The 54,051-nt window shown below is 64.9% G+C and carries 60 protein-coding genes and 2 pseudogenes (1 of these 62 only partly in view); 35 read left to right on the forward strand and 27 right to left on the reverse strand.

Features of this window, described 5'->3' with window-relative positions:
• Window positions 1–50: 50 nt before the first annotated feature.
• The gene (locus D8Z78_RS13375) at window positions 51–1,214 is read right to left on the reverse strand and encodes an alpha-hydroxy acid oxidase (protein ID WP_121630771.1); all 1,164 of its coding nucleotides are present in this window, start codon (window positions 1,212–1,214) and stop codon (window positions 51–53) included.
• A 139-nt stretch (window positions 1,215–1,353) separates the two neighbouring features.
• On the opposite strand from D8Z78_RS13375, the gene D8Z78_RS13380 reads away from it, so the two are divergent.
• Both D8Z78_RS13380 and D8Z78_RS13385 read left to right on the forward strand, forming a co-directional pair.
• Complete coding sequence (locus tag D8Z78_RS13380) at window positions 1,354–1,893, forward strand: heme NO-binding domain-containing protein (protein WP_121630772.1); 540 nt, start codon at window positions 1,354–1,356, stop codon at window positions 1,891–1,893.
• On the forward strand, window positions 1,890–3,260 hold the full coding sequence (locus tag D8Z78_RS13385; protein ID WP_121630773.1) for an ATP-binding protein: 1,371 nt from the start codon (window positions 1,890–1,892) through the stop codon (window positions 3,258–3,260). The genes D8Z78_RS13380 and D8Z78_RS13385 overlap by 4 nt, the downstream gene beginning before the upstream one ends.
• Here D8Z78_RS13385 and trpA read toward each other — a convergent pair.
• Window positions 3,248–4,039 (reverse strand): tryptophan synthase subunit alpha, encoded by a 792-nt coding sequence (gene trpA / locus D8Z78_RS13390; RefSeq protein ID WP_121630774.1) that lies wholly within the window; start codon window positions 4,037–4,039, stop codon window positions 3,248–3,250. The genes D8Z78_RS13385 and trpA overlap by 13 nt on opposite strands.
• A 68-nt stretch (window positions 4,040–4,107) precedes the next feature.
• Between trpA and D8Z78_RS13395 the strand changes: the two are divergent.
• Window positions 4,108–4,991 (forward strand): annotated as a pseudogene (locus tag D8Z78_RS13395) (NAD-dependent epimerase/dehydratase family protein).
• A gap of 76 nt (window positions 4,992–5,067) precedes the next feature.
• Window positions 5,068–6,042 (forward strand): polyphosphate kinase 2, encoded by a 975-nt coding sequence (gene ppk2, locus D8Z78_RS13400; RefSeq protein WP_121630775.1) that lies wholly within the window; start codon window positions 5,068–5,070, stop codon window positions 6,040–6,042.
• A gap of 22 nt (window positions 6,043–6,064) precedes the next feature.
• Here the strand turns inward: ppk2 and D8Z78_RS13405 are convergent, their stop codons facing one another.
• Entirely contained in the window at window positions 6,065–6,700 is a 636-nt protein-coding gene (locus tag D8Z78_RS13405) for a TIGR02453 family protein (protein WP_121630776.1), read from the reverse strand.
• A 119-nt stretch (window positions 6,701–6,819) separates the two neighbouring features.
• On the opposite strand from D8Z78_RS13405, the gene D8Z78_RS13410 reads away from it, so the two are divergent.
• Window positions 6,820–8,178 (forward strand): MATE family efflux transporter, encoded by a 1,359-nt coding sequence (locus D8Z78_RS13410; RefSeq protein ID WP_121630777.1) that lies wholly within the window; start codon window positions 6,820–6,822, stop codon window positions 8,176–8,178.
• On the opposite strand, the gene D8Z78_RS13415 is transcribed toward D8Z78_RS13410, so the two are convergent.
• Window positions 8,165–8,578 (reverse strand): VOC family protein, encoded by a 414-nt coding sequence (locus D8Z78_RS13415; RefSeq protein ID WP_206169683.1) that lies wholly within the window; start codon window positions 8,576–8,578, stop codon window positions 8,165–8,167. The genes D8Z78_RS13410 and D8Z78_RS13415 overlap by 14 nt on opposite strands.
• Before the next feature lie 180 nt (window positions 8,579–8,758).
• Here D8Z78_RS13415 and D8Z78_RS13420 point away from each other — a divergent pair, with 180 nt between their 5' ends.
• Window positions 8,759–9,136 (forward strand): DUF805 domain-containing protein, encoded by a 378-nt coding sequence (locus D8Z78_RS13420; protein WP_121630778.1) that lies wholly within the window; start codon window positions 8,759–8,761, stop codon window positions 9,134–9,136.
• A gap of 112 nt (window positions 9,137–9,248) precedes the next feature.
• Entirely contained in the window at window positions 9,249–10,346 is a 1,098-nt protein-coding gene (gene ychF / locus D8Z78_RS13425; RefSeq protein ID WP_121630779.1) for a redox-regulated ATPase YchF, read from the forward strand.
• Between the two features lie 148 nt (window positions 10,347–10,494).
• Here ychF and D8Z78_RS25310 read toward each other — a convergent pair whose 3' ends face one another.
• The 3 genes from D8Z78_RS25310 to D8Z78_RS13440 all read right to left on the reverse strand — a co-directional run bounded on the left by D8Z78_RS25310 (window position 10,495) and on the right by D8Z78_RS13440 (window position 14,265).
• Entirely contained in the window at window positions 10,495–11,763 is a 1,269-nt protein-coding gene (locus D8Z78_RS25310; RefSeq protein WP_121630780.1) for a calcium-binding protein, read from the reverse strand.
• 195 nt (window positions 11,764–11,958) lie between these two features.
• Window positions 11,959–13,272 (reverse strand): DEAD/DEAH box helicase, encoded by a 1,314-nt coding sequence (locus D8Z78_RS13435; RefSeq protein ID WP_121630781.1) that lies wholly within the window; start codon window positions 13,270–13,272, stop codon window positions 11,959–11,961.
• A gap of 267 nt (window positions 13,273–13,539) precedes the next feature.
• Entirely contained in the window at window positions 13,540–14,265 is a 726-nt protein-coding gene (locus D8Z78_RS13440; protein ID WP_121630782.1) for a Crp/Fnr family transcriptional regulator, read from the reverse strand.
• Between the two features lie 78 nt (window positions 14,266–14,343).
• Here D8Z78_RS13440 and D8Z78_RS13445 point away from each other — a divergent pair, with 78 nt between their 5' ends.
• The gene (locus D8Z78_RS13445) at window positions 14,344–14,709 is read left to right on the forward strand and encodes a hypothetical protein (protein WP_128910789.1); all 366 of its coding nucleotides are present in this window, start codon (window positions 14,344–14,346) and stop codon (window positions 14,707–14,709) included.
• Here D8Z78_RS13445 and D8Z78_RS13450 read toward each other — a convergent pair.
• On the reverse strand, window positions 14,706–14,996 hold the full coding sequence (locus tag D8Z78_RS13450; RefSeq protein WP_121630784.1) for a hypothetical protein: 291 nt from the start codon (window positions 14,994–14,996) through the stop codon (window positions 14,706–14,708). The genes D8Z78_RS13445 and D8Z78_RS13450 overlap by 4 nt on opposite strands.
• 116 nt (window positions 14,997–15,112) lie before the next feature.
• Between D8Z78_RS13450 and D8Z78_RS13455 the strand changes: the two genes are divergently transcribed.
• Entirely contained in the window at window positions 15,113–15,283 is a 171-nt protein-coding gene (locus D8Z78_RS13455) for a DUF1328 domain-containing protein (RefSeq protein WP_121630785.1), read from the forward strand.
• Window positions 15,284–15,354: 71 nt separating this feature from the next.
• On the opposite strand, the gene D8Z78_RS13460 is transcribed toward D8Z78_RS13455, so the two are convergent.
• Window positions 15,355–16,167: a response regulator gene (locus D8Z78_RS13460; RefSeq protein WP_121630786.1), complete on the reverse strand. Its 813-nt coding sequence runs from the start codon at window positions 16,165–16,167 to the stop codon at window positions 15,355–15,357.
• Window positions 16,168–16,274: 107 nt separating this feature from the next.
• On the opposite strand from D8Z78_RS13460, the gene D8Z78_RS13465 reads away from it, so the two are divergent.
• The 11 genes from D8Z78_RS13465 (at window position 16,275) to D8Z78_RS13515 (ending at window position 21,836) form a co-directional block, all read left to right on the forward strand.
• A complete protein-coding gene (locus D8Z78_RS13465; RefSeq protein WP_121630787.1) occupies window positions 16,275–16,484 on the forward strand; it encodes a NepR family anti-sigma factor in 210 nt (69 codons plus the stop codon).
• Window positions 16,477–17,037, forward strand: a complete 561-nt coding sequence (locus D8Z78_RS13470; RefSeq protein WP_121630788.1) for an RNA polymerase sigma factor — start codon at window positions 16,477–16,479, stop codon at window positions 17,035–17,037. Before D8Z78_RS13465 ends, D8Z78_RS13470 begins: the two co-directional genes overlap by 8 nt.
• A complete protein-coding gene (locus D8Z78_RS13475) occupies window positions 17,034–18,770 on the forward strand; it encodes a sensor histidine kinase (RefSeq protein ID WP_121630789.1) in 1,737 nt (578 codons plus the stop codon). Before D8Z78_RS13470 ends, D8Z78_RS13475 begins: the two co-directional genes overlap by 4 nt.
• Before the next feature lie 81 nt (window positions 18,771–18,851).
• On the forward strand, window positions 18,852–19,010 hold the full coding sequence (locus D8Z78_RS13480) for a YqaE/Pmp3 family membrane protein (protein WP_121630790.1): 159 nt from the start codon (window positions 18,852–18,854) through the stop codon (window positions 19,008–19,010).
• Window positions 18,982–19,380 (forward strand): DUF4112 domain-containing protein, encoded by a 399-nt coding sequence (locus tag D8Z78_RS13485; protein ID WP_121630791.1) that lies wholly within the window; start codon window positions 18,982–18,984, stop codon window positions 19,378–19,380. The genes D8Z78_RS13480 and D8Z78_RS13485 overlap by 29 nt, the downstream gene beginning before the upstream one ends.
• Before the next feature lie 13 nt (window positions 19,381–19,393).
• Entirely contained in the window at window positions 19,394–19,606 is a 213-nt protein-coding gene (locus tag D8Z78_RS13490) for a hypothetical protein (protein WP_121630792.1), read from the forward strand.
• Window positions 19,599–20,066, forward strand: a complete 468-nt coding sequence (locus tag D8Z78_RS13495; RefSeq protein ID WP_121630793.1) for a baeRF12 domain-containing protein — start codon at window positions 19,599–19,601, stop codon at window positions 20,064–20,066. The genes D8Z78_RS13490 and D8Z78_RS13495 overlap by 8 nt, the downstream gene beginning before the upstream one ends.
• Before the next feature lie 56 nt (window positions 20,067–20,122).
• Complete coding sequence (locus tag D8Z78_RS13500) at window positions 20,123–20,350, forward strand: hypothetical protein (RefSeq protein WP_121630794.1); 228 nt, start codon at window positions 20,123–20,125, stop codon at window positions 20,348–20,350.
• 48 nt (window positions 20,351–20,398) lie between these two features.
• Window positions 20,399–20,596 carry a CsbD family protein gene (locus D8Z78_RS13505; RefSeq protein ID WP_121630795.1) on the forward strand — a complete coding sequence of 66 codons (198 nt, stop codon included), beginning with the start codon at window positions 20,399–20,401 and terminating at the stop codon, window positions 20,594–20,596.
• Window positions 20,597–20,599: 3 nt separating this feature from the next.
• Window positions 20,600–21,115 carry a pyridoxamine 5'-phosphate oxidase family protein gene (locus D8Z78_RS13510; protein ID WP_121630796.1) on the forward strand — a complete coding sequence of 172 codons (516 nt, stop codon included), beginning with the start codon at window positions 20,600–20,602 and terminating at the stop codon, window positions 21,113–21,115.
• A 103-nt stretch (window positions 21,116–21,218) separates the two neighbouring features.
• On the forward strand, window positions 21,219–21,836 hold the full coding sequence (locus D8Z78_RS13515; RefSeq protein WP_121630797.1) for a PRC-barrel domain containing protein: 618 nt from the start codon (window positions 21,219–21,221) through the stop codon (window positions 21,834–21,836).
• Window positions 21,837–21,902: 66 nt separating this feature from the next.
• Here the strand turns inward: D8Z78_RS13515 and D8Z78_RS13520 are convergent, their stop codons facing one another.
• The 12 genes from D8Z78_RS13520 to D8Z78_RS13575 all read right to left on the reverse strand — a co-directional run bounded on the left by D8Z78_RS13520 (window position 21,903) and on the right by D8Z78_RS13575 (window position 31,032).
• Window positions 21,903–22,613, reverse strand: a complete 711-nt coding sequence (locus D8Z78_RS13520) for a gamma-glutamyl-gamma-aminobutyrate hydrolase family protein (RefSeq protein ID WP_121630798.1) — start codon at window positions 22,611–22,613, stop codon at window positions 21,903–21,905.
• 5 nt (window positions 22,614–22,618) lie between these two features.
• On the reverse strand, window positions 22,619–23,554 hold the full coding sequence (locus D8Z78_RS13525) for an amidoligase family protein (protein WP_121630799.1): 936 nt from the start codon (window positions 23,552–23,554) through the stop codon (window positions 22,619–22,621).
• Entirely contained in the window at window positions 23,547–24,590 is a 1,044-nt protein-coding gene (locus D8Z78_RS13530; protein ID WP_164932965.1) for an AI-2E family transporter, read from the reverse strand. The genes D8Z78_RS13525 and D8Z78_RS13530 overlap by 8 nt, the downstream gene beginning before the upstream one ends.
• Window positions 24,583–25,308, reverse strand: a complete 726-nt coding sequence (locus tag D8Z78_RS13535; protein WP_121630801.1) for a hypothetical protein — start codon at window positions 25,306–25,308, stop codon at window positions 24,583–24,585. Before D8Z78_RS13535 ends, D8Z78_RS13530 begins: the two co-directional genes overlap by 8 nt.
• Window positions 25,301–25,693 (reverse strand): phage holin family protein, encoded by a 393-nt coding sequence (locus tag D8Z78_RS13540; protein ID WP_121630802.1) that lies wholly within the window; start codon window positions 25,691–25,693, stop codon window positions 25,301–25,303. Before D8Z78_RS13540 ends, D8Z78_RS13535 begins: the two co-directional genes overlap by 8 nt.
• On the reverse strand, window positions 25,693–26,121 hold the full coding sequence (locus D8Z78_RS13545; RefSeq protein WP_121630803.1) for a hypothetical protein: 429 nt from the start codon (window positions 26,119–26,121) through the stop codon (window positions 25,693–25,695). Before D8Z78_RS13545 ends, D8Z78_RS13540 begins: the two co-directional genes overlap by 1 nt.
• An 84-nt stretch (window positions 26,122–26,205) precedes the next feature.
• Entirely contained in the window at window positions 26,206–26,892 is a 687-nt protein-coding gene (locus tag D8Z78_RS13550; protein ID WP_121630804.1) for an ABC transporter ATP-binding protein, read from the reverse strand.
• Window positions 26,889–27,635: an ABC transporter ATP-binding protein gene (locus tag D8Z78_RS13555; RefSeq protein WP_121630805.1), complete on the reverse strand. Its 747-nt coding sequence runs from the start codon at window positions 27,633–27,635 to the stop codon at window positions 26,889–26,891. Before D8Z78_RS13555 ends, D8Z78_RS13550 begins: the two co-directional genes overlap by 4 nt.
• Window positions 27,628–28,674, reverse strand: coding sequence for a branched-chain amino acid ABC transporter permease (locus tag D8Z78_RS13560; protein ID WP_121630806.1), 1,047 nt, complete (start codon window positions 28,672–28,674; stop codon window positions 27,628–27,630). The genes D8Z78_RS13555 and D8Z78_RS13560 overlap by 8 nt, the downstream gene beginning before the upstream one ends.
• Window positions 28,671–29,591 (reverse strand): branched-chain amino acid ABC transporter permease, encoded by a 921-nt coding sequence (locus tag D8Z78_RS13565; protein WP_121630807.1) that lies wholly within the window; start codon window positions 29,589–29,591, stop codon window positions 28,671–28,673. The genes D8Z78_RS13560 and D8Z78_RS13565 overlap by 4 nt, the downstream gene beginning before the upstream one ends.
• Before the next feature lie 39 nt (window positions 29,592–29,630).
• Window positions 29,631–30,764, reverse strand: coding sequence for an ABC transporter substrate-binding protein (locus D8Z78_RS13570; RefSeq protein WP_121630808.1), 1,134 nt, complete (start codon window positions 30,762–30,764; stop codon window positions 29,631–29,633).
• Window positions 30,765–30,792: 28 nt separating this feature from the next.
• The gene (locus D8Z78_RS13575) at window positions 30,793–31,032 is read right to left on the reverse strand and encodes an Lrp/AsnC ligand binding domain-containing protein (RefSeq protein ID WP_121630840.1); all 240 of its coding nucleotides are present in this window, start codon (window positions 31,030–31,032) and stop codon (window positions 30,793–30,795) included.
• Between the two features lie 114 nt (window positions 31,033–31,146).
• Between D8Z78_RS13575 and D8Z78_RS13580 the strand changes: the two genes are divergently transcribed.
• Both D8Z78_RS13580 and tsaA read left to right on the forward strand, forming a co-directional pair.
• Entirely contained in the window at window positions 31,147–31,992 is an 846-nt protein-coding gene (locus D8Z78_RS13580; protein WP_121630809.1) for an SMP-30/gluconolactonase/LRE family protein, read from the forward strand.
• Window positions 31,993–32,013: 21 nt separating this feature from the next.
• Window positions 32,014–32,505, forward strand: coding sequence for a tRNA (N6-threonylcarbamoyladenosine(37)-N6)-methyltransferase TrmO (gene tsaA / locus D8Z78_RS13585; RefSeq protein ID WP_121630810.1), 492 nt, complete (start codon window positions 32,014–32,016; stop codon window positions 32,503–32,505).
• A 6-nt stretch (window positions 32,506–32,511) separates the two neighbouring features.
• Here the strand turns inward: tsaA and D8Z78_RS13590 are convergent, their stop codons facing one another.
• Entirely contained in the window at window positions 32,512–35,082 is a 2,571-nt protein-coding gene (locus D8Z78_RS13590) for a hybrid sensor histidine kinase/response regulator (RefSeq protein ID WP_121630811.1), read from the reverse strand.
• A 31-nt stretch (window positions 35,083–35,113) separates the two neighbouring features.
• Window positions 35,114–35,629, reverse strand: a complete 516-nt coding sequence (locus tag D8Z78_RS13595) for a putative pterin-binding protein (protein ID WP_121630812.1) — start codon at window positions 35,627–35,629, stop codon at window positions 35,114–35,116.
• A 246-nt stretch (window positions 35,630–35,875) separates the two neighbouring features.
• Here D8Z78_RS13595 and D8Z78_RS13600 point away from each other — a divergent pair, with 246 nt between their 5' ends.
• The 11 genes and pseudogenes from D8Z78_RS13600 to iolB all read left to right on the forward strand — a co-directional run bounded on the left by D8Z78_RS13600 (window position 35,876) and on the right by iolB (window position 49,635).
• On the forward strand, window positions 35,876–36,481 hold the full coding sequence (locus tag D8Z78_RS13600) for a response regulator (RefSeq protein WP_121630841.1): 606 nt from the start codon (window positions 35,876–35,878) through the stop codon (window positions 36,479–36,481).
• A gap of 282 nt (window positions 36,482–36,763) precedes the next feature.
• Window positions 36,764–37,900: an MFS transporter gene (locus tag D8Z78_RS13605; RefSeq protein ID WP_164932966.1), complete on the forward strand. Its 1,137-nt coding sequence runs from the start codon at window positions 36,764–36,766 to the stop codon at window positions 37,898–37,900.
• 237 nt (window positions 37,901–38,137) lie between these two features.
• Window positions 38,138–39,241 (forward strand): Gfo/Idh/MocA family protein, encoded by a 1,104-nt coding sequence (locus D8Z78_RS13610; RefSeq protein ID WP_121630814.1) that lies wholly within the window; start codon window positions 38,138–38,140, stop codon window positions 39,239–39,241.
• 9 nt (window positions 39,242–39,250) lie between these two features.
• On the forward strand, window positions 39,251–40,144 hold the full coding sequence (locus tag D8Z78_RS13615; RefSeq protein WP_121630815.1) for a TIM barrel protein: 894 nt from the start codon (window positions 39,251–39,253) through the stop codon (window positions 40,142–40,144).
• Window positions 40,145–40,156: 12 nt separating this feature from the next.
• Window positions 40,157–41,290, forward strand: a complete 1,134-nt coding sequence (locus D8Z78_RS13620; protein WP_121630816.1) for a Gfo/Idh/MocA family protein — start codon at window positions 40,157–40,159, stop codon at window positions 41,288–41,290.
• Window positions 41,291–41,617: 327 nt separating this feature from the next.
• Window positions 41,618–42,646 (forward strand): LacI family DNA-binding transcriptional regulator, encoded by a 1,029-nt coding sequence (locus D8Z78_RS13625; RefSeq protein ID WP_121630842.1) that lies wholly within the window; start codon window positions 41,618–41,620, stop codon window positions 42,644–42,646.
• 352 nt (window positions 42,647–42,998) lie between these two features.
• Window positions 42,999–43,997 (forward strand): inositol 2-dehydrogenase, encoded by a 999-nt coding sequence (gene iolG / locus D8Z78_RS13630; protein ID WP_240672118.1) that lies wholly within the window; start codon window positions 42,999–43,001, stop codon window positions 43,995–43,997.
• A gap of 58 nt (window positions 43,998–44,055) precedes the next feature.
• Window positions 44,056–45,960 carry a bifunctional 5-dehydro-2-deoxygluconokinase/5-dehydro-2-deoxyphosphogluconate aldolase gene (locus D8Z78_RS13635; protein WP_121630818.1) on the forward strand — a complete coding sequence of 635 codons (1,905 nt, stop codon included), beginning with the start codon at window positions 44,056–44,058 and terminating at the stop codon, window positions 45,958–45,960.
• A 92-nt stretch (window positions 45,961–46,052) separates the two neighbouring features.
• Window positions 46,053–47,893 (forward strand): annotated as a pseudogene (gene iolD / locus D8Z78_RS13640) (3D-(3,5/4)-trihydroxycyclohexane-1,2-dione acylhydrolase (decyclizing)).
• A gap of 21 nt (window positions 47,894–47,914) precedes the next feature.
• Window positions 47,915–48,820, forward strand: coding sequence for a myo-inosose-2 dehydratase (gene iolE / locus D8Z78_RS13645; protein ID WP_121630819.1), 906 nt, complete (start codon window positions 47,915–47,917; stop codon window positions 48,818–48,820).
• Window positions 48,821–48,828: 8 nt separating this feature from the next.
• On the forward strand, window positions 48,829–49,635 hold the full coding sequence (gene iolB / locus D8Z78_RS13650; protein WP_121630820.1) for a 5-deoxy-glucuronate isomerase: 807 nt from the start codon (window positions 48,829–48,831) through the stop codon (window positions 49,633–49,635).
• Between the two features lie 60 nt (window positions 49,636–49,695).
• Here the strand turns inward: iolB and D8Z78_RS13655 are convergent, their stop codons facing one another.
• The 3 genes from D8Z78_RS13655 to D8Z78_RS13665 are packed head-to-tail and all read right to left on the reverse strand — an operon-like array spanning window position 49,696 to window position 51,346.
• On the reverse strand, window positions 49,696–49,932 hold the full coding sequence (locus D8Z78_RS13655; RefSeq protein WP_121630821.1) for a DUF6894 family protein: 237 nt from the start codon (window positions 49,930–49,932) through the stop codon (window positions 49,696–49,698).
• 11 nt (window positions 49,933–49,943) lie between these two features.
• Complete coding sequence (locus D8Z78_RS13660) at window positions 49,944–50,690, reverse strand: Crp/Fnr family transcriptional regulator (protein ID WP_121630843.1); 747 nt, start codon at window positions 50,688–50,690, stop codon at window positions 49,944–49,946.
• A gap of 5 nt (window positions 50,691–50,695) precedes the next feature.
• Window positions 50,696–51,346: a sensor histidine kinase gene (locus tag D8Z78_RS13665; RefSeq protein WP_121630822.1), complete on the reverse strand. Its 651-nt coding sequence runs from the start codon at window positions 51,344–51,346 to the stop codon at window positions 50,696–50,698.
• A 415-nt stretch (window positions 51,347–51,761) separates the two neighbouring features.
• Here D8Z78_RS13665 and D8Z78_RS13670 point away from each other — a divergent pair, with 415 nt between their 5' ends.
• The gene (locus D8Z78_RS13670) at window positions 51,762–53,141 is read left to right on the forward strand and encodes an ammonium transporter (protein ID WP_121630823.1); all 1,380 of its coding nucleotides are present in this window, start codon (window positions 51,762–51,764) and stop codon (window positions 53,139–53,141) included.
• A gap of 24 nt (window positions 53,142–53,165) precedes the next feature.
• Window positions 53,166–53,342, forward strand: coding sequence for a hypothetical protein (locus tag D8Z78_RS24620; protein WP_164932967.1), 177 nt, complete (start codon window positions 53,166–53,168; stop codon window positions 53,340–53,342).
• A gap of 203 nt (window positions 53,343–53,545) precedes the next feature.
• Here the strand turns inward: D8Z78_RS24620 and D8Z78_RS13675 are convergent, their stop codons facing one another.
• On the reverse strand, window positions 53,546–54,051 hold the final stretch of the coding sequence (locus D8Z78_RS13675; RefSeq protein ID WP_121630844.1) for an NAD(P)-binding domain-containing protein. The gene runs 844 nt beyond the window's last position; only the last 506 of its 1,350 coding nucleotides appear in the window; its start codon lies off the right edge, out of view; the stop codon is at window positions 53,546–53,548.

Consider the following 54,051-nt stretch of genomic DNA (forward strand, 5'->3'; position numbering starts at 1 on the left):
AGGGATTTCAAGTCGCAAGCGAATTTCTACCGCCGCGGATGATCTTGAACTCACCCCCAATCCCCCGAAAACCCCTTCGGCACCATCAGGATATCCCGGTCCACGCCGTTGATATCCCGGTGGCCGCAGAGGGCCATGGACATGTCCAGCTCCTTGTGGATGACCTCCAGCGCCTTTGTCACCCCGGCTTCGCCCATGGCGCCCAGACCGTAGACATAGGCTCGGCCGATCCATGTGCCCTTGGCCCCCATGGCCACGGCCTTGAGCACGTCTTGGCCCGAGCGGATGCCGCTGTCGAGGTGGACTTCGATCTTGTCGCCGACGGCGTCCATGATGGGCTCCAGCGCGCGGATGCTGGAGAGCGCGCCGTCGAGTTGCCGCCCGCCGTGGTTCGACACGACGATGGCGTCGGCGCCGACATTGCAGGCCTCCAAAGCGTCGCGGGGGTCGATGATGCCCTTGATGATGAGCGGGCCGTCCCACATCTTGCGGAACTGGCGGATGCGGTCCCAGTCGAGGCTTTGGTCAAAGCTCTTGTTCGTCCATTCGCCCAGCGAGGAGGGGTCGGAGACGCCCTTGGCATGGCCGACGATATTGCCGAAGAAGCGCCGCTTGGTGCCGAGCATCTCAAGGCCCCACGGCACCTTGGTCATCATGTTGGCGATGGATTTCGGGGTCAGCTTGGGCGGGGCGGAGAGGCCGTTCTTGAGGTCCTTGTGGCGCTGGCCCAAGAGTTGCAGGTCGACGGTGATGACGGCGGCGGAGCATTTGGCGTCGCGCGCGCGGTCGAAGAGCCGCTGCATGAAGTCGTCATCCTTGAGGGTGTAGACCTGCATCCAGAAGGGTTTGTCGGTGTTCGACGCCACGTCCTCGATGGAACAGATGGACATGGTCGACAGGCAGAAGGGGACGCCGAATTTGTTGGCGGCTTTGGCGGCTTTGATCTCGCCATCCGCCGACTGCATGCCGGTGAGGCCGACGGGGGCGAGGGCGACGGGCATGGCGACGTCCTGGCCGATGAGTTGGGTCTTGGTCGAGCGGTTGGCCATGTCGATGGCGACGCGCTGGCGCAGGTAGATCTGGTCGAAATCGGTGACATTCTCGCGGAAGGTCTGTTCGGACCAAGAGCCGCTTTCGCAGTAATCGTAGAACATCTTGGGGACGCGGCGTTTGTAGATGCGCTTGAGGTCCTCGATATTGGTGATCACGGGCATGGCGGGACTCGCTTTGGTCGAATTGGTAAGGTCTGGTTACCAATGCCACGGGTTGGCGGGAATGTCCCGAAGAATTTTGTGTTTAAGGGCTGGTTCACCGGTTGGCGCTAGGGTGCGAGGGCTGATCCGGGGGTTTGAGATGAAGGGCATGGTTTTCACGGAACTGCTGGCGATGGCAGAGCAGGCGGTGGGCGAGGATGTGGTGGATGAGGTGCTGGACGGGTTGGACCTGGACAGCGGCGGGGCCTATACGGCGGTGGGCAGCTATCCGTGCAGCGAGTTGTTCGCGATCGTGGGGGCGCTGAGCGACCGGACGGGGATCGATGCGGGCGAATTGCAGCGGCAGTTCGGGCATTGGGTGTTTCGAACGTTCGAGCAGGGCTATCCGCAGTTCTTCGCGGACAAAGCGGGCGCGCTGGAGATGCTGGAGGCGATCGAGGGGCAGGTGCATGTGGAGGTACGCAAACTGTACCCGGATGCGGAACTGCCGACCTTTGCAACGCGGATGCTGGAGGAGGGCGGGCTGGAAATGCAGTACCGCTCTGACAGGCCGCTGGTGGCGTTTTGTCACGGTCTGGTCGAGGCCTGCGTGGCGCATTTCGACCGCCCGATGCAGATCACCCGGACCGGCGGGGCCGATGGCCGCGAGGCGCTGTTCGTCATCCGGGAGGTCCGGTGACCAACCTGCCCCCCGGCGACGACCGCGTCTCGCGCAGGCGCTACGCGCGCGAACGCTCTGCCCGGCAAGAGGCCGAGCGCTTGCTGGAAGAGCGGGCGCTGGCGCTGTTCCACGCCAATGCAGAGCTGAAACGTCAGGCGGAAACGCTCGAAGAGGCGGTCAGGCGCCGCACAGAGGAACTCGAAGCCGCGAAGCAGGCGGCGGAAAAGGCCAGCGCCGCCAAAAGCGCCTTTCTCGCCATGATCAGCCACGAAATCCGCACCCCGCTCAACGGGGTTCTGGGCATGGCGACGGCGCTTGCGGATACCGAGCTGGAGCCGAACCAGCGCGATATGCTCGACGTCATCGTGTCCTCGGGCAATGGCTTGCTGGCGCTGTTGAACGACGTGCTCGACCTGTCCAAGATCGAGGCCCGCCGCCTGACGCTGGAAACCATCGAATTCGATCCCAACCAGCTCATGGACGAGGTCGTCGCGCTGCACCGCGCCAATGCCGCGGAAAAGGGGTTGGACCTGCTGATCGCGGGCCATCTGCCACAGGGGCGCTGGCGCGGCGACCCCAACCGTTTGCGGCAGGTGGTGTCGAACCTACTGTCGAACGCGGTGAAATTCACCGCCTGTGGCCATGTCTCGCTCGACCTGCGGATGATCGGCGACCGGCTGGAGGTGGCCGTCAGCGATACCGGCGCGGGCGTGCCGGAGGAGACGCGCCCGAAACTGTTCAAGCCGTTCTCGCAGGCCGATACCTCGATCACGCGGGAATTCGGCGGCACCGGGCTGGGGCTGGCGATCTCGCGCCGGATCTGTCGGATGATGGGCGGCGACCTGACCTTTCACCCGGCGCCGGGGGGCGGCGCGTGTTTCGTGGCGACGGCTCATCTGCTGCCACTCCGGTCGGGGGCGGCGGCAGGACCGGACAGGGCCTGTCCCTATCAGCGCGTGCTGACCGAGCGCCGCTGGCGCATTCTGGCCGCCGAGGATGGCGCGACGAACCGCAAGGTGCTGGACCTGCTGCTGCGTCCGCTCGACCTTGATCTGAGCATGGCGGTGAACGGGGCCGAGGCGGTCGCGGCGCATCGCGCCACGCCGTTCGACCTGATCCTGATGGATGTGAATATGCCGGTGATGGACGGGCTGCAGGCAGCGGATGCGATCCGCGCGGCGGAGCGCGCGGAGGGGCTGCCCCGCGTGCCGATCATCGCGCTGACCGCCAACGCGATGACCCACGAGGTGTCGGATTACAGCCGCCACGGCATCGACGCGCATGTGTCCAAACCCGTCCGGCGCGAGGAGTTGGCGCAGGCCATGGCGATGCAGCTTTGCGTCAGGCTGCGGGCGCGCGTCGAGGACCGCCCTCAGGCGGAGTGAGCACCGTCTGCCAGCCCCTTGACGAAGGACAGCACATCCGCCGGGGACTTGCCCGCGGCGATCTCGGCCACGATGGCGGAGCCCACGACGCAGCCATCGGCGACGGACGCGATCTCGCGCGCGGTGTCGGGGGTGCGCACGCCGAAACCGACGATGATCGGCAGGTCGGTATGGGCCTTCATCCGGGCCACTTCCGGGCCAACATCGGTGGCCTGCGCGGCGGCGGCCCCGGTGATGCCAGTGATCGAGACGTAATAGACGAAGCCCGAGGTGTTGGTCAGCACCTTTGGCAGGCGCTTGTCATCGGTGGTGGGCGTGGCAAGGCGGATGAAGTTCAGACCGGCCTTTTGCGCGGGAATGCACAGCTCGTCATCCTCCTCGGGGGGCAGGTCGACGATGATCAGCCCGTCGATCCCGGCTTCCTTCGCGTCGGTCAGGAATTGATCCACGCCGTGGGAGTAGATCGGGTTGTAGTAGCCCATCAGCACGATCGGGGTGGTGTCATCGTCCGCGCGGAAGTCGCGCACCATTTGCAGCGTCTTGTTCAGCGTCATGCCGCCATCGAGCGCGCGCTGCCCGGCCAGCTGGATCGTCGGCCCATCGGCCATCGGATCGGTGAAGGGCAGGCCCAGTTCGATCACGTCGACACCGGCGCCCGGCAGGCCCTTCATCACTTCGAGCGAGGTCGTGATGTCCGGATCGCCCGCCATGATGTAGCTGACAAAGGCCTTTTTGCCTTCTGCGCGCAATTGGGCGAACTTGGCGTCGATACGAGTCATGGCGGTCTCCGGTTTCAGTCCTAGGTCTGTTGCCGGAAGCGGCCGGGAAAATCAATGGGAGGAATGAGATGCGTATTCTGTTCACGGGTGGTGCGGGCAAGGCCGGGCGGCACGTGGTGCCCTATCTGGTGGCGCAGGGGCACCGGGTGCTGAACCTCGATCTGGTGCCGTTGGAGGCCGAGGGGGTGGACAACCTTGTGGTCGATCTGACCGATCCGGGGCAGGTCTTCAGCGCGATGATGAGCTATGCGGGCTTCGACGAGCTGGAGCCGGGCACCGGGATGCCAAGGTTTGACGCGGTGGTGCATTTCGCCGCCGTGCCGGCATCCTGCTGAAACCCGATTGCGAGACGTTCCGGGTGAACACGCTGTCGACCTACAACATCATGGAGGCGGCGGTGAAATTCGGCATCCGCAAGGTGATCTTTGCCTCGTCCGAGACGACCTATGGCGTTTGTTTCGCCGATGGCGAGGTGAAGCCGGATTACGTGCCGGTGGATGAGGATCACCCCACCGTGCCGCATGATGCCTACGCCATGTCCAAGGTCTGCAACGAGGCCACGGGGCGGTCCTTTCAGGCGCGCACCGGGGCGGATATCTACGGTCTGCGGATCAACAACGTGATCGAGCCGCACGAATATGCGCAGAACTTCCCGGCCTTCATGGACAATCCGGCGCTGCGGCGGCGCAACATCTTTGCCTATATCGACGTGCGCGATCTGGGGCAGATGGTGGAGCGGTGTCTGCAGACCGACGGGCTGGGCTACGAGGTGTTCAACGTCTCGAATGACGACATGTCGGTGGGGATTTCCTCGTCCGAGGTGAGGGAGCGATTCTATCAGGGCGTGCCAGTGCGGCGCGAGATGGGCCCGGATGAGACCTTCTATGCCAATGACAAGGCCAAGCGGCTGCTGGGGTTCGCCCCGAAACATTCGTGGCGCGAGGTTTTGTGACAGTTTCTTGACACGGCTCAAGGCGGGGGCTGCGGCGATGTGACAGACTCGGGGGCGAAACAGGAAAGGAGAGCGCATGCCCGAAGATACCAGCCCCCAGATCGAGGCCGTTGAGGCCATTCCCGCCGCCCCCGACGCGACCGACGCCGCCGACGCGGTGATCGCCGCGCCGCAGCCCCTGCGCAAGCCGCACACGCCCACGCCCGACGAAATCCGCCGCGCCTTCGAGACCGGCGAATACCCCTATGACGTGAAGCTGTCGCGCCGGTCCTATGAGCGGGAGAAGGCGCGGCTTCAGGCAGAGCTGCTGAAGGTGCAGCTTTGGGCGCAGGAGACCGGGCAGAAATTCGTGCTGCTCTTCGAGGGGCGCGATGCGGCGGGCAAGGGCGGCACGATCAAGCGCTTTACCGAGCATCTCAACCCGCGCAATGCCCGCGTCGTGGCGCTGAACAAGCCCACGGACGAGGAACGCGGGCAGTGGTATTTCCAGCGCTACATCCAGCACCTGCCGACCAGCGGCGAGATCGTGCTGTATGACCGATCGTGGTACAACCGCGCGGGCGTCGAGCGGGTGATGGGGTTTTGCGAGCCCAACGATTACCTCGAATTCATGCGCCAGACCCCGGATCTGGAACGGATGCTGGTGCGCTCGGGCATCCGGCTTTACAAATACTGGTTCTCGGTCACGCAGGACGAACAGAAGGCGCGCTTTGACAGCCGCGAGACCGACCCGCTGAAACAGTGGAAGCTGTCGCCCATCGACAAGGCGAGCCTCGGCAAGTGGGACGACTATACCGAGGCGAAGGAGGCGATGTTCTTCTACACCGACACCGCCGATGCGCCGTGGACGGTGATCAAGTCGAACGACAAGAAGCGCGCAAGGCTGAATTGCATGCGGCATTTCCTGTCGACGGTGGACTATCCCGGCAAGGACCACAGGATCGCCAAGCCCGCCGATCCGCTGATCGTGGGGGGCGCGAACCACGTGATCCACCGCTCCGAGCATATCCTCGGCACGGCGCTGCACCCCGATACGCGCAAGGCGACCTGACGCGCAATCGACACTGGCTGGCCTATAGCGCCAGCCAGTCCATCAGCGGGGCGCGGTCCTCGATCTCGGTGCGCAAGAGCGCCTCGGGGTCGGCGGTCAGCGCGTCTTCCAACCCGTCATGCCAAGCCACCAGCCCCTTGTGGCGCAACAGCGCCTCGCGCGGGTGGTCGGCGGGGTAGGGGGCGGGGACGCGCTTGAGCGCAGGCGGGTCGATGCGCCAGTCGTGATCGGCGATCACCGCCGCCAACGTCTCGCCCTCGGGGCCTGCCACCTTGGCGCGGTAGCGATCCAGTTGCCCAGCCTCGAACCCCATCACGCCCGCGCCGAAGGTCGCGTAATCCGGCGAGATCCCCAGCATCCAGGCCCGCCCGTCGGGCAGCGACCACATCATGTGCAGATGCGTGTGATAGGGCGTCTTGTCCTCGGAAAAACGCACGTCGCGATGCGGGCGAAAGAGCTTGGTCCGCACCGCGTGGCCCTGCGCCAACTCCATCCAGCGGGCCAGATCGGCCAGCAGCTTTTCCGCCGGGCGTTTGAGATAGCTGTCATAGTCGGATTTGCGCGCAGTGAACCAGTCACGCGTATTCTGTTCGGCAAGCTCCGACAGAAAGGCGCGCGCATCCGGCAAAAGGCGTTTCAGATCAATCGCTTCGGGCATGAAATCGTCCTGGGGTCTTCTGCCCCGTGGACATCATAGCATTTTTTGCGGGCAAATGCGCGTGTCGTCGGGGCAGACCTGCTTGCCAAGGCAAGAGGGCGCCGATACCCCTTGGCGCGATGGCTGAACGGATGACATATGGCGGGCATGCCCGCGCGGTGCTGGGCCTTGGCCTGCCCCTGATCGGCGGCCATCTGGCGCAACTGGCCATCGGCATGACCGACACGGTCATGATGGGCTGGTACGGGGTGCCGGAACTGGCGGCGCTGACGCTGGCGGGGTCGCTGTTCTTCACGCTGTTCCTGTTCGGGTCGGGTTTTGCCTGGGCGATCATGCCGATGGTGGCGACCTTCGCCGCACGTGGCGAGACGGTGCAGGTGCGCCGGGCCACGCGCATGGCGCTGTGGCTGTCGATCCTGTATTTCGTGGTGATGATGCCTTTGCTGTGGTGGTCGGGCCCGTTGTTGGAGCTGTTGGGCCAGACGCCCGAGCTGTCGGCGCTGGCGCAGACCTATCTGCGCATCGCGGGCTTCGGCATGCTGCCGGCGTTGGGCGTCATGGTGATGAAGAACTACCTCGCCGGGTTGGAGCATACCCGCGTGGTGCTGTGGGTCACGGTGGCGGCGGCGGTCGGCAACGTGGCGATGAACTACGCGCTGGTCTTCGGCAATTGGGGTGCGCCCGAACTGGGGATCGCGGGGGCGGCCATCGCTTCGGTCTTCGTGCAGCTGGTGTCGATGGCGCTGATCGTGGCCTATGCGCTGCGGGTCCTGCCCGAGCACGCGCTGTTCCAACGCTTCTGGCGCCCGGATTGGGAGATGTTCGGGCAGGTCTTCCGGCTGGGCTGGCCGATCGGGCTGACGACGCTGGCTGAAGTGGCTTTGTTCGCAGGGGCCTCGGTGCTGATGGGGATGCTGGGGACGGTGCCGCTGGCGGCGCATGGCATCGTGATCCAAGTGGCGACGGCGACCTTCATGATTCAGATGGGCCTGTCGAACGCGGCGACGGTGCGGGCGGGCAACGCGCTGGGGCGCGGCGACGCGCGGCACATGCTCGACGGGGCTCGGGTGGTGATGGTGATGGGGGCCGTGGGCGTGGCGGTGTCCATCGCGCTGTTCGTGCTGGCGCCCGAACTGGTGATCGGCCTGTTCGTCGACCCAGACGATCCGCAGCGCGCGGCAATCATCGCGGTGGGGCGGCAACTGATGCTGATCGCGGCGCTGTTCCAGCTGGCGGATGCGGTGCAGGTGCTGCATCTGGGCCTGCTGCGCGGGTTGCACGACACGCGCGTGCCGATGATCGTCGCCGCGTTCGCCTATTGGGGTGTGGGCATGCCCGCCGCCGCCGGGCTGATGTGGCTGGGCTGGGGCGGCGTCGGCGTCTGGCTGGGCCTGACCTTTGGCCTGACGGTGGCCGCGGTCGCGTTGGGGGTGCGGTTCTGGCGGCACGGGGCCGCCATGGTCGTCAGTCCACGTTGATCATCCACGGCACGCCGAAGCGGTCGCGCAGCGTGCCAAACCCCTTTGCCCAGAATTGCGGCCCCCAAGGCATCTGGGTCTCGCCCCCCTCGGCAAGCGCGGCATAAAGCTGCGCGCCCTTGTCCACATCGTCGAGCGCGATCTGCAAGTCAAAGCCGGAATGCCCCCGGAACACGTCGCCCATCGTGGCGCCCCCCATCACGTCCGAGGCCATCAGGGTCATGTTCTCTAGCACCAGCTGGGCGTTGGCGACGCGGTCGCCCATGCCTTCGGGCACCATCGAGGTGTCGGGCATGTCGGCGAACCGCATGATCGTCAACTCTCCGCCGAGCAGGGATTGGTAAAAGGTCATGGCCTCGGCGGCGGTCCCGTCAAAGGTCAGGTAGGCGTTCAGTCGCATCGGTGTCTCCTGTCTCGCTGATCGCAGCATGCGCGCGGCCCGACAGAAATGTCTAGGGTCAGGAACGGAGGTATTCCGCCATTGCGCGGGCCGGTCGGGACTGTTTGACTTGGCCTTGCCTGCACCGGGCATCGTGCCGGTCAGGGATATTTGAACAAGGGACAACACAGGGGATTTTTCATGGATACGACGATGGCAGGCCAAGGCGGCTATACCCGCGAGGTCGGCATAGGCGAAGCGGTGACGCTTTTCTTCACCAACTACGTCAATTTCAGCGGCCGTTCGAACCGGGGCGAATATTGGTGGGCGTTCCTCGCGATCTTCCTGATTTCGCTCGGGCTGTCGTTCCTCGATATGGCGCTGGGCATCGGGCTGCTGGGCGGGCTGTTCTCGCTGGCGACGCTTCTGCCGGGCCTCGCCATCGGCGCGCGCCGCCTGCACGACATCGACAAGTCGGGCTGGTGGCTGCTGATCGGGCTAATCCCGCTGGTGGGTTTTCTGGTGCTGATCTATTTCTTCGTGCAGCCGCCGAACCCCGGCCCGAACCGCTTTGGCTGAGACTTGAGCGCCCCCTGTCCCGTCCGGGCCGGGGGGCACCGTCTTTGCGCGCTTGCAGGACGGCGCGCAGGCGACTAGAAGGCGCCCGTCTGGATCAGCAAGGAGAGCGCAGATGGGCTTCCGTATGGGTATCGTGGGTCTGCCGAATGTCGGCAAGTCGACCCTGTTCAATGCGCTCACCAAGACCGCCGCGGCGCAGGCGGCAAACTTTCCGTTCTGCACGATCGAGCCCAATGTGGGCGATGTGGCGGTGCCGGATGACCGGCTGGACAAGCTGGCGGCGATTGCCGGATCGAAGCAGATCATCCCGACGCGCATGACCTTTGTGGACATCGCCGGTTTGGTCAAGGGGGCCTCCAAGGGCGAGGGGCTGGGCAACCAGTTTCTGGCCAATATCCGCGAGGTCGACGCGATTGCCCATGTGCTGCGCTGCTTCGAGGATGACGACGTGACCCATGTCGATGGCCGCGTCGATCCGGTCTCGGACGCCGAGACCATCGAGACCGAGCTGATCATCGCCGACATGGAGAGCTTGGAAAAGCGGCTTCAGAACATCGTGCGCAAGGTGCGTGGCGGCGACAAGGAAGCGGTGCAGCAGGAACGCCTGATGAAGCTGGCCATGGCCGCTTTGGAGGATGGCAAGCCCGCCCGCGTGGTCGAGGTCGATGCCGAGGATCTCAAGCAGTGGAAGATGCTGCAACTTCTGACCTCGAAACCCGTCCTGTATGTCTGCAATGTCGACGAGGGCGACGCCGCCGAGGGCAACGCGCTGTCGGCCAAGGTCTTCGAGATGGCGGCCGCGCAGGGCAACTCCGCCGTCGTGATCAGCGCCAAGATCGAAGAGGAAATCAGCCAGCTGGACGAGGACGAAGCCGCTGAATTCCTTGGTGAACTCGGCCTGAAAGAGGCCGGTCTGGATCGTCTGATCAAGGCCGGGTATGCGCTGCTGAACCTTGAAACCTACTTCACCGTCGGCCCGAAGGAAGCGCGCGCTTGGACGATCAAGCAGGGCACGCTGGCCCCGCAGGCGGCAGGCGTGATCCATGGCGATTTCGAGCGCGGCTTCATCCGCGCCGAGACGATTGCCTATGACGATTACGTCACCTTGGGCGGCGAAGGCCCGGCGAAAGAGGCGGGCAAGATGCGCGCCGAGGGCAAGGCCTACACCGTCAAGGATGGCGACGTCCTGCACTTCCTGTTCAACACCTGACGGCCCGCCTGTCGACAATCTGCATACAAGCGCGGCATAAGGTCGTGCACAAGATGTCGCGCGTATGCAGCGTGTGCACAGCGCGCCCCTTGGCTTCTTTGGTCCGAAAATACCTCGGGGGTTTGGGGGCAGAGCCCCCATGCCGTCCTCAGAATACGAAATCGTCGGCGGTCAGCTGCGCCAAGCCGATGTTCTCGACGGTCACGCTGTCGCCCGGAGCCAGCGTGATCACCACATCCGTACCGACCTGCGCCAGCCCAAGCGCACCCATGCCGGACAGCCCCAGCGCCGTCAGGTCGATCAGGTCCGAGCCATCCTCGAAATCGGTGATCGTGTCGTTGCCGTCCCCGGCGCCAAAGATGAAGACATCCGCCTGCGCGCCGCCGGTCAACTCGTCATCGCCCGCGCCGCCGGTGAGGTCATCCTTGCCCGCGCCGCCATCCAGATCGTCATCCCCGGCCTCGCCGTAGAGCTTGTCATTGCCGGCATCCCCCGACAGCATGTCGGCGTCGGCACCGCCCCAGAGCTTGTCGTTGGCGTCGCCGCCGAACAGCACATCCACGCCGTCACCGCCGCGCAACTGGTCCTTGCCCGCGCCCCCCGAAAGCGTGTCATTGCCCGCCTCGCCATACAGGGTGTCATTGCCCAGACCGCCATCGAGCAGGTCGGCGAAGAGGGTCCCGAAAAAGCGGTCATCCGCATCGGTCAGGTCCCCGGCATTGGGCGCCGCGACCAGCGTGAAGTCGTCATTGGTCAGGGTCAGGCCCGCAGCCCCTTGCAGGGTCAGCACCGCGCCGCCGGGCAGGGTCAGCAGCAGGTCGGCACCGGACACGGCCACGCTCAGTTGCGCCATGTCGTAGACGCCAAGCGCGGTCAGGTCGATCAGGTCGTCGCCCTGCGCAAAGTCGGTGATGGTGTCATTGCCGGATTTCCAGCCCTCGGTGACGAATACATCCCTGCCCGTGCCGCCGGTCAGCAGGTCGTCGCCCTTGCCCCCCGAAAGGGTATCATTGCCCGCCTCGCCGTCGAGCACGTCATTGCCGCGCCCGCCATACAGGTTGTCGCGGCGGTCGCCGCCCAGCAGCAGGTCATCCTTGCCGCCGCCGATCAGCGTGTCGTTGCCGTCCCCGCCCAGCAGCGTGTCATGGCCGGAATCGCCGTCCATCAGGTCGTTGCCCGCGCCGCCCTCGGCATAGTCGTCGCCGCAAGAGACGTCGATCGAATCGTCGCCATTGTCGCCATAGACGGTGTCGTTGCCCATGGTCGAATGGATTGAGTCATTGCCGCCGCCGCCATAGATCAGGTCGTGGCCACCATCGGCAAAGACGGAATCGTTGCCGCCAGAGAGGTCGATGATGTCGTCCTCATCCGTGCCGACGATCGAATCGCCCTGATTGGTTCCGGTGATGATGGCCATGGCAGTGGCTCCCTTGCAAACGGCATCGATACAATACCGGGCAAGGTTAACGGCCTGCGCCAATCATGGAAGAATTTTGGTTAATTCAGGGCGAAAATGGGGCGACAGGTCCGATTTTCGCAATCCAGGGTTGAACCTTGGTTTCCCGGGGCGGGATGATCCGCCGCCCCGAGACGATTTGTTGAGACTCGGCGATCAGGCCGACATCGCCTTGGCGCGACGCGGACGGCGGCGCTTCGCGCCGTTGCCGCCTGCGGGCTTGCCCGCCGCATGGGCCGGTTTGCCACGTCCTTGGCCCTGACCGCCGCCATGGCCACGGCCACGACCGCCGCCACCACCGCCACGCGGCTTGCGGTCGGGGTCTTTCGGGATCGGGCCAATCGGGGCAAAGCCGCTGGCGACGGGAATGTCGACCTTCATCAGCTTCTGGATCTGGCGCAGCAGATCGCCTTCTTCGGGGGCGCAGAACGCAATCGCCTCACCCTCGCGGCCGGCACGGGCGGTCCGGCCGATGCGGTGGACGTAGTTGTCGGGCACCTCGGGCAGTTCGTAGTTGATCACATAGGCCACGCCAGGGATGTCGATGCCGCGCGCGGCGACGTCGGTGGCGACCAGAATGGTGATCTCGCCCTCGCGGAAGGCCTTGATCGCGCGGTCGCGCTGGCCTTGGCTTTTGTTGCCGTGAATGGACGCGGCGTTGAAGCCATCGGCCACCAGCCCCTTCATCAGCTTTTCCGCGCCGTGCTTGGTGCGGGCAAAGACCAGCGTCAGGGCGTCACGATCCGCGTTCAGGATTTCGCGCAGCTTGGCGGGCTTTTCGCCCTTGCCGATGAAGTGGATCGACTGGGTGACCTTGTCCGCCGCCTTGCCCGGAGGCGCAACTTGGATGCGCTTGGGGTCGGTCAGATAGGCGCGCGAGAGTTCCTCCATCTGCTTCGGCATGGTGGCCGAGAACAGCATGGTCTGGCGCGGCGTGCCCAGTTGCGGCGCGATGCGGCGCAGCGCGTGGATGAAGCCCATGTCGAGCATCTGGTCGGCCTCGTCCAGCACCAGATTGCGCGCGGTGGACAGGTCGACGGCGCGGCGGTCGATCAGGTCGATCAGGCGGCCCGGCGTGGCGACGAGGATGTCGACACCCTTGGACAACACGCCGATCTGGCGGTTGATCGACTGGCCACCAACCACGGTGGTGACGCGCAGATGAGTGCCATCGGTCAACATGCGCAGGTTGTCGGCGATCTGGTTCACCAGCTCGCGCGTCGGCGCAAGGATCAGCGCCTTGACCGATTTCGGCGCGCGGCGGCCTTGGTCGGACATCAGGTTGTGGATCAAGGGCAGGCCAAAGGCCAGCGTCTTGCCGGTGCCGGTCTGGGCGAGACCCAGCACGTCATCCCCGTTCAGCGCGTGCGGGATCGCCTGCAACTGGATTGGGGTGGGTTTGGTCAGCTTGGCGCGGTCGAGCGCCTCGTTCAGCTTCGGCGCAAGGCCGAGCGATGCAAAATCGGACAATCTATTTCCTTTGCGGGGCGCATGAGTGCGCCCTTGGGTGACCCGACCGGAGACACTCCGACGAGCCGAGGGTTCGCGCGGCCTCTGAATGCGCGGGCGTTTCCCGGGCACTTGGCCGAAGCGTTCAGGAACCCTGCGTGATGGGGAACTGGTCAGGTCTGTCGCTGATGGCCCTTGTCAGAAAAGGCGCGGCATGCTCACGCGGCAGCGCAGCGACTGGCCTCACATGAGGCTTTGGGCACGATCTGTCAAGGGGAACGTCGCCGCTCAGAGCAGCGGGCGCGGACGGTAGGCATCGGCATCCAGCCCAGTTTCGGCATAAAGCCGGTCCGGATCGGGCACGACCAGCCGCCGGGCCGACCAGTCGGCGAGACCCTGATCGCGCAGGCGGGCCAGCGTCTTGTTGGTGTGGACAAGGCTCAGGCCAAGCGCATCGGCGAGATCCTGTTGCCGGTAGGGCAGGGCGACGGCGTTGCCGGACGACGGCTCGATCCGACGCAGGCGTACGAACAGTTTGTGCAGGGCCCATGCGACCCGTTCGGTCGCGGCCTTCTGGCCGATCACGCTCAGCGCCTCGCCGAGCAGGCTTTCCTCGCGCGCGGCGAGATGGGTGATGTCATAGGCACGGGCCGGGCAGTTGCGGAACAGGTCCCACAGGCGCGTCTTGGGAAAACAGCACAGGATCATATCGGTGGTGGCGGTCACGGAATGGTCCATCTCATTCATCACCCCGGCCTGAAGCCCGAGAAAATCGCCGGGCAGCACGAAGCCCACCACCTGTCGTTCGCCGTCGGGCAGCGGCACCGAGCGCAGGCCAAGCCCGTCGAGCACGGTGTAAAGCATGTCCGAATCCTCGCCTGCGGACAGCACGTTCTGGCCCGCCCGCACATGCCGTTCACCGGTCTTGAGGGTTTGCATGTACGATTCCTCCTCATCTGTCATCGACAGGAAGGCGGGGCTTTGGCGAAGGGGACAGGCTTTGCAATTTCTCATATATTTTATCTAACTATGTCGTGGTTTAATTCTTGCCGCCCAAGGGTCGTGATAGCCTCACGGCTTGGGGGTACATTGATGACAGCTCAGAAGACATTCGCCCCGTTCAAAGCGTTGATCGTGGCAAACAATACCATCGAATCGGAAGATCTGGCCGAGTTCCTTGAACTGCACCGGTTCGGTCCGGTGGCACAGGTCCTCGGGGCGGACGAAGCCGCGGTGATGATCCGCAATGCTGCGCACGCGCCGAGCGTGGTGGTCTTTGCGCTGTCGATGCACCGCAGTGGCAGCAGCGACCTGCTGGACTTGGTGCTTGCGTTGCGTGCGCCGTTGATCTGTATCGACATGGAGCCGGGCCGCGACATCGCCGAGGGCGTCGTCGCAGTCCGGCGGCCATATTCCGATATCGATCTGCAAAAGGCGATCGCTGCGCTGTCGCTTTAGCGACGACCGCGCAGGGCCATGCCCAGCACGATACCCGCACCCAGCGCGCCAAGGACGGCAAGCCCCGGGTTGCGCTGCACGCCGCGTTCGAATTCGGACTGGGCGGCGGCGATCTGGTGCTGACCGTAATGGACCGCCTCGCGCGCCCCTTCGCGGGCCGTGCGCGCGGTTTCGCGGGCGTCGTCGGACAGCTTGCGTGCGCCGTCACGGGCGCGGTCGCCGAACTGCTTGATGCGGCCCTCGGTGGTTTCGTATTCGGGATCGGTGTCCATGGGATGATATGTCATTGATCTCTCCTTTCCGAATATGAACGCGGGCGGGGCGGGCTGGTTCCGTGGGAACTTTTGCGCTGGTGACGGGTTGACAGGACAGATCAAGGAAACAACCCGAAAGGACTTTTCCCATGCTGTACTGGGCCATTCTTTTCTTTGTCGTAGCCATCGTCGCGGCCGTTTTCGGCTTTGGTGGCATCGCATCGGCCTCTGCCGGGATCGCGCAGATCCTGTTCTTTATCTTCTTGGTGCTGTTCATCGTGGCGCTTGTCGCCCGCGCCTTGCGCGGTCGGACGCCGTGACCGGATCAGACATGACACATGAAAAAGGGCCCCCGCACGGGGCCCTTTTTTGCGGCGTCGACGCGATGGCGTCAGGCCTTGAGGGTTTCGGTCGAAGAGAAGAACATCGCTTGGCTGACCGCCGAGCGCACCTGTTCCTCGGTATAGGGCTTCGAGATCAGGAAGGCCGGCTCCGGCCCGTCGCCGGTCAGCAGGCGCTCGGGGAAGGCGGTGATGAAGATCACCGGCACATCGGGATAATGCTGTTCGAGGATGCGGTTGACCGCGTCGATGCCCGAGGAATTGTCGGCGAGCTGGATGTCGGACAGGATGAGGTCGGGCTTTTCCGCCTTGGCCAGATCCATCGCGGCGCTTTCGGTGCGCGCGACGCCGGTCACCTGATGGCCCATCTCGGCGACCATGCTTTCGAGATCGAGCGCGATGATAGCTTCGTCCTCGATGATCATGACGCGACCGGACAGGGATTTCGCCATCTCGGCATAGGCGATGTCGACCAACCGCGCGGCTTCGTCCTCGGGGACGTCCATGACGCGGGCAAGGTCGGTCAGCGGCATCTCTTCGATGGTGTGCAGCAGCAGCGCCTCGCGGGTGCCGGAGGTCAGTCGCGACAGGTGCGCCTGCGCGCGCGAGGCCAGCCCGGTATCGGTATCGGCCATCGCCCCGCCGGAGCTGGACCAAATGGTGTGAAACACTTTGAACAGCGCCAGCTTGGGCGCGATCGTGCGGTCATAGGCGCCCTGATCGGACAGGATCGCCTCAAGCGTTGCCGCGGCGTAGCTGTCGCCCCGCTCTTGCGAGCCGGTCAGCGCGCGTGCGTAGCGGCGCAGGTACGGCAAATTTGCCCCTACGCTGGTGGTCAGATCGACAGTTGTCGCTTCAGCCATGTTTTTTTGCCCTGTGTTGCAAGTTTTCTCGGAACCAACGTCAGGTTCCGGCGTTTGGTTCCAGCTATCGTTTAAAAAATACGTCCCAATACAGGTACAACGGTGACATGACTCACAACGCCAAGAGATCAAGGCTGCAAAGCGAGATCGACGACAACCTCCGCAAGGCCTTTGATGAGGTGGTGAAACAGGATGTTCCTGACCGCTTCCTCAATCTCCTTGACCAGCTGCGCGCGCAGGAAACGGCGCAGTCGGGCGAAACCCAAACCCGATCGCCGGTCCCCCAGCCCGCGCATGGAGACGACGATCATGCGTGACAAGAACGTCGATCCGCGCGACGAGATCGTGGAGCATATCGGCGCGATGCGTGCCTTTGCCATGAGCCTCACGCGCAATTCGGCACTGGCCGATGACATGGTGCAGGATGCGCTGGTCAAGGCGTGGTCCAAGATCCACACCTTCGAGGCGGGCACCAACATGCGGGCTTGGCTGTTCACGATCTTGCGCAACACTTACTATTCGCACCACCGCAAGGCCCGCCGCGAGGTGCAGGATTCCGAGGGCGAACTGTCCGGTGCGCTGGCGCAGAAGCCCGATCATGACGGTCGGTTGCAGATGCGCGACTTCAACACCGCGTTCGGCCAGCTGACCGACGAACAGCGCGAGGCGCTGATCCTTGTGGGCGCGTCGGGTTTTTCCTATGAAGAGGCAGCCGAGGCCTGCGGCGTGGCCGTCGGCACGATCAAGAGCCGCGTGAACCGCGCCCGCGCGCGTTTGGCGCAACTTATGCATCTGGAGGAGGACGAGAAGCTGGAACTTACTGACGTGGTCACATCCGGTATCGTCTCAGACAACCAGAGCGCAGCTTGATCGCCGGTGGACGGATGCGGCGCCTTGGCAGTTACGGCCGAAGCCTCTCCGTCAGGCTGGTCCTGCTGCTGACCCTGGCTTTGTTGCCGCTGGGTCTGCTGTCGCTTTACCAGACAAAGAAGGTGCTCGACGAGGCGGAGGCCATGTCGCGCACCTCGCTCATGTCCAAGACCGTGGCCGCCAGCCATGCGGAGCGCGAGCTGTTCCAGAAGGCTCTAGGCGCGGCCGAAGGTCTGGGCGCGCTGGTGCTCGCCGCCAGCGCCGATACCTGCCGCGCGGCGGTCACGGATTTCATCGCGGAACACAGCAACTTCGTCTTCGCCGGGTTCATCGAGATGGACGGGCGGATGCGCTGCTCGTCGCATGACGAGGAACTGGATTTTGCCGGAACGCCGGATTTCGAGGACGCCATCACCAAGACCGGCCCGCATGTGGTCATGCGCAGCGACGGCATCGTGTCTGGCGAGGCGGTGGCGATCGTCATACATCCGATCATGCGCCGCGGGGTGCTGCAGGGGCTTGCCACCGTGTCGATCCCGCTGCGCGTCGCCAACGAGACGATCCGCGAGACACAGCTGGAAAGCGATTTGCGGCTGCTGACCGTCAACAACGAGGGCGAGATCGTCGTCTCGACCGATCCCGATTACCGGACCGAGGACCTGCTGCCGCGCGATGTGACGCCGGAGCAACTGGTGGGGCTGGCCGGGTCCACGTTCGAGGCACTGGCGGGGTCGGGCACGCGCCGCCTGTTCGCGGTGTCGGAACTGATCCCCGGCAGCGTCGTGCTGGTCGGCAGCGCGCCCTACGAAAACAGTGCCAATCTGGGTGGATCATTGCAGGGGCGGATGGCGCTGGCCTTTCCGCTGGTGATGTGGATCGCCGGTATGGGCGTGGCCTATCTGGGCGTGCAGCGGCTGGTCGTGCGCCACGTGCGCGCACTGCGCTCGGCGATGCGGCGCTTTGCGCTGGGTGACCGGGCGGTGGGGTCGCTGGCGCTGGACAATCCGCCCGAGGAACTGGCCGAGGCGGAACGCGCCTTCAACCGGATGGCGCTGTTGATCTCCGAGGCGGAGCAGCGCCGCGATCAGGACCTGCGCGACAAGAAGGTGCTGCTGAAAGAGGTGCATCACCGGGTCAAGAACAACCTGCAGCTGATCGCCTCGATCATGAACATGCAGATGCGCTCGGCCCAGTCCGCCGAGGCGCGCGGCCTCTTGTCGGGCTTGCAGCAGCGGGTCCGCGGGCTGGCGATGCTGCACCGCGCGCTGTATGCCGCGCCCGATCTGACCACGGTGGACGCCGCCGAACTGTTGCAGGCGGTCATCGAAGACGTGGCGCAGTCGCTCGGGCGGCCGGATGTCACGCTGGAGACGCATTTCGAAAGCGTCGAGCTTTATCCCGATCAGGCGGTGCCGCTGTCGATGCTGGCCGCCGAGGCGCTGACCAATGCGCTGAAATATGCCCGCGCGCCGGGGCAGGCGCGCATCGAGGTCCACCAGACCTTTGCCGCCGCATCGGGGCAGGTGACGTTGCGCGTCGCCAATTCCTGCGAAGGCGCCGCCGCGAAGGCAGGCGAGCTGACCAGTTCGGGCCTCGGCCAAAAGCTGATGCGCGCCTTCGAGGCGCAGTTGAACACGCTGGCGGCGGTCACCGAAAGTGATGACAGCTACGTCTACGAGGTCAGCTTCACGCGCGAGGAATTCGATCAGGGCGCGTCTGAGCGAAAGGCCTGAAAAGGACCTTGGCGCGGGAACTTGGCCCGCGCTGGCACGTTGATCTTCTGAACGCCGCATAGGCTGTAAAGGAGTATCACCGTGGACCTGATCCGCATCATCATCGCCATTCTGCTGCCCCCCTTGGGCGTGTTCCTGCAAGTGGGTCTGGGCAAGCATTTCTGGCTGAACATCCTGCTGACCATCCTCGGGTACATCCCCGGTATCGTCCATGCTGTCTACATCATTGCCCGCCGCTGAACGCGCCGCGCGTCTGGCGCGGCTGGAACGGCTGGCCGACAGCCTCGACCGCGCGTTTCGCGTGCCGGTTCTGGGGCTGCGGGTCGGTTGGGACGGCCTGCTGGGCTTGGTTCCGGGCATCGGTGACGCGCTGACCTTTGCACCCGCCGCCTTCATCGTCGTCGAGGCGCACCGCCTTGGCGCGCGCAAACGGGTGCTGGCGCGCATGTCCGTGAACACGGTTGTCGACACGGTCATCGGGGGCATCCCGCTGCTGGGCGACCTGTTCGACATCGGCTTCAAATCCAACCGCCGCAACGTGGCGCTTCTGCGTGACGAGTTGCACCGCGACCCGTTGGTCGCGCAGGCGCATCGCGCCGCCCTATCCTGAAGGAGGAGAGACAATGGCTGAACGCAAGAGATCCAAGGACATGAGCCGCGACACCGACAAGGTGTTCGGCAAGGACGACAAGGTGTCTCAGGCTGGCCGCGCTGGCGGCGAACTGAGCCGCAAGGTCGGCACCCGCGACGAGAAGAAGCGCGCCTTTGAACGGCCCGCCGGCGCGACGCGCGTGACGAAATCCGATGAAATCGAAGAGGACACCGACAATGGCTGAACATCTCAACGGTCTGCCCCGACACGCTTGGGTTCTGATCGCCGATGGCGAAAAGGCGCTGTTCCTGAAGAATGTCGGCGACGAGACTGACATGAACCTCGAAGTCGTCCGCAAGGACGAGCAGGACAATCCCAAGGCGCAGGACTGGGCCGCGAACCGGCCTGGCCGTATGCATGACACCGGGCCGGGGCAGGTCTCGGCGGTGGATGACACCGATTGGCACGAGTTGGAAAAGGAGCGGTTTGCCAAGGACATGGCGGACCATCTGTACCGCAAGGCCCATGCGGGCGCCTATGAGGCGCTGGTCATCGCGGCCAGCCGCCCGGTGCTGAGCGCGCTGCGCGACGCGATGCACAAGGAGGTGCGCGACAAGGTCATCCTCGACGTGCCGAAGGTGCTGACCAACCACCCGCTCGACGAGGTTGAGAAGCGCATTTCCGCCGAACTTCGCGCGCACTAGCGGGAACTCCTGCGGGATTTGTGGGTTATCCCATTGAACGCAAAGGAGATACTCTCATGAAACCTGCAGCAATCATAGGCGCGGTCGTCGCCGTGCTGGTGATCGGCTTTGCCTTTTACATGATCGACATCGACCAGACCCAAGAGGCGCAACTGCCCGAGGTCACGGTCGAGGGTGGGCAAGCGCCGGAATTCGATGCCGAGGTGGGCGATGTCGACGTCGACTCGGAAACCGTGGAAGTCGAGGTGCCGACCCTTGATGTCGAGCCGCCCAAAGACGACTGACCGCGGCGAACCTGCAACCTGAACCGAATTACCGAAAGGAGGTCCAAAATGGACCAAGATCGTATCGAAGGCAAATGGACCGAAATCAAAGGCCGCCTGCGCGAGGCGTATGGCGACCTGACGGATGACGAACTGGAGCGGACTCGCGGCAATCGTGAGCAGATCGAGGGCCTGATCCAGCAGAAGACCGGCGAAAGCAAGGACGATGCCCGCGCCTCGTTCGATCGCCTGCTGCAAAAGGTGTAAGCCATGGCCGACAAACCGGAAACGGATGTAGAGGCGGAAAAGCAGCTGTGGGACCAGCTCGGTGACATTCGCACCGGCATGCTGGTCGTCAAGGATAGCGGCCAGCACCCTCAGCCGATGACCCATTTCGCCGATCCCGAAAACGGCGCGATCTGGTTCATCACCTCGCGCGATACCGACCTCGTGGGTGCCCTGCGACAGGGTGCCGAGGCGGGGTTCACCTTGGTCTCGGGTGATGGCGATTACCATGTCAGCCTGACCGGGCCGTTGGTGCCCTATGAAAGCGCCGAGAAGCTCGACGAGCTGTGGAACTTCGCCGTGGCGGCGTGGTTCGAGCATGGCCGCGAGGACGACAATGTGCAGTTGCTGCGCTATACCCCGCGCGAGGCCGCGATCTGGGCATCGGATGGCAATCCGGTGCTGGTCGGGCTGAAGATGATGCGCGCGGCCATGTCCGATGGCGAAAGCAATCCGGACGTGGGCACGCATCGCGTCATCACGCTGCGCATGGCAGCCTGAGACGTTGCCAAGCTTGTGATCGAAGGGCGCCTGCGGGCGCCCTTTTCGCGTGGAACGGGTCAGCAGGGCAGACGTTATTGAGTCAAGCAAAGGAGGCTACCTCATGAACCTCACCTATTTGACGCAATTGCCCGTCATACATGCCACGGGCGAACATCTTGGCCGGGTCGAGGATGCGATCCTCGATCTGGAAAACGGCTGTGTCGCCTATTGGCGCACCAGCCTCGGGTCGCGCCTGCGGGCCGTGCCCCTGCTGATCACCGCGCGGCGAGTCGCTGCAAGCGACGAAGCGATGACCGTGCACATGAACCTCGACGACCTGAATGCGGCTTGCGAGGAGGCCGAGAGCGCGACGCGCCATGTCGATCCGGCGCAACTGCCGGTGACGCTGCCGCTGGCTGGCCCTCTGGGCCATGCGGGGCTGTCGCCGATCGCCTTCGGCTTTGGCCGGCGCACCAGTGTCGATATGCCGGAGGGCGCACCGCCTAGCTGGATCTGGGGCCGCGACGTGCTGGACAAACCGCTTTTCACCCTGCGGGGGGAGCTGGGTCGGATTTCGGATGTCGAGATCGACACGGCGGCCAACAGCCTGACACGGGTCTTGGTCAAGGGCAGCCACGGCGAAACGAGTTTCGTCGAGGCGAGCGCATTGCGGCACGTGCCCGAGGAACGGACGCATTTCGTCGCGTCCAGCCGCCCAAGTCCGCAGATGTCGGCCTGATGCGGGCGCAAGGCGCTTCGAAGCGCCTTGGACCAAGCGCCTTGCAAGGCGCTTGATCGGCGATTTTCAAATCGCCGCGACGGCGCTGCTCTGGTTTCTGGCTTCGGCATAGGCGCAGGCCGCAGCGACCAGCGCCCGGAACAAGGCGCGTTGGCGGCGGGCATAAAACAGGTGTTCCGGGTGCCATTGCACGCCCAACGCAAACGGGTCGCTGCCGCGTTCGATGGCCTGTATCATCCCGTGCTGGTCGCGTGCCGCGACACGCAGCCCGCGGCCAAGGTTCCGGACGGCCTGCGTGTGCAGGGCGTTGACCTTCATCACCTCCAAGCCCGCAATATGCGCCAGATGCGTGTCCTCGGCGATACGGACGCTGCGCTTGGGCAGGATCGTCCGGATATGGCGCGCGTCGGGATAGCTGTCCCACGCGGCTTGGTCCAGATCGCCTCCCAACGCCACGTTCAGCATCTGCGCGCCGCGGCAGATGCCGAGCACCGGGATGCCCTCTGCGAGGGCGTGTTCCGCCAATCCCCGCTCAAAGGCGTCGCGGGCGGGATCGAGCCGGGCGCTCAGCCCCAATTGGCCACCGTAAAGAGAGGGCGAGATATCGTCGCCGCCGCCGATGATGATGGCGTCGGCGGCCTCGATGTCGGCAGGGCGCCCGGCGCCCCAGCGCACGGCGCGGCCACCGGCCAGCCAGACGTTCAATGCAACAAGTGGAAAAATCCGCCAGCCCGAGCGGCGCGAGGTCGTGACCCCGATCAGTGGCTTGCGCTCCATGCGGCTCATGCGGCGCCCAGCAGGGCGCCGACGCGCTCGGCCCACGGCCCCCGGCGCGAGAAGGCGCGGGCGCGATGCGCGCGCCACGCCATCTCCAGATCGGTCATCCTATCGGCATCGGCGGCGGTCTCTTCGACCTTGGCCCACATCTGCCACGCGTCCTGCAGGCTCCAGTCCGGCTCGTCGATGCGGCTGTCGGGCAGGCGGAAATGGAAGGCGGGGCGGGGCGAGGTCTTGTCCTTGGGGAACAGCTCGCTGTGACGGTCGGGGTCGTATTCCATCGACAGCGGCAGCAGGTCCAGCCCGTGATTGCGGTTCTTCGTGTGCCGCGCATAGAGCGCCATCATCGCGCCCATGTCCTGCGGCGGATTGGCGACAAGGTCATCGATCAGCGCCGGGGGCCAGGGATCGACGAACGGCAGCAGCCGCCGGGTCGTATCGATCCCGGCGCTTCGCCGCAAGTGGTCCTCCAGCAGGCCAAAGGCACGGATCGTGGCCAAGGTATGCGGGTCGTCGAGCCCGGTGACCTCGGGGTTGAGATGCACGCCGAAGCCCAGCAGCACGCCCCCGCGCGACCCGATGGCACCGGCCTCGCGCAGCGGGGACAGCACGCTGTCGAACTGCGCCACCTCGGCGGGGGTCAGGGGCGCGGTGATGATCTCGACCGGGACGATCTCGCGCACCAGTTCCATCCCGGCCTCGGGGATCGGCAGCCCGGCCTTGCGCCAGACCGTGTCCAGCTCGACGCGCAGATCGCCAAGGGCCGTGCCCTCGACGACCAGCTCATTGGGGCCGCTGTCGCGCGCGGTGCCACCGAAATGCTCCGCCAGAACCTCGGCGACGGCGGTTTCGGAGAGGCCCGCGAACTCGATCTCGACACCGCATTTGCGCGGGGTGCCGGAGGTGGTGTCGGGGTAGGCGAACGGGGCGAAATCACTCATCTGCTTCGATGGCTCCGTGACGGTCGGGCGTTGCGATGTTTGGTGAGGTCGCCGCCTCGACGCCCGCCGAAAAATAGGCGCCGACCCAGACGATCACCGGCAGGGCGACAATGCCACCCATCGGCCCCCAAAGCCAGAGGCCGAACAGAATCGCCAAAAACACCACCAAGGGATTCATCCGCAGCCGCTGGCCGACCAGCGTCGGCGTGACGAATTGCGCCTCGGTCATGTTCAGCGCCAGATAGGCGATGGGCGGCAGCAGCGCCTGAAACCCGGTCATGTTGATCATGCCGGCCACGAAGAGCGACAGCAGCATCACGGCGGGCCCGAGATACAGCACGAAATTCAGGATGAAGGCCGCAACCCCCCAAAGCACGGCGCTGGGCATGCCGAGCACGGTCATCGCGCCGAACACGGCGGCACCGAGCACGCCATTGATGGCCGTCACGGTGGTAAAATAATGCGACACCGCACGGTCGGCGCGCCGCAGCGTTGCCGAGCGCGCAGGCAAGGCCAGGTAGATGTCGTCGCGCGTCAGCAGGAAGAAGAACAGCGTCCCCGCAAAGATCAGCGCCTGCGCCATGAAATTTGGCGCCATCCACAGGGCTTCGGACAGGGTAGGCACCGCGTCTTCCATGCCCGATCCGCCGGGGCCGGTGATCGATTTCTTGATCTCCTCGGTCAGTGGTTCAAGACCGCGCAGGGTGCGAGTGATGTCTTCGAGCCAGTAAAAGACCCGCGATTCCAGCCGGGGGATTTGTCCGACCATGTCGAGCACGATCGGACCGACAAGGCCGATGCCCACCACGATGCCCGCCACCGCCAGCAGCAAGGCGCTGGTGGCGGAGACCGCGCGGGGCACGCCGATGCCGGAAAGCTTGGTCATGACCGGGGCAAGGACCACACCGGTCACCAGCCCCAGCGTCATCGGCGCAAAGAGTTCCTGTCCGTATTGCAGCAGCGCAATGGCGGCCACCGTTGCGATGACCGCCAGAGACAGCGACTGTCCGGGAAGGGAGTCGGACCTGTCAGCCATGATGGCCCGCATTCACCTCCGGTTGCGGGGCCGCAGCCTCGTCCGATTTGGAGTTAGGATCGAGCCGGTTGGACAGTTCGTCCGCCCCGGCGCGGGTCAGTTCGGCCAGTTCGGCGCGCAGCACCGCTTCGGCATCCCGCAGGGCAGCGTCGCGGTAGTCCCCCATCAGGCGGTCTTCGTGCCGGGTGGTGGGCAGAAGCGCGCCGACGAGCCCGCCGATGCCCGCCGCGATCGCTGCCGTCAGCAGCGGTTGGCGGTCGTGGGTTTCGGCAGCGGCGGTGCCCAGCCGGGCGGCCTGTTCCTCGATCTGGTCCTGCGCCTCGACCGCCTTCAGGCGGGCAGCCTTGACGCGGGCGCGGGCTTCGGGCCCGAGCTTCTCCAAGCCGCGATCCAGACGCGCGCGCAAATCGTTGCCGCTTGTGCGGACCCCTTGCAGGCGCATCCGGTGCTCGGCCCCAGGCGTGCGGGCATCGTAGGTGTCGGGTTCACGCTTGCGCGACGGCATCGCCAGCACGGCAAGCCCGAGGCCCAGCAGGGCGAGCCCCGCGGGATTGTCGCGCGCGGCGCGCGTGGCTTTTTGGGCAAGTTGGGACATGGCGTCGTCTCCGTTCTGGCGCAGGTCCGTGGCCCGGGCGAGGCCGGACAGGCTGTCCGACAGGGCGGCACGTTCGCGTGCGATGTCTTTTTCGAGTCGGTCGCGGGGGAAGTCGTCAGGCATGGTTGATATCTCCGAGCGTTTTGGCGTCCTGCTCCAGTCGGCGCAGGGTGCGGTCAGGCATGGCGCGGGCGCGGCGGATGCGACGGCGGGCGACGGTGGCACAGATCGCGGCGAGGATCAGCGCGATCCCGACCGTGGTCAGCACCGCGAGCGGGGGCGTCATGCCCATGGCGATCAGCGTCAGCGCGGCGCTGGCGCCCAGACCATGCAGCGCCGTCAGGCCCAGCATGGCGGCGGCCAAGTACCAGCCCAGCCCTTTGCCAGCCTGCTCGATGCCTTCGGTCAGCTCGGCGCGGGCCAGCTTCAGTTCGGCGCGCAAGAGGGCAGTGGCATGGTCCAGCACATCCACCACCAGCTGTGGTGCATCACGAAGACCGGTCGGCATCACACCAGCCCTCGGTCATCGAGGTGGCCGGTCCAAGGGTCAACTTGGTTGGATTGCTGGACAGGCTCCGGCGAGGCCTTGAGGAAACGTGCCAGCGCGAAGCCCGCCAAGGCCGCACCGCCCAGCACCAGCGCCGGATGGCGACGGGCGAGCGAGGCGGCGTCCTCTGCCATTTCGGGGATGGAGCGGCGGCGCATCTGGTCGGTCAGCGCGTCGATATTGTCCGCCAATTGGCCTAGGACCTGCGCCTGCAGGCTGTCGTTGTCATAGGCCTGCGCGGCCTCGTGGGTCTGGTCGGCGGTGCGATCGGCCTGCTCGGCGAACTCGTCGCGGGCGGCTTCGGCGCGGGCTTCGGCGGCGTCGGACACCTTGTCGCGAAGCTCGCGGGCGGTGTTTTGCGCGTCGGTTTTCAGGTCTGCGTGGGTCATGGGGTCCCCCCGTGTTCAGGTTGGGCGCGTGACTGCGCCGGTCCTGAAGCTAACGGGCCAGAGCCGCACAAGTTCCCGTGAGACTCACACGCCGAGCAAAGCGTGCGCGCGGTCTTCCTCCAGCGCGTCGAGGCGCCCCGCCCAGACCGAGCGCCCCCGGTCGAGGATCACCCCCCGGTCGCAGATCGTCCGCAATTCGGCCAACGACTTGTCGACGATCAGCAGGGACAGGCCGCTTTCGGCCTTGAGCCGGGCCAGCGCCTGCCAGATTTCCTGCCGGACCAGCGGGGCCAGCCCCTCGGTCGCCTCGTCGAGGATCATCAGCCGCGGATTGGTCATCAGCGCGCGCCCGATCGCCAGCATCTGCTGCTCGCCCCCCGACAGCGACCGCGCGACCTGCGCGCGCCGCTCCGCGAGGCGGGGGAAGAGCGCGCTGATGCTGGCCTCGGTCCACGGGCCGGGGCGCGCGGCGGCGATGAGGTTCTCGGTGACGGTCAGGTCGGCAAAGCAGCGCCGCCCCTCGGGGACCAGCCCGACGCCCAGCCGCGCCACGCGATGCGAGGGCAGGCGGCGCAGGTCGCGCCCGTCGAAGCGCATCTCGCCCTGCGACGGCATCATCCGGCAGATCGCCTTGATCGTCGTGCTCTTGCCCATGCCGTTGCGGCCCATCAGCGCCAGCGTCTCGCCCTCGGCCAGCGCCAGGTCCACACCGAACAGCGCCTGCGAGGCGCCATAGCTGGCGGTCAGGTCCGAGACGGTCAGCAGGCTCATGCCGCATCCCCCAGATAGGCGGCGCGCACGGCGGCATTGCGGCGGATCTCATCCGCTGTGCCGGTGGCGATCACACGACCCGAGACCAGCACGCTGATCCGGTCGGCAAGGGCAAAGACCGCGTCCATGTCATGTTCGACCAGCAGGATCGGCGCCTCGGCCTTCAGATCGCGCAAGAGCGGGACAAGCCGCGCGGCGCCCTCCGCCCCAAGGCCCGCCATCGGTTCATCCATCAGGAAGGCCTTGGGGGACAGGGTCAGCGCCACGGCGATCTCCAGCAGGCGGCGCTGGCCATGCGACAACTCGGCGGTGACGGTGGCGGCGTGATCTTCCAGCCCAACCCGGGTCAGCGCCGCCTCGGCCCGCCCCCGCAGCGCAGCGTCCGACAGCGCCGGTCGCCAAAAGCGCCATGGCTGCCGCGCCGCGCCGATCGCCGCCAGCAGGACGTTTTGCAGGACGGTGTCCTGCTGCGCCAACTGGCTGATCTGAAAGGTCCGCGCCAGCCCCTTGCGGGCCCGCGCCGGGACGGGCAGGGCGGTCACGTCTTCTCCATCAAGGAAAACCTGCCCCCGATCCGGGCTGAGCGCCCCGCCGATCTGCGCGATCAGCGTGGATTTGCCCGCCCCGTTCGGACCGATCAGGGCGTGTATCTCGCCTGCGCGCAGGGTCAGGCTGACATCGTCGGTCGCGGTCAGCGCGCCAAACGCCTTGCACAAGCCCCGGGTCGACAGGATCTCAGTCATGCGCCCGCGCCTTCCCGGCGATCAACCCGATGACCCCACCTTGGCCGAACAGCACGATGAGCAGCAACAGCGCGCCAAAGCCGATATGCCAATACTCGGTCAGCGCGCCCAGCCAATGCTCCATCAGCACGAACAGAACCGCCCCCACGACCGGACCAAACAGCCGCGCGGTGCCGCCGAGGATGATGAACACGATGAACTCGCCCGACAGCTGCCAGCTGAACATGGTGGGCGAGACGAAGCGATTCAGATCGGCAAACAGCGCCCCCGCCAGCCCGGTGATCGCGCCGGACAGGGTAAAGGCCAGCAGCCGCAACCGCAGCGGGTCGAGCCCCACGGCCCGCACCCGCTCGGGCGCCTGCCGCGCGGCGTTCAGCGCCAGTCCAAAGGGCGCGCGCCGCAGCCGGGCATGCAGCAGCAACCCCAGCAGCAGGGCCGCAAGGCACAGGCCGTAGAACTGGATCGGGTCCAGCGTGTTCAGCCCGGGAAAGCCGTTGCGGACATAGATGCTCATCCCGTCTTCGCCGCCATAGCGCGCCCATGAAATCGCGAAATAGTAGAACATCTGCCCGAAGGCGAGCGTGATCATGATGAAATACACACCCGAGGTGCGCAGGCTGAGCAGGCCGATGCAGAACGCCGCCAGCGCCGAGGCCAGCACCGCCACCGCCCAGATCACCGGCATGGATTTCGTGCCTTCGAACAGGACGGGCCACTCGAAGAGCGGGACGTAATTCTGCGCGTGCCACGCCAGGATCCCCATCGCATAGCCGCCGATGCCAAAGAACACCGCGTGGCCAAGGCTCACCAGCCCGCCCAACCCCAGCGCGATGTTCAACCCCACGGCGGCCAGCGCAAAGATCACTGCGCGTGTCACGAGCGTGATGGTGAACGGCTCATCCGCCATCACCGCCCAAAGCGGCACGATCACCAATCCCAGCAGGACCAATGCGTTGAGCAGCGCCTCGCGCCCCTGCTTCTTTGGTCCGAAAATACCTCGGGGGTTTGGGGGCTGGCCCCCAATCTGACCTGTGCTCATGCGCGCGCTCCGAACAGCCCGGTCGGGCGCCAGACCAGCACCGCCGCCATCAACACGTAGATCGCGATCTGCGCCAAGGCCGACCCGGCTTGGGTTGCGGCGGATGGCTCCATAACCAGCTTGAACAGTTCCGGCAGGAATATCCGCCCAAGCGTATCGGTCAGCCCCACCAGAAGCGCCCCGATGAAGGCCCCCTTGATCGACCCGATCCCGCCGATGACGATCACGACGAAGGCGAGGATCAGCACAGGCTCCCCCATGCCCACCTGCACCGACTGGATCGCGCCGACCAGCGCACCGGCAAGGCCCGCAAGCGCCGCCCCAAGCGCGAAGACGATGGTGTAAAGCCGCCCGATATCGACACCAAGCGCTGCGATCATCTCGCGGTCATTCTCGCCCGCGCGGATGCGGATGCCCAGCCGGGTGCGCCCGATCAGCCAGAACAGGCCGGCAGCAACCACCAGACCGACGACGATGATGGCGAGGCGATACGCGGGATACTGGATGCCAAGCGGCAGCGCGACCGGGCCGGACAGCGCGTCGGGCACGTCGAGATACAGCGGGAAAGAGCCGAAAACCCAGCGTGTTCCTTCCGAAAAGATCAAGATCAGCGCAAAAGTCGCCAGCACCTGATCCAGATGGTCACGCGCATAGAGCCTGCGGATCACCACCAACTCGATCAGCGCGCCCGCCAGCGCCGCTCCGGCCAGCGCGGCGGCCAGCCCCAGCACGAAAGAGCCGGTCAGCCCGGCCACAGCGGCGGCGCAGAACGCACCGACCATGTAAAGCGACCCGTGGGCGAGATTGATCAGGCCCATGACGCCGAAGATCAGCGTCAGGCCCGCCGCCATCAGGAACAGCATGATGCCGGATTGCAGCCCGTTGAGGACCTGTTCGAGGATCAGGGAGAATGTCATGAATGTCAGCGGGGGCGGGCGAACCCGCCCCCCGATCGCTTACATCTTGCAGTCGCCGACATAGGCGTTGTCGCGGTTTTCCATCGCGGTGGCGACGATCTTGTTCGTAAAGATGTCGCCCTCCTTGATCACCTCGCGCACATAGACGTTCTGGATCGGATGATTGTTCGCTGCAAAGCTGAACGACCCACGCACGCTGTCGAAATCCGCCTCTTTCAACGCCGCCTGAAAGGCCGCATCATCGTTCACATCGGCCTTGTCGATGGCGGACAGCAACAGGTTGGCGGTGTCGAAGCCCTGCGCGGCATAGATCGACGGCAGGCGGTCGTACTTTTCCTCAAAGGCCGCGACGAAGGCCGCGTTGGCGGCGTTGTCGAGGTCCTTGGACCATGTCGAGGAGTTCTTCACCCCCAACGCGGCGTCGCCCACCGCCTGAAGGATCGCCTGATCGAAAGAGAAGGCCGGGCCGACCAACGGCAGGTCGACGCCCGAATCCGCGTATTGCTTGAGGAAGGAAATCCCCATCCCCCCCGGCAGGAAGAAGAACACCGAATCCGCGCCCGAGGCCCGGATCTGCGCGATCTCGGCGGCGTAATCGGTCTGGCCCAGCTGGGTATAGACCTCACCTGCAAGGTCGCCCTCGTAGAACCGCTTGAAGCCGGTCAGGCTGTCCTGCCCCGCCGGGTAGTTGGGCGCCATGATGAAGGTGTTCTTGAACCCGGCCTGCGTGGCATAGGCGCCCGCCCCCTCGTGCAGGTTGTCGTTCTGGTAGGAGACCGAGAAATAGTTGGCGTTGCAGCCCCGGCCCGCCAGTTGCGCCGGTGCCGCGTTGGTCGACAGGTAGAACAGGCCCTGCGCGGTGGCCGAAGGCACGACCGCCATGGCGAGGTTCGACCAGACGATGCCCGTCAGCACGTCCACCTTGTCGGACTGGATCATCTTGTCGGCCAGTTGCACGGCGACGTCCGGCTTGCGCTGGTCGTCCTCCACGATCACCGTGACGTCGTCGCGCCCGGCTGCGTCGATTGCCAGCATGAAGCCGTCGCGCGTGTCGATGCCAAGGCTGGCGCCACCGCCCGACAGGGTGGTGATCATCCCCACCTTGACCTCTGCGGTGGCCGCCGTTGCCAGCGCCGCCACCGCGGTGCCCAATGCCAATGTCCTGAACGTCATGTCCCGTCTCCCCGTTTTTGTCGTGTTTTCAGAATGCCTTGAAGGTCAGCGTGGTCAAGGTCCGCTCGATCCCGTCGATATCCAGCAGGTGATCGTTGATGTATTTGCCCACATCCTCGCCCTCGGGAATGTAGAGCTTGACCAGCAGGTCGTATTCCCCGCTTGTGGAATACAACTCCGAATGGATTTCGCGCAGGGCGATATCGCCCGCGACGCGATAGGCGGTGCCGGGCTTGCAGCGGATCTGGATGAAGACGCAGTTCATGATGCGGGGTCCCCCTGTCGTGTTGCCCCGACTTGACCCGAAAATGCGACGGGAATCCAGTGCAATGATCCTTGTCTTGGACGCCATCCCGCGCGATCCTGTGCCTCAGGAGGTAGCATGACCTGGTCCATCTTGTCCGATACGAAATGCACGCTGGGCGAGGGGCCTTTGTGGCACCCCGAGCGTGGCAGTCTGTTCTGGTTCGATATTCTCGGCCAGCGCCTTTACGAATATGACGGGGTCGAGCGGCACTGGAGCTTTGACCGCCCGGTCTCGGCGGCGGGCTGGGTGTCTCGCGACCGGCTGCTGGTGGCGTCCAGCACCGATCTGAGCCTGTTCGACCTCTCGACCGGCGCGGCGGAGCGGCTTGTCGCGCTGGAGGCCGATCAGCCGGAAACGCGGTCCAATGACGGGCGCGCCGACCCGATGGGCGGGTTCTGGATCGGCACCATGGGATTTGGCTGCGAAGACGGGCTGGGCGCGATCTACCGCTATTACAAGGGGGAGTTGCGCCGCTTGTGGGACAAGGTCACCGTGCCCAATGCGACCTGTTTCGCGCCCGATGGCAGCTTTGCCCTGTTTGCCGATACGCCGCGCGGGCAGGTGTTTCGCGTAGCGCTCGACAAGGATGGCTGGCCAGAGGGCACGCCTTCGGTCTGGCTGGACCTGCGGGAAGAGGGGCTGAACCCGGACGGGGCCGTGATCGATGCCGAGGGGCATTTCTGGAACGCGCAATGGGGGGCCGGGCGGGTGGCCCGCTACGATGCCGATGGCCGCCTCGTCGAGACCCACGACTTGCCGACTGGCCAGACGACCTGCCCGGCCTTCGGGGGGCCGAACCTGTCGGTGCTCTATGTCACGTCGGCGGCGGAAAACACCGACGCCGCGGACCGCCATGCCGGCATGACCTTTGCGCTGGAGACCGGGGCGAAGGGGCAGCCCGAACCGCGCGTGGTGCTGTAGGATGCCGCCTTCGGGGATGCCATGACCGCGGATCGCGACGCCACGAGAGCGGGGGAAACCACCCTCCACCTGCCGCCCGCCGGGGATGCGCAGTTGCGCTTCATCGGTACGATCCGGACGCCCTTCCAGCGCAGGGAGGCGTGCCCGCGTCAGGGCCGCGAGGATGGGCCGGAATGCCGGTTGGAACTGCTGCCGGAACTGGCCGCCGGACTGGACGGGATCGAGGCTTTCGACCGGGTGGAGGTCCTGTATTGGCTGCACCGGGCGCGCCGGGACCTGTTGACCCAAAGTCCGAAATCCGACGGCTGCACGCGCGGGACCTTTGCGTTGCGTTCGCCGTTGCGGCCCAACCCGATCGGTACATCGGTGGTTAAGCTGGTCCGTCGCGACGGGCCAAGCCTGATCGTGCGAGGGCTGGATTGCCTCGATGGGACGCCGCTCTTGGACCTGAAGCCGGTGCGCTGTGCCTATTCGGTGCAGGCGCCGCCAAAGCCGTCGGACAAAGTGGGCTGACGGCGCTCAGGATGCATCGCTGGTGGCGAGGTGCCGTGTCAGCGCGCGCGAGGTCTGCACCCAGCAGGCGGCGATCTTGCGGCGCATCTGAACCAAGTCGTCCATAGCGGCAGTCGGAGCCGCCGACTGGAACTCACGCAACAGGGCGGCCAGCCGCATCGCGCCGAACACGCCGGTGGACCCGGCCATGCGATGCGCCTCTGCCGCCAGTGCCTGACGCGCGTCCTTGTCCGGGCTCAGGGGCATGGCAAGGAACGCGGTCACCTCGGTCGTGACGGTCGCGACCATGTCCGCAAGCTGGGAGTCGGAGAATTCCGTTGCGATATCGGCGAAATGCGCCGCATCGAAGATGGCAAGACCGGTCTTGGCCGCCTTGGTCGGGGCATCCCCCGACGGCGAGATCCGGGCCAGCATATTCAGCAGCGCGGCGCGCGAAATCGGTTTGATCAGCACGTCGTTCATGCCCGCGGCGCGGAACGCGGCCAGTTCATCGGGCATGGCGTGGGCGGTGGTGGCGATGATCGGCACGTTGGTCCCGGAGCGACGGATCTCCTTCGTGGCGGCGACGCCATCCATCACTGGCATCGAGATATCCATCAGGATCACATCGAAGGCCCCTTGCGCAGCCGTTTCAACACCTTGGCCGCCATCATGCGCCTCGGTGACGGTGTGACCGCCGGTTTCCAGCATCTTGCGCACGACCATGCGGTTGATGGCATTGTCCTCGACCACGAGCACGTTCATGGATTTGCCAGCCGGGACGACCTGTTCACCATCCTCCTCCGGGGTTTCAGGCAACTCCTGCGCCGCGTTTTCGGGCGCATCCATGGGCAGGCGCAGCCAGAACAGGCTGCCATCGCCCAATTCGCTTTCGGCCCCCAATTCGCCGCCAAGCGCGGTGGCGAGACGTTGGGAAATGCCAAGCCCCAGCCCCGTTCCGCCGGCCTTTCGGCTATAGGTGCTGTCGATGGTGACAAAATCGCCGAAAATCCGCTCCAGATCCTCCTCGGCGATGCCGACCCCGGTGTCGATGACCCGTAGCTCCACCTCCCTGAGACCCTTGTGGCATTCGGCTTCGAGGGTGATCGTGCCGTTTTGCGTGAACTTGATGGCGTTCGAGATCAGGTTCAGCAAGATCTGTCGCAGGCGATCGGGATCGCTGTAGACCTCGTGCAGGCTGGGGCTGGGCGGGGTCATCAGAAGCTTGTTGCCGTTCTGCTCGGCCTGGATCGATTGGCTTTCGACGATCTCGCGCAGCAGGTCCACGAGGTCGAAGCGGGTCTTTTGCATGCTCATCTTGCCGGCGTCGAGCCGCGAGATGTCGAGCACGTCGTTGACATGTCCCAGCAGAAGCTTGCCAGAACTCTGGATGATCTTCAGGTAGCGTTGCGTCTGGGCATCATAGCTGTCCATGTCCAGCAATTGCAGCGTGCCGAGGATGCCGTTGAGTGGCGTACGCATCTCATGGCTCATGACGGCCAGCAATTCGGCCTTTTTCCGTTCCCCCTCGACGGCGCGGTCGCGGGCGGCCTTGAGCGTCCTTTCGACCCGCACCCGGTCGGAAATGTCGCGGACGAAGCCGATGAAGATTTCGCCGGTTGGGCTGTTGGCCCTTGCCAAGGAAAAATCGACGGGGAAGACATCGCCCCCTTTCCGCTTGGCCTCTAGCTGAACGATTCCCTGGTCGATGACGCGAAATTGCCCGGTATCCAAATATCGCCGCATGCCGGCCTCGTGGCCTTGTCGGAAATGGTCGGGAATGACGAGTTCCGCCATGTCGGCGCCGATCGCCTCCTCCCGGGAATAGCCGAAGATCCGCTCGGCCGCGCCATTGTAATCCTCGATCCTGCCCTGCCTGTTGGTGACGATAACGGCGTCGAGCGAGGTCGAAATGATCGTCTCCATGCGTTTTCGGATCAGGCGGTTATCCGCTAGATCGCGCTCGCGGGCGCGCGCCACGCGCATCAGTGCGACCGCCACGATCAAAAGCAGCGCCACCAACGCCACGGTGAGGACCGCAATGTTGAACAGGGTTCGCGCCACGCTGGCGCGTTGCATGTCGCGGATACTCGAAAAGAATTCGATCCCCTCAAGCGAAATCCGCCGCGCTGCCTGCCGGGCATCGACGGCGTCCTCGGCCAGCGCGGGCAGCGCCGCGAGCAACTGCGCGTCATCGCCATCGATGACCGGTGTCCATGTTTCGAGGAAATCCTGCAGAAAGGCCAGTTGCTCCGCCGTTCTGGGGTTCGAGCGCAGGTCGGAGAAAACCGCGCTGGAGGCCAGGGTCTGGACCCGACTGAAAAACACATCATAGCGCAGCCGGACCTCTGTCAGGTCGGCCTCGTCCGAAAGTGCGTTTTTTAGTGCCGCGATGCGCAGCATCTGCACCTCGGTTTCCGCCTGGGTCATGGCGAACTGGACATTGTCCGACGAGGCCGTGGCGAGGTTTGACATCTGGGTGCGAACATCCAGAACAAGCACGCTGATCGTCGCCACGAAGAGCGACAGGATGAAACCGATGATGCCGCGTCGCACCAGGCTATTGGCATTGAAGATCACATAAGGAATGCGACGCATGGATTCGCCTCCGGAGCCCCGGGCGCCAAGATCAGTCGATCACCTCGATCCGGTCGAGTTGCCAGATGCTGCGGGCATAATAGACCTCTGCCTGAAAACGCGGATCGGAATCGTATGGGTAGATGATCCACAAAGGTCCCTTCTCACGCACGCTCATGGGTTTGCCGTTGCGCGCGTAGGCGATCATCGCGTCGCCGCTGAGCGCATCCTCCATGGGGATGTCGACCGCATAGTCATTGATCGCGCGGGCGCGCAGGTGGCTTCCCTCAAGAGTGAGCAAGTCAATCAAGGTGGACAGCGAAATGCCGGTGAATTCCTGATCGCCATCCGTCCAGATCGTCGAGGTCTGGATCGTCCGGCTTTCGAGGTCGCGCAGCATGTCGAGGTCGAAGGCGACGGTATCGCCGACATTGGCAGCCGCCCCCGAGCCAGTCACGCGCAGGATGACCGGGCCCTCGGGCTTGGCGATTTCGGCTGCGGCGGCCGGCAGGAGAAAATTGATCGACATGCACAGGGCGAGCAGAACGGTACGTGCGAAACTGGTCATGGTCCTTACCTCCGAAAGCAAGACGGGTTGGCAGTTTGTACCGGAAAAACGTGAACGAAGTCATATCGCCATCTGGCTAAGGTGACTATACTTTCGTATATTTTTAGGTGAAAAGATGTGCGCCGCCCTCGTCTTCGGGAGAGAGGTGCAAATACTCTGTTAAGACTGACGGTGTATCGATGGATCAGTCGAGAGTCATATGTCGGGGCCGGGTTTGGCGGTGGAACAGGAACTGGAAAGACGATGATGCGCATCTTGGTTGCCGATGATCATGACCTTGTACGTGAAACGATTGCTGCCTTTCTCGATGGCAGCGATGTCGAAGAGGTGCAGACCGTCGCCACCCTAGAGGATGCCGTCGCTGAGGCAGAGCGGACCGGCAGCTTTGATCTTGTGCTGCTGGATTACAACATGCCCGGCATGAACGGGCTCGAGGGGCTCGATCGGATGAGGCAGGCAAATGCCGGGCGCCCGGTTGCGATCCTGTCGGGCAGTGCCACGCGCGACGTGGCAGAGGCCGCTTTGAAAGCCGGTGCGCAGGGGTTCATCCCCAAGACCCTGAGCGCGCGGTCGTTGCTGACGGCTGCCCGGTTCATGGCTGCGGGCGAGGTCTATGCCCCGATCGAATTTCTGCAGCAACCCGAGGCCGACGAGACGGTGGGCAGTCTGACCAAGCGCGAACAGGATGTCCTGCGCGGCATCTGCGAAGGCAAGTCGAACAAGGAAATCGCGCGCGACCTCGACCTGCAGGAGGTCACGGTCAAGCTGCATGTCAAGACATTGTCGCGCAAGTTGGACGCCCGCAACAGGACCCACGCCGCGATGATCGCCCGGGACCGCGGCCTGACCTGAGCAGTTCGGCGCGCGGTCCCTTCGCCGCAAGCGGCAGGTGTCGTGGGGGGAACTCGCTGGACCAGCATGCGCTTGCGGGGCGCGTTTATTTACGCACAACCAGGCTTGGTGCGCGTTCCGGTCCGTGCGACGGAGAAGACGCCCGGTGTTGCGCGCGCGACCTATCGAGAGGGCGGGAAGCTACACAAACCATCTATGGCACGCGACCGCATCGGCCTGACTTGCCGCGCAATGTTGGCATCCCCCATTGATCCGGTACTGAAACGGGGGAAGTCTCCGCCCATGCTAGACCACCGGATTCGGATTATCCTCGCTTTCGTACTGCACGCCTCCAGTACAGGCGGCCTGCATGTACGCCTGCCCGAAATCCAAGCCGCGCTTGGCATTTCCGAGGCTGTCTACGGGCTTGTCCTGTTGGGCATGCCCGCCGGTGTCCTGTTCGGATCGCTGCTGAGCCCCGGGCAGATCGAACGGTTCGGCCCGAGGCGTGTCATGGCGCTGGGGCTGGTCATGGCGACGGCGTTGCAGATCCTTGCGGCCTTGGCGCCGAACGCCGCGTCGCTCGCCGCCATGATGGCCGTCTATGGCGTGTTTTTCGCCTGCACGAACGTGTCGATCAATGTCGAGGCCAATCGGTTCGAAACCCGGCACGCGGCGAGGATCATGAGCCTGTGCCACGGCTGGTGGGCTTTGGGTTTCCTTGCGACCTCGTTGCTTGCGGCTGGCTGCATCCGGCTCGGGGCGTCGCCGCTTGTCCAGTTCACGGCGCATGCTGCGATCATGGTGGCGCTGACTGCAACCCTAGTGCTTCCGATGCCCGACAGCGGCACGCCGGGACAGCCGCAAGCGCATCGGCGCTTTGCGATCCCAACCCGCGGGGTGGTCTTGATCGGGCTATGGGCGCTTGCCGGTATCCTTCTGGAAGGCGCGACACGGGGCTGGATCGTGATCTACTTGCGCGATGCGCTGGGCGCCGCCGAGGACCTCGCAGCGCTGGCCTTGCCCGCGGTGGTCCTGACGCAGACCGGGGGGCGCTTCGTCGCCGATGCCCTGATCGCCCGGTACGGCGTCGTGACCGTCGCGCGGGTGTCCTCGGTCCTGTTGGGGGTGGGCATCGGCGTCTTGGCCGGGGCGCCGACCGTTCCCATAGCCTTGCTCGGCTGCCTGCTCGTCGGGGGCGGGTTTGCGATCACGATGCCGCAGGGCTTTGCGGCGGCGGGACGGCGACCGGAGCGCCCGCCAACGGAAACCGTCGCGAGCTTTGCAACGCTTGCAACGATGATCGGGTTCGTGGGGCCGCCGCTGTTCGGGCTGCTGGCAGAGACCATTGGCCTGAGAGCGGCATTCGCTTTGCTGTTGCCGGTCACCTTCGTTTCGGTCGCGATGGCCGGGTGCCTCAATCCCACGAGGTCGGGGTGATTTTGGAAGGGGCGCCTGCATTCCGCCAACGCGCGGCCCGGGCGCAGGACTTTGGAGAGGGAGATTTGCGTCCTTTGAGTTTGGCGATCATGTCCGTGTGCCGGGGATCGAGTCACATGATGCCCCCGGGGGCGCGCACGGCATGTCGATGGCGTCAGACTTGTACGAATTCCGGGGGCAGGCTACGAATTCTGCAACCGGTTGCAGCCAGAATGCAGGCCTGAAAGGACGCAAGAGATGACCCAGATCGGCATTGGCATCGTTGGCGGCGGCTACATGGGCAAGGCCCATGCCGTGGCCATGTCCGCCGTGGGGGCCGTGTTCGATACCGCCCTGCGACCCCGGCTGGAAATGGTCGCGGCCTCCAGTCTTGAGAGCGCCACGCGCTACCGGGACCAGTTCGGATTTTTACGCGCGGCGCGCGACTGGCAGGAGCTGGTCGCCGATCCCAAGGTCGAGGCCGTCATCATCGCCGCGCCTCAGGACAGCCACCGGGCCATTGCCGAGGCCGCGTTCGCGCTGGGAAAGCCGGTGTTCTGCGAAAAGCCCTTGGCCGACACCATCGACAGCGCCCGCGCCATGGTCGCGGCGGCCGAGGCGGCGGGTGTCGCCAACATGGTCGGCTTCAACTATATCCGCACGCCTGCCAGCCAGTTCGTCCGGCAGCTCTTGGCCGAGGGCGCCATCGGGCGGGTGACGTGGTTTCGCGGCGAGCATACCGAGGATTTCTATGCCGACCCGACCGCGCCGCGCGGTTGGCGTGGGGTGGGACAGGCCAATGGCAATATGGGCGATCTGGCCCCGCATCCGATCAACGCCGCGCTGGCGCTGATGGGGCCGATCGCGTCGGTCATGGCAGAGGTCGAGACCGTCCATGCCGAACGCCCCGGTGGCCCTGTCACCAATGACGACCATGCCCAGATCATGTGCCGCTTTGCCTCTGGCGTGATGGGGCACATCTATTCCAGCCGCACCGCGACGGGCCGCAAGATGGGCTATGCCTATGAAATCCATGGGACACAGGGCGCGATCCGCTTTGACCAAGAGGATCAGAACGCGGTCTGGCTCTATCGCGCCGAGGGGCCGGAGGCCACGCGCGGCTTCACGAAGATCCTGACCGGTCCGGCGCATCCGGATTACGCGCCCTTTTGCCAAGGGCCGGGGCATGGCACCGGCTATCAGGACCAGATCATCATCGAGGCGCGCGACTTCTTGCGTGCCATCGAGACGGGCAGCGCGGTCTGGCCCAGCTTTCGCGACGGGCTTGCCGTGGCCGAGGTGGTCGAGGCCGTCCTGACATCATCCACCACCCGGCAATGGGTGCCGGTCACGCAGGTCTGAGAGGGCATCATGGCAATTCGCATCGGCAACGCGCCCTGTTCGTGGGGCGTCGAATTCGCGGGTGACCCGCGCAACCCAAGTTGGCGCAGCGTGCTGAGCGATTGCGCGGCGGCGGGTTACAAAGGCATCGAACTGGGTCCCGTGGGTTTCATGCCCGAGGACCCGGCAGAACTGGGCGAGGCGCTGGACGAATACGGGCTCGAGCTGATCGGCGGCGTGGTCTTTCGCCCCTTTCACGACCCGAACAAGTGGGACGAGGTCATGGATGGCGCGATCCGCACCTGCAAGGCCTTGCAGGCGCATGGGGCGCGGCATTTCGTGCTGATCGACTCGATCTCGCCCCGGCGCGCGCCCACTGCGGGCCGGGCGGCGGAGGCCGAGCAGATGGACCCCGCCGAATGGGCGGCCTATCGCGACCGGCTCGTGACCATCGCGCGCATGGGCGCCGAGGACTACGGGCTGATCCCGGAACTTCACCCACATGCGGGCGGCTTCATGGATTTCGAGCCGGAGGTCGAACGCCTGCTGTCCGAGGTCGATCCCGACCTGCTGAAGCTGTGCATCGACACCGGCCATTGCACCTATGCGGGCTTCGATCCGGTGGCCTTCATGAAACGGCACATGGACCGGATCACCTATGTGCATTTCAAATCCACCGATCCACAGGTCAAGGCGCAGGCGATTGCCAATCGCACAGGCTTCTACGATGCCTGCGGGCAGGGCATTTTCTGCAACCTGTCCGAGGGTGAGGTCGACTTTCCTGCGGTGCGGCAGGTGCTCTTGGACAGCGGCTATCAGGGCTGGTGCACCATCGAGCAGGATTGCGACCCGACGCTGGACCCGGACCCGGCTGGCGATGCCCGCAAGAACCGCGAATACCTTGAAAGCATTGGCTTCAACTGAGGGCACACGGCCATGGCAAAACTGAAATGGGGGATGATCGGCGGCGGCGAAGGAAGCCAGATCGGCCCGGCGCACCGCTTGGGCGCGCAGGCGGATGGGCGGTTCGACTTTGTCGCGGGCGCGCTGGATCATCGCGCCGATGTGGGCCGCGCTTATGCGCAAAGCCTTGGCATCGCGGCAAACCGCGCCTATGGCGATTGGCGCGAGATGCTGGACCGCGAAAAGGCGCGGGCCGACCGCTTGGACCTCGTGACCGTCGCCACCCCCAACGCCACCCATTTCGAGATCACAAAGGCCTTTCTCGAGGCCGGGTTCAATGTGCTGTGCGAAAAGCCGATGACCATGACCGTCGAAGAGGGCGAGGACATCGTGCGCGTGGCAAAGGCCTCGGGCAAGATCTGCGCGGTAAACTACTGCTACTCCGCCTATCCGATGATCCGGCAGGCCCGCGCCATGGTCGCGGCGGGCGAGATCGGCAAGGTGCGGCTGGTCGTCACGAACTTCAGCCATGGCCACCACGGCGATGCCACCGACGCCGACAATCCGCGCGTGCGCTGGCGCTATGATCCGGCCATGGCGGGTGTCTCTGGTCAGTTCGCCGATTGCGGCATCCATGCGCTGCATATGGCCAGCTTCATCACCGGTGATCAGGTCGAAAAGCTGTCCGCCGATTTCGCCTCGACCATCCCCTCGCGCGCGTTGGAAGATGACGCGATGGTCAATTTCCGCATGTCGGGCGGCACGGTCGGGCGACTCTGGACGTCCTCCGTGGCGATCGGGCGGCAGCACGGGTTCGACATTCAGGTGTTTGGCGAGACGGGCGGTCTGCGATGGGCTTCGGAGCAGCCGAACCAGCTGATCTACACCCCCGTCGGAGGGCGTACCCAGATCATCGAGAAGGGCGAAGGCGGCCTGCATCCCGACGCGCAACGTCTGTCCCGCGTCGCCATCGCCCACCCCGAGGGCTTTCCGCTGGCCGTGGCCAACATCTATTGCGACCTCGCGGATGCCATCCGGGGCGAGGTGCGGAATGGTCTGCCGAATGCCGAAGACGGGGCAAGGTCGATGGCGGCGGTCCATGCGGCGGTGGACTCGGCCCGTCAGGGCGGCGCATGGGTGGACGCTCGCCCGCCGATGTTCCGTTAGGGCGCAGGGCAGGACGCCGGCTTCGACCGGACGGTTTGGGTCAGTCAAAAGGGCGCTGATCAGATCGACCGAGGACCAAACGTTCTCGGGGATCGGCTGGCGGCTCGCGGTCAGGGCGATGTTCTCTTAACCCGGCACGGTCAATGCGCTGGCGGGTGAGGGGCTTTCGGGATCAGCCAAGTGCGAGCGGTCGCCCCGACGCGGCCGGCACAGGTGGCCTCGATCCGGTGACGCCAAACTCAAGGGGCCCGTGCCATCCCTTGAAGATTGCACGGACCGGGGTGGCGCGCTAAGCCTGAGTGACGCAATTCCGTCATGGAGGCCGTCATGGCGCGTCGCCCCACCACTCAGGACGTGGCCCGCGAGGCGGGGGTCAGCGTCACCACCGTCGACCGCGCGCTGAACGGGCGCGCGAAGGTCCGCGAAGAGACCCTGCGCAAGATCGCGCAGGCGGCGCACAAACTCGGCTACCACGCCCGCGGCCTGATCGAGCAGAATCTCGATGCCACGATCCCCGAGATGACCTTTGGCTTCTTGTTCATCAAGAAAAGCCAAGAGTTCTACCAGAACTTCGCCCGTGAGGTCGAACAAGCCGTCGCAGCCCGGACCGATATCCGGGGAAAGGCTGTGGTGCGTTTTGCCTCGTCGCAAAGCCCCGTGGATTTCGTCACAGGGTTGGAAAGCCTGTCGCAGTGCGATGCGATTGCCGCGACGGCCGTGAACCACCACTTGTTGACCCAGACCGTCGCCGACCTGAAGCAGAAAGGCGTTCCGGTCTTTTCCCTGCTCAACGATTTCGCACAGGGCACGCGGCGCAGCTATCTTGGTATGAACAATATGAAAGTCGGGCGTGTGGCGGCTTGGATGATGACCAAGACGCTGCCGCAACCGGGCAAGTTGGCGATCTTTGTGGGCGGCAACCGGTGGCACGGGCATGACCTGCGCGAGGTGGGCTTTCGATCCCACGTGCGGGAAAATGCGCCCGCCTTTTCCGTGCTCGACACGCTTGTTAACCTCGAAACGCGGCAACTGACCTACGAGGCGACCATCGACCTTCTTCGCCGCCATCCCGATCTCAAGGGCATCTACGTGGCCGGGGGCGGAATGGAGGGCGCGATCGCCGCCCTGAGGGAATTGCATGCCAGTCCGCGCGTTGCGCTTGTTGTCAATGAAGTCACGAAAGAGAGCAGCGCCGCCTTGATGGACGGCTATGCGCTGATGGCGATCTGCACGCCACTTCCCGCGCTCTGTACCGATCTGGTGGCACATATGGTCCGCTCCGTGCGCGAGGGGGATGATGGTATTTCGGGTCAGCATTTCCTCGATCCGCAGCTCGTCCTGCCGGAAATGTTATAATGACGGTATTGCGTCATACTGTGAGCACCGAAAAACGTCATTTGTGACGGAATACGTGGCGTGGCGCGTTGACTGAATCGCTTTGATCCATTCACCGTGCCGCCGAAGACGCTGCCGTGACATCGCCTGCGTAGTGGACAGGATGAATTTTGCACGCAACCAGATGCCGGTCCTTGGCAAGGACGTCCCGGGCGAAGACGTCGTGGCGCAGATCACGGGGGCAGAGAGCCAGCCGGAATACGTTGGCGCAGCCTGACTCATGGCCCGATTCTCAGGGCCTTCACCTGTCACCGCAGGCGCAGTATTGCGGTGCATATCCGGGCCATGCCCGTCTCACATCGCGAGGAAGTCCATGACAGTCAAATTCGGTGTTCTCGGCGCAGGCCGGATCGGGCAGGTCCATGCCCGTGCCATTGCCTCGGTGCCCGGTGCGACGCTCGTCGCGGTCGCGGATGCGGTCGAGGCCGCAGCGCAGGCGCTGCAGGATCAATACGGCTGCGAGATCCGCACCATCGATGAAATCCGGGAGGCTGATGACGTTGATGCAGTCATCATCTGCACGCCCACCGACACCCATGCCGACCTGATCGAAGCCTTCGTCAAGGCTGGCAAGGCGGTGTTCTGCGAAAAGCCCGTCGATCTGGACGTCGCCCGCGCCCGTCAGGTGATCGAAACCGTCGCCGCCGAAAACGGCACCTTGATGGTCGGCTTCCAGCGCCGCTTCGACCCGGATTTCCGCGCGCTGAAGGCCGCGATCGATGAGGGCCGCATCGGCGAGGTCGAGATGGTCACGCTGACCTCGCGCGATCCCGGCGCGCCGCCGCCCGCCTATATCCAAAGCTCCGGCGGCATCTTCCGCGATATGACGATCCACGATTTCGACGTGGCGCGCTGGCTCTTGGGCGAGGAGGTGGAAACGGTGATCGCGCAGGCCTCGGTCCTGACCGATCCCGAGATCGGCAAGCTGGGCGATTATGACAGCGTCAACGTGATCCTGCGCACGGCCTCGGGCAAGCAATGCACCATCACGAATAGCCGCCGCGCCACCTATGGCTACGACCAGCGGATCGAGGTGCATGGCTCGGCGGGGTCGATCTCGGCGATGAACCACCGCGAGGCGAATATCGAGATCGCCACTGGTGACGGCTACACCAAGCCACCGCTGCTGAACTTCTTCATGTCGCGCTACACTGCCGCCTATGCCGCCGAAATCGCGGCCTTTGTGGAGGCGCTTCGAACCGGCGCACCGATGCCGACGACCGGTCTGGACGGGCTGCGCGCGCTGGAACTGGCAGATGCCGCTTTGCAGTCCGCAAAGACAGGCCAAGCCGTCAGCTTGTCCGCACGCTGAAACGATACCCCGCGCCGGGTCCCAAGTGATCCGGTGCACTTACTGACGGGAGCCCCCAATGACAAAACCATTGGACGTAATCACGATAGGCCGCGCCGGTGTCGATCTGTACGGCGCACAAGTCGGCGGGCGGTTGGAGGACATGTCGTCCTTTGACAAATACATTGGTGGCTCGCCGACGAATATTGCCTGCGGGACGGCACGGCTGGGGCTGCGCTCGGCGCTGATCAGCCGCGTGGGCGACGAGCATATGGGGCGGTTCATCCTTGAACAGCTGCGGCGGGAGGGGGTCGAGACCAAAGGCGTCGTAACCGATCCCGACCGGCTGACCGCGCTGGTGATCCTTGGCATCCGCGATCAGGAACAGTTTCCGCTGATCTTCTATCGCGAAAATTGCGCCGACATGGCGCTGTGCGAAGAGGATATCGACCCCGAGTTCATCACATCTGCCCGGTCCGTGGTGCCGACGGGGACGCATCTGTCGAACGAACGGACGCGGGCGGCGGTGCTGAAGGCGCTGACGATTGCGCGCGAGAATGGGGTCAGGACCGCTTTGGACATCGACTATCGCCCGAACCTCTGGGGCGTGTTGGGGCATGGCGATGGCGAGAGCCGCTTTGCCGAAAGCGCCGAGGTGACGGCGCAGTTGCAGGCGACTCTGCACCTGTTCGACCTGATCGTCGGCACCGAAGAAGAGTTTCACATCGCGGGTGGCACAACCGACACCATTGCGGCGCTGCGGGCCGTGCGCGCGGTGTCGAAGGCCACGCTCGTCTGCAAGCGCGGGCCGATGGGGGCCGTGGCGTTCGAAGGCGACATTCCCGACAGTCTGGACGAGGGCCAGACCGGCCCCGGCTTCCCCATCGAGGTGTTCAACGTGCTCGGCGCGGGCGATGGGTTCATGTCCGGGCTGCTCAAGGGCTGGCTGGATGGCGAGCCTTGGCCCGTCGCGCTGAAATACGCCAATGCCTGCGGGGCCTTTGCCGTGTCGCGGCATGGCTGCACCCCGGCCTATCCCAGCTGGGAGGAACTGCAGTTCTTCTTTGACCGCGGCGTGGTGCAGCCGGACCTGCGCAACGATGCAGAGTTGGAGCAGGTGCATTGGGCCACGACCCGCCACACCCGCCCCGGCGTGCGGGGCGAAGTGCTGCGGACCTTTGCCTTTGACCACCGGATTCAACTGGAGGAGATGGCGGGGTATACGCCAGAGAAGGGAAGTGATTTCAAGGAGTTGTGCCTCGATGCGGCCTTGCAGGTGCAAGCGGGGCGCGACGGCTATGGCATCCTGTGTGACAACCGGATCGGCCGGTCGGCGCTGCACCGGGCCAGCGGTTCGGGCCTGTGGATCGGCCGCCCGACCGAGGCGCCCGGCTCGCGCCCGATCCAGTTCGAGAAGGACCTTGGGATCGACTTTGGCCGCCTGAAGGAATGGGCGGTCGAGGATGTGGTCAAGCTGCTGGTCTTCTGCCACCCGGACGACGACGCGACCCTGCGCGCCTTGCAGGAGGAACGCGTCCTGCGCCTGTTCACGGCGGCGCGGCGGGCGGGGCTGGAGTTCCTACTGGAGGTGATCCCATCCAAGGTCGGCCCGGTGGATGACACGACGACGGCGACCTTGATCCAGCAGTTCTATGACGCGGGCGTGCGCCCCGACTGGTGGAAGCTGGAGCCGTTCAAGACCGACGCCGCTTGGGCCAATGCGGTCGCTGCAATCGAGGCAAACGACCCGCGCACCCGTGGCATCGTGGTGCTGGGGCTGGATGCGCCCGAGGACGAGCTGGCGGCCAGCTTTGCGCTGGCGGCGAAACAACCGTTGGTTAAGGGGTTTGCCGTGGGCCGGACGATCTTTGGCGAGGCGGCGCGGGCTTGGATGGCGGGTGACATGAGCGATGCCGACGCGGTTGCGCTGATGGCGGACCGCTACCAGCGGCTGTGCGACATCTGGGACAGCGCGCGGGGCTGACGGGGGAGGGGGCGCTGCCCCCGCTCCTTCGGAGCCCCCCGAGGTATTTGGGGACCAAAGAAGAGACGGGCGCGTCTATTGAGGAGGGTGAGATGGGAACGATCAGGCTGACCGCTGCGCAGGCGATGGTGAAATGGCTTTCGGTTCAGATGACCGATGACGGGCAGAGGTTCATCGACGGGGTCTGGGCGATCTTTGGCCATGGCAACGTGGCGGGGCTGGGCGAGGCCTTGCATGACGCGAGCGCGGCGCTGCCGACGTGGCGGGGCCAGAACGAGCAGACCATGGCGCATGCGGCGATTGCCTTTGCCAAGGCGTCCAAGCGGCGGCGGGCGATGGCGGTGACGTCGAGCATCGGGCCGGGGGCCACGAACATGGTGACCGCCGCCGCGCTGGCGCATGTGAACCGTCTGCCGGTGCTCTTGATCCCGGGCGATGTGTTTGCGGGCCGCCGCCCCGATCCGGTCTTGCAGCAGGTCGAGGACTTCGAGGACGGCACAGTCTCGGCCAATGATTTGTTCAAGCCGGTTTCGCGTTACTTCGACCGGATCACCCGGCCTGAGCATCTGCTGACCTGCCTGCCGAGGGCCTTGGCGGTGATGACCGATCCGGCCAATTGTGGCCCGGTCACGCTGTCCTTCTGTCAGGATGTGCAGGCAGAGGCGTATGACTACCCGGAGGCGTTCTTCGAGCCGCGCGTTTGGCGCATCCGCCGACCTGAGCCGGATGCCGGCGAGCTGGCCGAGGTGGTCGAGCTGATCCGTGCTGCGAAGAACCCGGTGATCCTCTGCGGCGGGGGTGTCATCTATTCCGGGGCCGAGGAGGTTTTGGGGCCTTTGCGACCCGGCACCAGATCCCCGTCGTGGAAACGCAGGCGGGCAAGTCGGCCTTGGCGCAGGCGCACCCGATGAACTTTGGCGCAAGCGGTGTCGATGGCTCGGCGGCAGCGAACGCGGTGTCCGAAAACGCTGATCTGGTGATTGGTGTGGGGACGCGGTTCCAGGACTTTACCACCGGGTCCTGGGCCTTGTTCAAGAACCCCGCGCGGCGGTTGGTGTCGATCAACGTCGCAGCCTATGACGCGGTGAAACACGGTGCGGTGCCTTTGGTGGCCGATGCGAAGGTGGCGCTTGAGAAGATCGGGGCGGCAATGGGCGACCACGCGGCCAGCGCCCCCGATGCCAAGCTGCGGACCGACTGGCTGGATGCCGTGACCGCCCATTGCCAACCTCGTAAGGGCGGCGAAGGATACCGCCCGCTTGATGCCGAGGTGATCGGCGCGGTGCAGCGCGCGACCGGCGAGAACGCCGTGGCGATGTGCGCAGCCGGCACCATGCCCGGTGCCTTGAAGCTGCTCTGGCAGCCCAGCCAGGGCGGCTATCACATGGAATACGGATTCTCCTGCATGGGGTACGAGATCGCCGGGGCGATGGGCTTGAAACTGGCCGCGCCCTCACGCGAGGTGATCTGCTTTGTTGGTGACGGCTCGTATATGATGGCCAACAGCGAACTCGCCACAGCGGTGATGCGCCGCGTGCCCTTCACCGTCGTGCTGACCGACAACCGGGGCTATGGCTGCATAAACCGCTTGCAGACTTTGGTCTGCGGCGGGCCGTCCTTCAACAACCTCTACGAAACCTGCAATGTCGAAGACCAGCCGCAAATCGACTACGTGGCCCACGCGGCCAGCATGGGGGCGCATGCGGTCAAGGCCGCGGACATTGCAAGCCTCGAGGCCGAGATCGCTCATGCGCGGGGCCGCGACCGGCCCACGGTGATCGTGATCGAGACCAACCCGGCCGAGGGGCCTGGCTTTGGCGAGGCGGGCCATTGGTGGGACGTGGCGGTGCCTGCGGTCAGCGACCGCGAGGGCGTGCGCGCGGCCTACGCGGCCTACCTTGAAAACCGGATGCAACAACGGCTGGTCGACTGACCTATCAGGAAAGACACGGACATGAGTGTGAAAATCGGGATCTCTCTGATCGCCTGGCAGAACGACGACCTGCCGGACCTGACCGCTGCCTACACCACCGAAGGCGCGATGGAGGATGCTGGGCGCATTGGCTACATGGGGGTCGAGCGCGGCCGCCGGATGCCCGTCAATACCGAAGGCTTGCGCGCCTATCTGGATCGCTACGGGGTCAGCTTGTGTGGCGGTTGGTGCTCGGGCAACCTGATGGTCAACGATCTGGCGACCGAGCAGGACGCCATCCGGCAGCAGGTCGACCAGTTCGCGGCCCTGAACGCGCCCTGCATCGTCTATGCCGAGTGTTCCAACACCATTCAGGGGGATCAGGGCACGCCCGTGTCACGCCGCCCCAAGTTAAACCGTGACGAGGTGCTGGCCTATGCCGCCAAGCTGTCCGAGCTGGCCAAGTGGTCGGCGGATCGTGGCACGCCCTTGGCCTATCACCACCACATGGGCGCGATGATCCAAGACGCCGAGGACATCGACTGGCTGATGGAGGGGTCCACCCCCGACCTGCACCTGCTCTATGACACTGGCCACCTGCATTTTGCTGGGGCCGATCCCTTGGCCGTGCTGGACAAATGGGGCGACCGGGTGCGCCACGTGCACTTCAAGGACGTGCGCCAGCCGGTGCTGGACTGGGTCCGGGCCGAGGATCGCAGCTTTCTCGATGGCGTCGCCGCTGGCGTCTACTCCGTCCCGGGCGACCCGGATGGCTGCATCGACTTCCAAGCGATCACCGACAAGCTGGCGGCGATGGACTACAATGGCTGGATCGTCGTCGAGGCCGAACAGGACCCGGCCAAGGCGCCGCCATTTGAATACTCCAAACTCGGCTTCGACCATATCCTCGACATCTGCGGCCGCTCCGGCCTGACCCTAACCAAGTGAGGCCCGACATGCCCGATCTCCTTCGCAAACCCTTTGGCACCCACGGCAAGGTCCACGAGATCACCCCGCAAACGGCGGGCTGGCGCTATGTGGGGTTCGGCCTTTACCGCCTGAGCGCGGGCGAGACCGTAGGCGAGGCGACCGGCGATCGCGAAGTGATCCTCGTCATGGTCGAGGGCAAGGCCATGATGACCGGCGCGGGGCAAGACTGGGGCGAATTGGGCGAGCGAGTGGACGTGTTTGAAAAGACCCCGCCGCATTGCCTGTACCTGCCGAACGGCACCGACTGGCAGGCCACGGCCACCACCGATTGCGTCATCGCCGTGTGCACGGCGCCGGGGCAGGGTGGTCACAAGGCGCGCCGGATCGGCCCTGACGGCATCACCCTGACCGAACGCGGCAAGGGCACCAACACCCGCCATATCAACAACATCGCGATGGAGACCGAGGACTATTGCGACAGCCTGCTTGTGACCGAGGTCTTTACCCCGGCGGGGCACTGGTCGTCTTACCCCAGTCACCGCCACGACGAGGACGACTTTCCACGCATCACCTATCTGGAAGAAACCTATTACCACCGGCTGAACCCCGCCTCGGGCTTCGGCATCCAGAGGGTCTATACCGATGACGGCCAGTTGGACGAGACCATGGCCGTCAGCGACGGCGATGTCGTCCTTGTCCCGCGTGGCCACCACCCCTGCGGCGCGCCCTACGGGTTCGAGATGTATTATCTGAACGTCATGGCCGGGCCGCTGCGGAAATGGCGCTTTGTTCCCGCGCCAGAGGTCGAATGGATCATGGAACGGGACGCCTGACGCGTTGGCAGGCTGCGCCACGGGGCGCTTTGTTCCCGCGCGCCGGGCGGGCCGGGTGGCTCAGTCGATCCACCCTTCCGAGAAGACCAGCGAGGCCCGAAAGATCGGTCGCTTCGTCCCGTCGCGGACTGTTACCGTGACGGGACGACCGAGGTTGTCGGGCAGGTTGTCGCGTGCGATCGGCGCCAGAACGGCCAAGGCCGCCTTGCGCGCCTCGTCGCGGTTCAACAGTTCGGTTCCGGTATCGTCGTGGATCGCATGCCCACCATCGTTGATGTCGAAGAAAAACAGCGTCATTCGCTTTGCTTTCAAGTTGCGTCCGCAGCGCCCGGAGGGGAACGCGCGGGACCTGTGTCGCCCAGATGCAGGTAATCCTCTTCGAACCCTGCAAATGTGCTGAGCGCGTCGAAATCCATCACCGATACGCGGCTGGCCTGAACGTTGATCAACCCCGAATGCCGCAGACTGGAGACAACACGCTGTGCATGCACGGACGAGATCCCCAAGATATCGCCCAGCTCTTCTTGCGTCAGCGGCATGAAGGAGTCATGCAACTGGCCGACCGCCTGAAGGCGCATGTGCAATTCGCAAAACAGGTGCGCCATCTGGTGATCCGCGCGCCTGCGCCCCATATTGACCAGCCATTGCCGCAGGATCGCCTCGTCGACCAAGGTCGCCCAGAACAACGCGCGCCGGATGCGCGGGTAATTGTCGAGCAGGTCCTCGATCGTGCTGCGCGGGATCCGGACGATCTCGCAATCGGTCAGCGTGCCGATGCTGTGGTCCATATGCCCGAGGATGGCGATGTTCAGGTCACAAATATCGCCCGGCAGCATCAGCGCCACGATGGCGCGACCGCCATCCGGCAGAATTTTGTACCGGCATGCCATCCCGCGCAGCACGAGATGCACGAATTCCGGGTTTGCGCCGTGATGGATCAGGTCTTCGCGGGCGGAAACCACGAACGGGTCCGAAACGACATGGGACAGTCGCTCCATGTCTTCGGGCATCAAGGGGCCCGCGTTTCGCAGCTTTCGCGCAAAAACGTTTGTCATCACGATCAACTGGTCATGTGTACGCCACCTTGGACCATCATATCACAATCCGGGTTGATCGGAAAGCGCACCGACAGCGTGCAGCCACCGGGTTCGCCGGGATGCCACTGCGCCTCGCCACCCAGATCGCGGGCGAGGGCGGCGATGATGCCGGTGCCCTGACCGTCGCCCGGCTCACCCCGCAGGCCGACACCGTCATCCGCGACCTGAAGCTGCATGAAGCCGCCGTCGCTCATCGAGACCTCGATGGCGACCCGTCCGCCTTCGTGCTCGGGAAAGGCATGTTCCAGCGCGTTGGTGATCGCCTCCATCAGGATGCGCGCCGCGTTTTCGGCCACGCGGACGGGCAGGTGGCGTGGGGCATCGTGGTTCAGGGTGATCTCGACACCCTGACCGGCACCGAGATGCTTCCAATGCGGCTCTATCTGGTCGAGGAAGGCACCAAACGCGCCGCGATCGGCTTGGGACAGCGCCAGTTGCAGACTGGTGATGGATTCGATCTGGCTCAGGACCCGGCCAACGCAATCCTTCGCTTCCTGTGTTTCGCAGGTCCTGAGTTGCTGCCGGGCAAAGGCCTGAAGCAGCTGAAACCCGTTTGCCATGCGGTGGCGCATCTCGGCGACCAGAAGCGTTTCGTCGGGGGGCGTGGGGGGCATAGTCAATCCTTTCACTTGAAAACCACCGTCAGGATGAGCCAGCCCGCGGGACGTGTCGGCAACAAATGTTGCCAGCTCGCAAAAGTTGTGCGTGGTGCAGGCGCTCTCCCCAAAGGCGCCAGACAGGTCCTGCGCAGCGTCGCGGGACCGGATCGACTCGGGGGGGGGTTGGCCCTGCCGGTCCGGTCGCCGGTGCCTTCTGTCCCAGACCAGCTGTCGATTAAAATTTCAGCGAACAGGCCGTTTCCTGTCCGCGGGTGAACCAAAACAGGACCAATTTCGGTTTCCCCTCACGAAAAACATTTGACCCACAGTGTATCGAGACCTGCCATGGACGCGGTGACGGATCTGGTTCCACCACGAAACCGCGGACCCCGGATCCTTTGTGATTGGACGACAGGAACAGGAGATCGACTTGGAACAAGACCTTGCAGCATTGGCGGAGACCGTCGCAGAGCTGAAGGCGAACGTGGCCGCAACCAACGGCACCTTCGCCGAGACATTCTATTACATAACCATCCCCCTCATGGTGCTGATCCATGCGGGCTTCCTTGCCTACGAGATGGGGGCGTCGCGCTCGAAGAACGCGCTGGCCTCGGGCATCAAGAACATCCTCGCCTTCGCGATGATCGTGCCCTTCTTCTATTTCGTCGGCTGGTGGATCTACTGGGCCTTCCCCACGGGCCTGTCGCTGTCCGAGGGCGCCATGGGCATCTCGGGACTGGCCTATGCCAACGAGGTTGCCCTGCCGTGGAGCGAATTCATGGGGCCGAACCTCGACGACCGGGCATCGGGCGTGTTTTGGGGGGCGTTTGTGCTGTTCGCCGCCACCACCGCCTCGATCATGTCGGGCGGCGTGATCGAACGCATCAAGCTGACCGGCTTCGTCGTGCTGGCCATCGTGCTGGGCGCGTTCGTCTGGATTCTCGCGGCAGCTTGGGGCTGGCACGCGGATGGTTGGCTGGTCACGCAGTTCGGCTACCACGATTTCGGCGCAGCGGGCGTCGTGCACATGATCGCGGGCTTCTTCACGCTGGGGGTTCTGCTGAACCTCGGGCCGCGCATCGGCAAGTTCAACCCGGACGGCACCGCCAACCACATCGCGGGTCACTCCATGCCAATGACCCTGATCGGGCTGATGCTGATCATCGCGGGGTTCTGGGGCTTTCTCATGGGCTGCGTGATCGTCCCGGGCGAGGCATGGAGCTGGGGGTCCACCATCGAAGCCACGATCTACGGCACGCCGATGACCATGGCGGGCATGACCTTCAACACGCTGATGGGCTTTGCCGGTGGCATCATCGGCGCGTGGATGGTCACGCGTGACCCGTTCTGGATGATGTCGGGCGCGCTTGGCGGGATCATCTCCTGCGCGGCCGGTCTGGACCTGTGGTATCCGCCCATGGCCTTTGCGATCGGCTTCATCGGGGCAAGCGCGATGCCCTTCGTTGCCTCCTTCGTCGAGAAGATGCGCGTCGACGACGCCGTCGGTGCCTTTGCGGTGCATGGCTTCCTCGGCCTCTGGGGTCTTCTGGCGGTGGGCATCGCCGCGCAGGGCTATCCGGCGCTGTTCGGCGAGGACGTGATCACCACCTCCTTCACCGGCCAGTTGGTGGGCGCCATCGTGATGGGCCTGCTGGGCTTCGTCCCGGGCTACGTCGTCTCGCTGATCCTGAAGGTCACGGGGCAGCTGCGCGTTCCCGAAGAGGCCGAGATCCTCGGGCTCGACGCCGTCAAGGTCCCGGCTTCGGCCTATCCCGAATCCCTTCATCCCTCGGTCACCCCGGCGGAATGATCCCTCACAGGAAAGGAATATCCCATGGAAGCACCATTTGACGCGACAAGCTGGGACGGCATCACCGGCGCGATCTATGCCGGGCATGGCTCGGTCGAGGGGCTCTGGCTGCTCTTGTGTCTGGCGATGGTCGTTGCCGCGATCATCTTTGGCTGGCGGCACGAGGAACACGCCTACCGCGCGACGAAGCGCAAGCCGTGACGCCATCAGGCAGGGGGCGCGCGATGCCCCCTGCCAACCGCAGCACGCAGAATCAGAGAGGCGCCCGGTATGATCCGGGCGCCTTTTTGGTTGGCCCTCGCGGGCGGGCCCCGGGACAGAGCGCATGAAAAAAAGGCCGGTGCGGATGTCTCGCACCGGCCTTTATGTTGTCCGGGGCGCTGTGCCGCCCCGGCCGTTTCACATCAGTTCTGGAGGTAGACCCCAAGGCTGTCATCTAGCGCGTCCTTCCACGGGGTGTGGTGGACGGGGGCCATGGTGCCCGTGATGACCGACTTGTAGCTGTTATTGCGGAAACCCATGATGTCCTTGGCTTTGTGCTTCTTCCATTCGAAGAACGCCTCGCACGCGCCGTCGATGTCGAAGCTGGGATAATCCGTCTCGGCCACCAGTTCCTTGACGTAGTCGGCCTGATAGCGAATGGCGTACTTGGTGTCGTCGTCAGCTTCTTCGCGCTCTTCGCGCTCCTTGACGTCGGCCAGCATCTCGTCCTTCGACACCTTGGACAGATCGATCTTGCCCATGATCGCGTCACGCGCCCACCAGGCCTGCGCGTCGAACATGTTGAAGGTGAACCACTGGTCCTGCATGCCCAGATAGAACATCTTGGGATTGTGGACGAAAACGACGCCCTTGTAGAGGTCGGCGGTGGCCAGACGGTTGGCCGTCTTCAGGCGCAGATCGTCGGGCA

The organism is Tropicibacter alexandrii (assembly GCF_003667315.2).
Classification (GTDB): domain Bacteria; phylum Pseudomonadota; class Alphaproteobacteria; order Rhodobacterales; family Rhodobacteraceae; genus Tropicibacter; species Tropicibacter alexandrii.

Excerpts from the sequence above, each read along its gene's own strand:
- D8Z78_RS13375 (WP_121630771.1), bottom strand. The coding sequence starts at position 1,214 with ATGCCCGTGATCACCAATATCGAGGACCTCAAGCGCATCTACAAACGC.
- D8Z78_RS13380 (WP_121630772.1), top strand. The coding sequence starts at position 1,354 with ATGAAGGGCATGGTTTTCACGGAACTGCTGGCGATGGCAGAGCAGGCG.
- trpA (WP_121630774.1), bottom strand. The coding sequence starts at position 4,039 with ATGACTCGTATCGACGCCAAGTTCGCCCAATTGCGCGCAGAAGGCAAA.
- ppk2 (WP_121630775.1), top strand. The coding sequence starts at position 5,068 with ATGCCCGAAGATACCAGCCCCCAGATCGAGGCCGTTGAGGCCATTCCC.
- D8Z78_RS13405 (WP_121630776.1), bottom strand. The coding sequence starts at position 6,700 with ATGCCCGAAGCGATTGATCTGAAACGCCTTTTGCCGGATGCGCGCGCC.
- D8Z78_RS13410 (WP_121630777.1), top strand. The coding sequence starts at position 6,820 with ATGGCTGAACGGATGACATATGGCGGGCATGCCCGCGCGGTGCTGGGC.
- D8Z78_RS13415 (WP_206169683.1), bottom strand. The coding sequence starts at position 8,578 with ATGCGACTGAACGCCTACCTGACCTTTGACGGGACCGCCGCCGAGGCC.
- D8Z78_RS13420 (WP_121630778.1), top strand. The coding sequence starts at position 8,759 with ATGGATACGACGATGGCAGGCCAAGGCGGCTATACCCGCGAGGTCGGC.
- ychF (WP_121630779.1), top strand. The coding sequence starts at position 9,249 with ATGGGCTTCCGTATGGGTATCGTGGGTCTGCCGAATGTCGGCAAGTCG.
- D8Z78_RS25310 (WP_121630780.1), bottom strand. The coding sequence starts at position 11,763 with ATGGCCATCATCACCGGAACCAATCAGGGCGATTCGATCGTCGGCACG.
- D8Z78_RS13440 (WP_121630782.1), bottom strand. The coding sequence starts at position 14,265 with ATGAGAAATTGCAAAGCCTGTCCCCTTCGCCAAAGCCCCGCCTTCCTG.
- D8Z78_RS13445 (WP_128910789.1), top strand. The coding sequence starts at position 14,344 with ATGACAGCTCAGAAGACATTCGCCCCGTTCAAAGCGTTGATCGTGGCA.
- D8Z78_RS13450 (WP_121630784.1), bottom strand. The coding sequence starts at position 14,996 with ATGACATATCATCCCATGGACACCGATCCCGAATACGAAACCACCGAG.
- D8Z78_RS13455 (WP_121630785.1), top strand. The coding sequence starts at position 15,113 with ATGCTGTACTGGGCCATTCTTTTCTTTGTCGTAGCCATCGTCGCGGCC.
- D8Z78_RS13460 (WP_121630786.1), bottom strand. The coding sequence starts at position 16,167 with ATGGCTGAAGCGACAACTGTCGATCTGACCACCAGCGTAGGGGCAAAT.
- D8Z78_RS13465 (WP_121630787.1), top strand. The coding sequence starts at position 16,275 with ATGACTCACAACGCCAAGAGATCAAGGCTGCAAAGCGAGATCGACGAC.
- D8Z78_RS13470 (WP_121630788.1), top strand. The coding sequence starts at position 16,477 with ATGCGTGACAAGAACGTCGATCCGCGCGACGAGATCGTGGAGCATATC.
- D8Z78_RS13485 (WP_121630791.1), top strand. The coding sequence starts at position 18,982 with ATGCTGTCTACATCATTGCCCGCCGCTGAACGCGCCGCGCGTCTGGCG.
- D8Z78_RS13490 (WP_121630792.1), top strand. The coding sequence starts at position 19,394 with ATGGCTGAACGCAAGAGATCCAAGGACATGAGCCGCGACACCGACAAG.
- D8Z78_RS13495 (WP_121630793.1), top strand. The coding sequence starts at position 19,599 with ATGGCTGAACATCTCAACGGTCTGCCCCGACACGCTTGGGTTCTGATC.
- D8Z78_RS13500 (WP_121630794.1), top strand. The coding sequence starts at position 20,123 with ATGAAACCTGCAGCAATCATAGGCGCGGTCGTCGCCGTGCTGGTGATC.
- D8Z78_RS13505 (WP_121630795.1), top strand. The coding sequence starts at position 20,399 with ATGGACCAAGATCGTATCGAAGGCAAATGGACCGAAATCAAAGGCCGC.
- D8Z78_RS13510 (WP_121630796.1), top strand. The coding sequence starts at position 20,600 with ATGGCCGACAAACCGGAAACGGATGTAGAGGCGGAAAAGCAGCTGTGG.
- D8Z78_RS13515 (WP_121630797.1), top strand. The coding sequence starts at position 21,219 with ATGAACCTCACCTATTTGACGCAATTGCCCGTCATACATGCCACGGGC.
- D8Z78_RS13520 (WP_121630798.1), bottom strand. The coding sequence starts at position 22,613 with ATGGAGCGCAAGCCACTGATCGGGGTCACGACCTCGCGCCGCTCGGGC.
- D8Z78_RS13525 (WP_121630799.1), bottom strand. The coding sequence starts at position 23,554 with ATGAGTGATTTCGCCCCGTTCGCCTACCCCGACACCACCTCCGGCACC.
- D8Z78_RS13530 (WP_164932965.1), bottom strand. The coding sequence starts at position 24,590 with ATGGCTGACAGGTCCGACTCCCTTCCCGGACAGTCGCTGTCTCTGGCG.
- D8Z78_RS13535 (WP_121630801.1), bottom strand. The coding sequence starts at position 25,308 with ATGCCTGACGACTTCCCCCGCGACCGACTCGAAAAAGACATCGCACGC.
- D8Z78_RS13540 (WP_121630802.1), bottom strand. The coding sequence starts at position 25,693 with ATGCCGACCGGTCTTCGTGATGCACCACAGCTGGTGGTGGATGTGCTG.
- D8Z78_RS13545 (WP_121630803.1), bottom strand. The coding sequence starts at position 26,121 with ATGACCCACGCAGACCTGAAAACCGACGCGCAAAACACCGCCCGCGAG.
- D8Z78_RS13550 (WP_121630804.1), bottom strand. The coding sequence starts at position 26,892 with ATGAGCCTGCTGACCGTCTCGGACCTGACCGCCAGCTATGGCGCCTCG.
- D8Z78_RS13555 (WP_121630805.1), bottom strand. The coding sequence starts at position 27,635 with ATGACTGAGATCCTGTCGACCCGGGGCTTGTGCAAGGCGTTTGGCGCG.
- D8Z78_RS13560 (WP_121630806.1), bottom strand. The coding sequence starts at position 28,674 with ATGAGCACAGGTCAGATTGGGGGCCAGCCCCCAAACCCCCGAGGTATT.
- D8Z78_RS13565 (WP_121630807.1), bottom strand. The coding sequence starts at position 29,591 with ATGACATTCTCCCTGATCCTCGAACAGGTCCTCAACGGGCTGCAATCC.
- D8Z78_RS13570 (WP_121630808.1), bottom strand. The coding sequence starts at position 30,764 with ATGACGTTCAGGACATTGGCATTGGGCACCGCGGTGGCGGCGCTGGCA.
- D8Z78_RS13580 (WP_121630809.1), top strand. The coding sequence starts at position 31,147 with ATGACCTGGTCCATCTTGTCCGATACGAAATGCACGCTGGGCGAGGGG.
- tsaA (WP_121630810.1), top strand. The coding sequence starts at position 32,014 with ATGACCGCGGATCGCGACGCCACGAGAGCGGGGGAAACCACCCTCCAC.
- D8Z78_RS13590 (WP_121630811.1), bottom strand. The coding sequence starts at position 35,082 with ATGCGTCGCATTCCTTATGTGATCTTCAATGCCAATAGCCTGGTGCGA.
- D8Z78_RS13595 (WP_121630812.1), bottom strand. The coding sequence starts at position 35,629 with ATGACCAGTTTCGCACGTACCGTTCTGCTCGCCCTGTGCATGTCGATC.
- D8Z78_RS13600 (WP_121630841.1), top strand. The coding sequence starts at position 35,876 with ATGCGCATCTTGGTTGCCGATGATCATGACCTTGTACGTGAAACGATT.
- D8Z78_RS13605 (WP_164932966.1), top strand. The coding sequence starts at position 36,764 with ATGCTAGACCACCGGATTCGGATTATCCTCGCTTTCGTACTGCACGCC.
- D8Z78_RS13610 (WP_121630814.1), top strand. The coding sequence starts at position 38,138 with ATGACCCAGATCGGCATTGGCATCGTTGGCGGCGGCTACATGGGCAAG.
- D8Z78_RS13615 (WP_121630815.1), top strand. The coding sequence starts at position 39,251 with ATGGCAATTCGCATCGGCAACGCGCCCTGTTCGTGGGGCGTCGAATTC.
- D8Z78_RS13620 (WP_121630816.1), top strand. The coding sequence starts at position 40,157 with ATGGCAAAACTGAAATGGGGGATGATCGGCGGCGGCGAAGGAAGCCAG.
- D8Z78_RS13625 (WP_121630842.1), top strand. The coding sequence starts at position 41,618 with ATGGCGCGTCGCCCCACCACTCAGGACGTGGCCCGCGAGGCGGGGGTC.
- iolG (WP_240672118.1), top strand. The coding sequence starts at position 42,999 with ATGACAGTCAAATTCGGTGTTCTCGGCGCAGGCCGGATCGGGCAGGTC.
- D8Z78_RS13635 (WP_121630818.1), top strand. The coding sequence starts at position 44,056 with ATGACAAAACCATTGGACGTAATCACGATAGGCCGCGCCGGTGTCGAT.
- iolE (WP_121630819.1), top strand. The coding sequence starts at position 47,915 with ATGAGTGTGAAAATCGGGATCTCTCTGATCGCCTGGCAGAACGACGAC.
- iolB (WP_121630820.1), top strand. The coding sequence starts at position 48,829 with ATGCCCGATCTCCTTCGCAAACCCTTTGGCACCCACGGCAAGGTCCAC.
- D8Z78_RS13655 (WP_121630821.1), bottom strand. The coding sequence starts at position 49,932 with ATGACGCTGTTTTTCTTCGACATCAACGATGGTGGGCATGCGATCCAC.
- D8Z78_RS13660 (WP_121630843.1), bottom strand. The coding sequence starts at position 50,690 with ATGACAAACGTTTTTGCGCGAAAGCTGCGAAACGCGGGCCCCTTGATG.
- D8Z78_RS13665 (WP_121630822.1), bottom strand. The coding sequence starts at position 51,346 with ATGCCCCCCACGCCCCCCGACGAAACGCTTCTGGTCGCCGAGATGCGC.
- D8Z78_RS24620 (WP_164932967.1), top strand. The coding sequence starts at position 53,166 with ATGGAAGCACCATTTGACGCGACAAGCTGGGACGGCATCACCGGCGCG.